The organism is Arthrobacter sp. NPDC080082 (assembly GCF_040686595.1).
In the GTDB taxonomy this organism is placed as follows: domain Bacteria; phylum Actinomycetota; class Actinomycetes; order Actinomycetales; family Micrococcaceae; genus Arthrobacter.
Genome location: NZ_JBFBKQ010000005.1, coordinates 229,221 through 285,234, shown reverse-complemented (window position 1 = coordinate 285,234; position 56,014 = coordinate 229,221). Strand labels below are relative to the sequence as shown.

At 70.1% G+C, this 56,014-nt stretch carries 55 protein-coding genes, 6 tRNA genes and 1 riboswitch (2 of these 62 only partly in view); of the genes, 38 read left to right on the top strand and 23 right to left on the bottom strand.

The features are described from left to right. Window positions 1–888: the 5' portion of a septation protein SepH gene (gene sepH, locus AB0O44_RS12430; protein ID WP_364137750.1), read on the bottom strand. 663 nt of this gene lie to the left of the window's left edge; 888 of the gene's 1,551 nt are visible here — the first part of the coding sequence; its start codon is at window positions 886–888; the stop codon falls past the left edge of the window. A 345-nt stretch (window positions 889–1,233) separates the two neighbouring features. Here sepH and AB0O44_RS12425 point away from each other — a divergent pair, with 345 nt between their 5' ends. Beyond that, a complete protein-coding gene (locus tag AB0O44_RS12425; protein WP_364137748.1) occupies window positions 1,234–1,533 on the top strand; it encodes a DUF4193 domain-containing protein in 300 nt (99 codons plus the stop codon). Between the two features lie 69 nt (window positions 1,534–1,602). On the opposite strand, the gene AB0O44_RS12420 is transcribed toward AB0O44_RS12425, so the two are convergent. Further along, window positions 1,603–2,088, bottom strand: a complete 486-nt coding sequence (locus AB0O44_RS12420; RefSeq protein WP_364137746.1) for a DUF3093 domain-containing protein — start codon at window positions 2,086–2,088, stop codon at window positions 1,603–1,605. 142 nt (window positions 2,089–2,230) lie between these two features. Here AB0O44_RS12420 and dut point away from each other — a divergent pair, with 142 nt between their 5' ends. The 4 genes from dut to AB0O44_RS12400 all read left to right on the top strand — a co-directional run bounded on the left by dut (window position 2,231) and on the right by AB0O44_RS12400 (window position 4,686). Then, window positions 2,231–2,725 carry a dUTP diphosphatase gene (gene dut / locus AB0O44_RS12415; RefSeq protein ID WP_364137744.1) on the top strand — a complete coding sequence of 165 codons (495 nt, stop codon included), beginning with the start codon at window positions 2,231–2,233 and terminating at the stop codon, window positions 2,723–2,725. Window positions 2,726–2,817: 92 nt separating this feature from the next. After that, window positions 2,818–3,522 carry a DUF3710 domain-containing protein gene (locus tag AB0O44_RS12410; RefSeq protein ID WP_364137742.1) on the top strand — a complete coding sequence of 235 codons (705 nt, stop codon included), beginning with the start codon at window positions 2,818–2,820 and terminating at the stop codon, window positions 3,520–3,522. After that, complete coding sequence (locus AB0O44_RS12405; protein WP_290258114.1) at window positions 3,515–3,904, top strand: hypothetical protein; 390 nt, start codon at window positions 3,515–3,517, stop codon at window positions 3,902–3,904. The genes AB0O44_RS12410 and AB0O44_RS12405 overlap by 8 nt, the downstream gene beginning before the upstream one ends. A gap of 2 nt (window positions 3,905–3,906) precedes the next feature. Next, complete coding sequence (locus AB0O44_RS12400; RefSeq protein WP_364137740.1) at window positions 3,907–4,686, top strand: DUF3159 domain-containing protein; 780 nt, start codon at window positions 3,907–3,909, stop codon at window positions 4,684–4,686. A gap of 99 nt (window positions 4,687–4,785) precedes the next feature. Here AB0O44_RS12400 and AB0O44_RS12395 read toward each other — a convergent pair whose 3' ends face one another. Beyond that, window positions 4,786–5,565, bottom strand: coding sequence for a TrkA family potassium uptake protein (locus AB0O44_RS12395; protein ID WP_364137738.1), 780 nt, complete (start codon window positions 5,563–5,565; stop codon window positions 4,786–4,788). Continuing rightward, on the bottom strand, window positions 5,566–6,237 hold the full coding sequence (locus AB0O44_RS12390; RefSeq protein WP_364137736.1) for a TrkA family potassium uptake protein: 672 nt from the start codon (window positions 6,235–6,237) through the stop codon (window positions 5,566–5,568). It lies immediately after the preceding gene. 117 nt (window positions 6,238–6,354) lie between these two features. Between AB0O44_RS12390 and AB0O44_RS12385 the strand changes: the two genes are divergently transcribed. The 16 genes from AB0O44_RS12385 to AB0O44_RS12310 all read left to right on the top strand — a co-directional run bounded on the left by AB0O44_RS12385 (window position 6,355) and on the right by AB0O44_RS12310 (window position 25,810). Then, the gene (locus tag AB0O44_RS12385) at window positions 6,355–8,331 is read left to right on the top strand and encodes an APC family permease (protein WP_364137734.1); all 1,977 of its coding nucleotides are present in this window, start codon (window positions 6,355–6,357) and stop codon (window positions 8,329–8,331) included. Beyond that, window positions 8,328–9,707, top strand: coding sequence for a TRAM domain-containing protein (locus AB0O44_RS12380; protein WP_364137732.1), 1,380 nt, complete (start codon window positions 8,328–8,330; stop codon window positions 9,705–9,707). Before AB0O44_RS12385 ends, AB0O44_RS12380 begins: the two co-directional genes overlap by 4 nt. Window positions 9,708–9,832: 125 nt before the next feature. After that, window positions 9,833–12,643, top strand: a complete 2,811-nt coding sequence (locus AB0O44_RS12375; protein ID WP_364137730.1) for an aconitate hydratase — start codon at window positions 9,833–9,835, stop codon at window positions 12,641–12,643. Between the two features lie 262 nt (window positions 12,644–12,905). Beyond that, window positions 12,906–14,879, top strand: a complete 1,974-nt coding sequence (dxs, locus tag AB0O44_RS12370) for a 1-deoxy-D-xylulose-5-phosphate synthase (protein ID WP_364137728.1) — start codon at window positions 12,906–12,908, stop codon at window positions 14,877–14,879. A gap of 24 nt (window positions 14,880–14,903) precedes the next feature. Further along, window positions 14,904–15,461 carry a hypothetical protein gene (locus tag AB0O44_RS12365; protein WP_364137726.1) on the top strand — a complete coding sequence of 186 codons (558 nt, stop codon included), beginning with the start codon at window positions 14,904–14,906 and terminating at the stop codon, window positions 15,459–15,461. A 69-nt stretch (window positions 15,462–15,530) separates the two neighbouring features. Further along, complete coding sequence (locus AB0O44_RS12360; RefSeq protein WP_290258105.1) at window positions 15,531–15,749, top strand: hypothetical protein; 219 nt, start codon at window positions 15,531–15,533, stop codon at window positions 15,747–15,749. A 20-nt stretch (window positions 15,750–15,769) separates the two neighbouring features. Further along, on the top strand, window positions 15,770–16,747 hold the full coding sequence (locus AB0O44_RS12355) for an aldo/keto reductase (protein ID WP_364137724.1): 978 nt from the start codon (window positions 15,770–15,772) through the stop codon (window positions 16,745–16,747). 44 nt (window positions 16,748–16,791) lie between these two features. After that, complete coding sequence (locus AB0O44_RS12350) at window positions 16,792–17,874, top strand: nucleoside hydrolase (protein ID WP_364137722.1); 1,083 nt, start codon at window positions 16,792–16,794, stop codon at window positions 17,872–17,874. A gap of 61 nt (window positions 17,875–17,935) precedes the next feature. Continuing rightward, window positions 17,936–18,769, top strand: coding sequence for an ECF transporter S component (locus tag AB0O44_RS12345; protein WP_364137720.1), 834 nt, complete (start codon window positions 17,936–17,938; stop codon window positions 18,767–18,769). 1 nt (window position 18,770) lies between these two features. Continuing rightward, on the top strand, window positions 18,771–19,535 hold the full coding sequence (locus AB0O44_RS12340) for an energy-coupling factor transporter transmembrane component T (RefSeq protein WP_364137718.1): 765 nt from the start codon (window positions 18,771–18,773) through the stop codon (window positions 19,533–19,535). After that, a complete protein-coding gene (locus AB0O44_RS12335) occupies window positions 19,532–21,106 on the top strand; it encodes an ABC transporter ATP-binding protein (RefSeq protein ID WP_364137716.1) in 1,575 nt (524 codons plus the stop codon). Before AB0O44_RS12340 ends, AB0O44_RS12335 begins: the two co-directional genes overlap by 4 nt. 62 nt (window positions 21,107–21,168) lie before the next feature. Further along, window positions 21,169–22,737: an HlyD family efflux transporter periplasmic adaptor subunit gene (locus AB0O44_RS12330; RefSeq protein WP_364137714.1), complete on the top strand. Its 1,569-nt coding sequence runs from the start codon at window positions 21,169–21,171 to the stop codon at window positions 22,735–22,737. 3 nt (window positions 22,738–22,740) lie between these two features. Next, complete coding sequence (locus tag AB0O44_RS12325) at window positions 22,741–23,460, top strand: ABC transporter ATP-binding protein (protein ID WP_290258096.1); 720 nt, start codon at window positions 22,741–22,743, stop codon at window positions 23,458–23,460. Next, window positions 23,457–24,701 carry an ABC transporter permease gene (locus AB0O44_RS12320; RefSeq protein ID WP_364137712.1) on the top strand — a complete coding sequence of 415 codons (1,245 nt, stop codon included), beginning with the start codon at window positions 23,457–23,459 and terminating at the stop codon, window positions 24,699–24,701. The genes AB0O44_RS12325 and AB0O44_RS12320 overlap by 4 nt, the downstream gene beginning before the upstream one ends. Before the next feature lie 7 nt (window positions 24,702–24,708). Then, window positions 24,709–25,317, top strand: a complete 609-nt coding sequence (locus AB0O44_RS12315; RefSeq protein ID WP_364137710.1) for a hypothetical protein — start codon at window positions 24,709–24,711, stop codon at window positions 25,315–25,317. A 145-nt stretch (window positions 25,318–25,462) separates the two neighbouring features. Then, window positions 25,463–25,810 carry a VOC family protein gene (locus tag AB0O44_RS12310; RefSeq protein WP_364137708.1) on the top strand — a complete coding sequence of 116 codons (348 nt, stop codon included), beginning with the start codon at window positions 25,463–25,465 and terminating at the stop codon, window positions 25,808–25,810. A gap of 103 nt (window positions 25,811–25,913) precedes the next feature. Here the strand turns inward: AB0O44_RS12310 and AB0O44_RS12305 are convergent, their stop codons facing one another. The 9 genes from AB0O44_RS12305 to AB0O44_RS12265 form a co-directional block, all read right to left on the bottom strand. Further along, window positions 25,914–28,079 (bottom strand): 3-hydroxyacyl-CoA dehydrogenase NAD-binding domain-containing protein, encoded by a 2,166-nt coding sequence (locus AB0O44_RS12305; protein ID WP_364137706.1) that lies wholly within the window; start codon window positions 28,077–28,079, stop codon window positions 25,914–25,916. Further along, the gene (locus AB0O44_RS12300) at window positions 28,076–29,317 is read right to left on the bottom strand and encodes an acetyl-CoA C-acyltransferase (protein WP_364137962.1); all 1,242 of its coding nucleotides are present in this window, start codon (window positions 29,315–29,317) and stop codon (window positions 28,076–28,078) included. Before AB0O44_RS12300 ends, AB0O44_RS12305 begins: the two co-directional genes overlap by 4 nt. 238 nt (window positions 29,318–29,555) lie before the next feature. Continuing rightward, window positions 29,556–30,938, bottom strand: coding sequence for an HRDC domain-containing protein (locus tag AB0O44_RS12295; protein ID WP_364137704.1), 1,383 nt, complete (start codon window positions 30,936–30,938; stop codon window positions 29,556–29,558). 116 nt (window positions 30,939–31,054) lie between these two features. Next, window positions 31,055–31,693, bottom strand: coding sequence for a DUF3000 domain-containing protein (locus tag AB0O44_RS12290; protein WP_364137702.1), 639 nt, complete (start codon window positions 31,691–31,693; stop codon window positions 31,055–31,057). Between the two features lie 69 nt (window positions 31,694–31,762). After that, entirely contained in the window at window positions 31,763–32,854 is a 1,092-nt protein-coding gene (locus AB0O44_RS12285; protein WP_364137960.1) for a low specificity L-threonine aldolase, read from the bottom strand. A gap of 37 nt (window positions 32,855–32,891) precedes the next feature. Further along, on the bottom strand, window positions 32,892–33,623 hold the full coding sequence (locus AB0O44_RS12280; protein ID WP_364137700.1) for an SDR family NAD(P)-dependent oxidoreductase: 732 nt from the start codon (window positions 33,621–33,623) through the stop codon (window positions 32,892–32,894). Then, on the bottom strand, window positions 33,620–34,993 hold the full coding sequence (locus AB0O44_RS12275) for a DUF6421 family protein (RefSeq protein WP_364137698.1): 1,374 nt from the start codon (window positions 34,991–34,993) through the stop codon (window positions 33,620–33,622). The genes AB0O44_RS12280 and AB0O44_RS12275 overlap by 4 nt, the downstream gene beginning before the upstream one ends. Before the next feature lie 146 nt (window positions 34,994–35,139). After that, window positions 35,140–35,637 (bottom strand): peptide-methionine (R)-S-oxide reductase MsrB, encoded by a 498-nt coding sequence (gene msrB, locus AB0O44_RS12270; RefSeq protein ID WP_364137696.1) that lies wholly within the window; start codon window positions 35,635–35,637, stop codon window positions 35,140–35,142. 14 nt (window positions 35,638–35,651) lie between these two features. Next, window positions 35,652–36,143, bottom strand: coding sequence for a hypothetical protein (locus AB0O44_RS12265; protein WP_290258084.1), 492 nt, complete (start codon window positions 36,141–36,143; stop codon window positions 35,652–35,654). Between the two features lie 87 nt (window positions 36,144–36,230). Here AB0O44_RS12265 and AB0O44_RS12260 point away from each other — a divergent pair, with 87 nt between their 5' ends. Beyond that, on the top strand, window positions 36,231–37,751 hold the full coding sequence (locus AB0O44_RS12260; protein WP_364137694.1) for an alpha/beta fold hydrolase: 1,521 nt from the start codon (window positions 36,231–36,233) through the stop codon (window positions 37,749–37,751). Between the two features lie 16 nt (window positions 37,752–37,767). On the opposite strand, the gene ybaK is transcribed toward AB0O44_RS12260, so the two are convergent. Genes ybaK through AB0O44_RS12245 form a run of 3 tightly spaced genes read right to left on the bottom strand, consistent with a single transcriptional unit; the run spans window position 37,768 to window position 39,659 of the window. Next, window positions 37,768–38,262: a Cys-tRNA(Pro) deacylase gene (gene ybaK, locus AB0O44_RS12255; protein WP_364137692.1), complete on the bottom strand. Its 495-nt coding sequence runs from the start codon at window positions 38,260–38,262 to the stop codon at window positions 37,768–37,770. 8 nt (window positions 38,263–38,270) lie between these two features. Continuing rightward, window positions 38,271–38,732 (bottom strand): SufE family protein, encoded by a 462-nt coding sequence (locus AB0O44_RS12250; RefSeq protein WP_290258081.1) that lies wholly within the window; start codon window positions 38,730–38,732, stop codon window positions 38,271–38,273. A gap of 9 nt (window positions 38,733–38,741) precedes the next feature. Then, the gene (locus AB0O44_RS12245) at window positions 38,742–39,659 is read right to left on the bottom strand and encodes a sulfurtransferase (RefSeq protein ID WP_364137690.1); all 918 of its coding nucleotides are present in this window, start codon (window positions 39,657–39,659) and stop codon (window positions 38,742–38,744) included. A gap of 213 nt (window positions 39,660–39,872) precedes the next feature. On the opposite strand from AB0O44_RS12245, the gene zapE reads away from it, so the two are divergent. Beyond that, window positions 39,873–40,910, top strand: coding sequence for a cell division protein ZapE (gene zapE, locus AB0O44_RS12240; RefSeq protein WP_364137688.1), 1,038 nt, complete (start codon window positions 39,873–39,875; stop codon window positions 40,908–40,910). 160 nt (window positions 40,911–41,070) lie between these two features. Here zapE and AB0O44_RS12235 read toward each other — a convergent pair whose 3' ends face one another. The 6 genes from AB0O44_RS12235 to AB0O44_RS12210 form a co-directional block, all read right to left on the bottom strand. After that, a complete protein-coding gene (locus tag AB0O44_RS12235; RefSeq protein WP_290258078.1) occupies window positions 41,071–41,343 on the bottom strand; it encodes an antitoxin in 273 nt (90 codons plus the stop codon). A 197-nt stretch (window positions 41,344–41,540) separates the two neighbouring features. Beyond that, a tRNA-Val gene (locus AB0O44_RS12230) sits at window positions 41,541–41,612 on the bottom strand. Between the two features lie 34 nt (window positions 41,613–41,646). Continuing rightward, window positions 41,647–41,719, bottom strand: a tRNA-Gly gene (locus tag AB0O44_RS12225). Window positions 41,720–41,773: 54 nt separating this feature from the next. Continuing rightward, window positions 41,774–41,848: transfer RNA gene (locus AB0O44_RS12220), tRNA-Val, on the bottom strand. A gap of 40 nt (window positions 41,849–41,888) precedes the next feature. Next, window positions 41,889–41,959, bottom strand: a tRNA-Cys gene (locus AB0O44_RS12215). 47 nt (window positions 41,960–42,006) lie between these two features. After that, window positions 42,007–42,079, bottom strand: a tRNA-Gly gene (locus AB0O44_RS12210). 442 nt (window positions 42,080–42,521) lie between these two features. Here AB0O44_RS12210 and AB0O44_RS12205 point away from each other — a divergent pair. The 3 genes from AB0O44_RS12205 to AB0O44_RS12195 all read left to right on the top strand — a co-directional run bounded on the left by AB0O44_RS12205 (window position 42,522) and on the right by AB0O44_RS12195 (window position 44,246). Then, window positions 42,522–42,596 (top strand) — tRNA-Val (locus AB0O44_RS12205). 259 nt (window positions 42,597–42,855) lie between these two features. Further along, the gene (locus AB0O44_RS12200; RefSeq protein WP_364137686.1) at window positions 42,856–43,701 is read left to right on the top strand and encodes a cytochrome; all 846 of its coding nucleotides are present in this window, start codon (window positions 42,856–42,858) and stop codon (window positions 43,699–43,701) included. A gap of 302 nt (window positions 43,702–44,003) precedes the next feature. After that, window positions 44,004–44,246 (top strand): hypothetical protein, encoded by a 243-nt coding sequence (locus AB0O44_RS12195; protein ID WP_364137684.1) that lies wholly within the window; start codon window positions 44,004–44,006, stop codon window positions 44,244–44,246. 164 nt (window positions 44,247–44,410) lie between these two features. Here AB0O44_RS12195 and AB0O44_RS12190 read toward each other — a convergent pair whose 3' ends face one another. Further along, window positions 44,411–46,012: a DUF222 domain-containing protein gene (locus AB0O44_RS12190; protein WP_364137682.1), complete on the bottom strand. Its 1,602-nt coding sequence runs from the start codon at window positions 46,010–46,012 to the stop codon at window positions 44,411–44,413. Window positions 46,013–46,143: 131 nt separating this feature from the next. On the opposite strand from AB0O44_RS12190, the gene def reads away from it, so the two are divergent. The 12 genes from def to hisF all read left to right on the top strand — a co-directional run. Then, on the top strand, window positions 46,144–46,719 hold the full coding sequence (gene def, locus AB0O44_RS12185; protein ID WP_364137680.1) for a peptide deformylase: 576 nt from the start codon (window positions 46,144–46,146) through the stop codon (window positions 46,717–46,719). Next, window positions 46,716–47,636, top strand: coding sequence for a methionyl-tRNA formyltransferase (fmt, locus tag AB0O44_RS12180; RefSeq protein ID WP_364137678.1), 921 nt, complete (start codon window positions 46,716–46,718; stop codon window positions 47,634–47,636). Before def ends, fmt begins: the two co-directional genes overlap by 4 nt. Continuing rightward, window positions 47,633–49,249, top strand: coding sequence for a transcription antitermination factor NusB (locus AB0O44_RS12175; RefSeq protein ID WP_364137676.1), 1,617 nt, complete (start codon window positions 47,633–47,635; stop codon window positions 49,247–49,249). Before fmt ends, AB0O44_RS12175 begins: the two co-directional genes overlap by 4 nt. Window positions 49,250–49,297: 48 nt before the next feature. Beyond that, window positions 49,298–49,954, top strand: a complete 657-nt coding sequence (rpe, locus tag AB0O44_RS12170; protein ID WP_364137674.1) for a ribulose-phosphate 3-epimerase — start codon at window positions 49,298–49,300, stop codon at window positions 49,952–49,954. Window positions 49,955–50,079: 125 nt separating this feature from the next. Continuing rightward, a riboswitch (FMN riboswitch) is annotated at window positions 50,080–50,230 on the top strand. 155 nt (window positions 50,231–50,385) lie between these two features. Further along, on the top strand, window positions 50,386–51,528 hold the full coding sequence (gene ribD / locus AB0O44_RS12165; protein WP_364137672.1) for a bifunctional diaminohydroxyphosphoribosylaminopyrimidine deaminase/5-amino-6-(5-phosphoribosylamino)uracil reductase RibD: 1,143 nt from the start codon (window positions 50,386–50,388) through the stop codon (window positions 51,526–51,528). Then, window positions 51,528–52,166 (top strand): riboflavin synthase, encoded by a 639-nt coding sequence (locus AB0O44_RS12160; RefSeq protein ID WP_290258069.1) that lies wholly within the window; start codon window positions 51,528–51,530, stop codon window positions 52,164–52,166. The genes ribD and AB0O44_RS12160 overlap by 1 nt, the downstream gene beginning before the upstream one ends. Then, entirely contained in the window at window positions 52,163–52,858 is a 696-nt protein-coding gene (gene ribB, locus AB0O44_RS12155; RefSeq protein ID WP_364137670.1) for a 3,4-dihydroxy-2-butanone-4-phosphate synthase, read from the top strand. The genes AB0O44_RS12160 and ribB overlap by 4 nt, the downstream gene beginning before the upstream one ends. A gap of 22 nt (window positions 52,859–52,880) precedes the next feature. Further along, window positions 52,881–53,603, top strand: coding sequence for a GTP cyclohydrolase II (gene ribA, locus AB0O44_RS12150; protein WP_364137668.1), 723 nt, complete (start codon window positions 52,881–52,883; stop codon window positions 53,601–53,603). A gap of 55 nt (window positions 53,604–53,658) precedes the next feature. Beyond that, complete coding sequence (gene ribH, locus AB0O44_RS12145; RefSeq protein ID WP_364137666.1) at window positions 53,659–54,141, top strand: 6,7-dimethyl-8-ribityllumazine synthase; 483 nt, start codon at window positions 53,659–53,661, stop codon at window positions 54,139–54,141. Between the two features lie 81 nt (window positions 54,142–54,222). Further along, the gene (locus tag AB0O44_RS12140) at window positions 54,223–54,486 is read left to right on the top strand and encodes a phosphoribosyl-ATP diphosphatase (protein WP_290258065.1); all 264 of its coding nucleotides are present in this window, start codon (window positions 54,223–54,225) and stop codon (window positions 54,484–54,486) included. A gap of 102 nt (window positions 54,487–54,588) precedes the next feature. Beyond that, complete coding sequence (hisG, locus tag AB0O44_RS12135) at window positions 54,589–55,431, top strand: ATP phosphoribosyltransferase (RefSeq protein WP_364137663.1); 843 nt, start codon at window positions 54,589–54,591, stop codon at window positions 55,429–55,431. 59 nt (window positions 55,432–55,490) lie between these two features. Further along, on the top strand, window positions 55,491–56,014 hold the 5' portion of the coding sequence (gene hisF / locus AB0O44_RS12130; protein WP_364137661.1) for an imidazole glycerol phosphate synthase subunit HisF. The gene runs 253 nt beyond the window's last position; only the first 524 of its 777 coding nucleotides appear in the window; its start codon is at window positions 55,491–55,493; its stop codon lies off the right edge, out of view.

Here is a 56,014-nt window from a genome sequence, read left to right as displayed (position 1 = left end):
GGCCGCCGGGACGCCCTGGCTCAGCATGAGCGCCAGCGCGTCATCAGCATCCTCGTCCACCCCGATCCGGTGCCCGCGGCGGGAGCGTAGCATGTCCAGCAGCCCGTCGTTATCCCGGTCCTGTCGGGTATCCCCGGGCAGTGACCTGTCGGCGGGGACGATGCTGAGCTGGGCCGTCGCCGTGCGCGCGGCGGCCTCGGCGTCGGTCTCGAAGTCGAAGGGCCGGTCGGAAACGGCCGAGAGCCGGCGGGACGGGACGGGCCCGTCCATCGGCTCGAGTTCGCTGAGCTGCTGCGCCCAGCGGTTGGCGTTCTGCAGGGACTTCAGCGCCGGGCTGAACGTCCACGTGGCGGGTGGCTCCTCGCCGATGGCGGTGTGGCCGCCGGCCGGCAGCGAAAACGCCGCCACCACGTTCCACAGGCCGTCGGAGCGCCGCCAGGAATCCCACTCCACGGTCTCCGGAGCGACGCCGTAGGCGCGCAGCCGGTGGCTGACCATTTCCTCCAGGGTGGCGGGCTGGTCGCCGAAATGTGAGCGGTAACCCTCGTGGCCCGCCGTGGGGGACGCAACCTCGATCCGGCGCGCCTGCTGGGCGACGTATTCGCGCTCGGCCAGCACTGGGCCTTCGTAGCGTTCAACCTTGGCCAGCGGCAGGCCCGAAAGCTCGGCGACCTCCGCGGCAGTCGCGCCGCTCCGGATTCGGGCCTGGATGTCCCGTGGGGACATGGCAATGGGCTCCGGCGCCGGGCCCGGGGCAGTCTTCGAGGGCCGGTTCACGGCAGCCCGAAGCGTTTCATCGATCGGCAGCTGGAACATCTCGCCGCCGGCGCCACTGAACAGGAGATGCTCTCCATCGTCGTGGACGCCTACAAGCCGTAGATCCTGCATACAAATCCTCCACCCTGGCATTGCTAACACTCGAAACTCTGCCACTGCCGGGCACTAAAAGCGGTGAAGAGGGAGGGCGCGCCGCGAATTTCCGGCATTTTCCGACCTTCGAGGGCGTCTCTGGCGGGCATTGGGTGAACGCCCGGGCCATCACGTCCCGACGGCGTCCGCCAGACTCTGGCGTGCTGAACCCGCGTAGGCAAGAATGACCCGACGCCGGGCACAAAAAACACCCGTCCGGCGTTGACGCCGGTGAACCGGACCCGGACCGGGCGGGGAAGAGAAAGACCCCGGCGGACGGCGACGGCGACAACCCCAACAAGTGCGGAGTGTGAGCGAAAAGTAATGGCGACAGACTACGACGCGCCGCGGAAGAGCGAAGAGGACCTCAACGAGGACTCGATCGAGGAACTGAAGACCCGGCGGACCGACAAGCCCTCCGCGGTGGTGGACGAGGACGAGACCGATCTTGCCGAGGGATACGAGCTCCCCGGCGCGGACCTCTCCGGCGAGGAGTTGCTGGTCCGGGTGATGCCCGCCCAGGCGGACGAATTCACCTGCGCGTCCTGTTTCCTGGTCCGGCACCGCTCCCAGATCGCCCGGGAAAAGGACGGCCTGAAGTACTGCGTGGAGTGCGAGGGCTGAGGCGGGCCCTCGAAGCGCCCCGGCGGCGGATTAGCGGTTAAGACGTCAGCGGTTCAGCGGTTCAGGGGCTTAGCGCTTGAGCGCGGCGACGAACTCGGCGGGACGGCGGGTCGAGGCCAGCCAGTACGGCGTCCGGTCCATCGGGTCGGTGATCTCGATCCGCACCACCGGATCGATCCAGCCGCGGATGCACATGAAGGCCAGCCCGTTGAGCCGGGGGCCGCGTTCCGCCGTCGCCTCCCCGCCCTCGAAGGCCTCCACGGCACCGACGAAGCGGCGCTCGATCGTCGCCCGGCCCACTCGCAGGGTCCCCGCGGTGACCTGGAGCGACGGGGTGGAGACAATCAGCAGCACGGCCAGGATCACGAAGAGCACCACCGCCGCGGTGATGCCCGCGGTCATGCTGATCGGGGCGAACACCAGGATGCCGGCCGCCGACAGTCCTGCCGCCACCAGCCAGATCCAGAAGCTCGGCCACAGCTTTTCGCTGAACAGGACGGTGGATTCGTCGGGGGTCTGGTTGGAGGCAGGCACAGCGGCGCTGGATTCGGGCATGAGGCCAGCTTTCCACTTTTCCCGGGCTATTTCACCTTGGCGGGACGTCACGGGAGGGCCCCGATGCCCGGGCACCGAAGGCATCCTCCCGCCCGGCGCCGCGGTAGGCCGAACCTTTCCGCGGGCGTTACAGTGGGGGACTGTGACTGAAGAAACAACCCCCGCGCACGCCGTCCCTGGTCCCACCCTGGCGGTCCAGTTGAAGATGCTCGACGACGGGCTGGAACCGCCGTCGTACGCGCACCCCGGCGACGCAGGCGCGGACCTGCGCGCCCGCGAGGACGTCATCCTGGAACCCGGCGAGCGGAAACTGGTGCACACCGGCGTCGCCATCGCCCTTCCTGTCGGCTACGTTGCGCTGATTCACCCGCGCTCGGGCCTCGCCACCAAGCACGGACTGACCGTGGTGAACGCCCCCGGCACCGTCGACGCCGGCTACCGCGGGGAAATTGCGGTAACCCTGTTGAACACGGACCGCTCCGAGTCCATCGAGCTCCGGCGCGGCGATAGAATTGCCCAAATGGTCATCCAGCGTGTGGAGCACGCGGAGTTCGTTCCGGTCCAGGAGCTCAGCGATTCGGTCCGCGGCACCGGCGGTTTCGGTTCCACCGGCGGGTTCGGCGCGACGCAGGCCTGACCGGCCCCAGCTACACCGCCCGGTCCGTCAGGCCGGCACACCCGGGCCGCCCCGGACGAGCAGCGCCGGAACACAACGAAGGAGACAACCCCATGGTTTTTGGGCGTGGCAGGAAAGCCAAGCAGGAACAGCCGAGCGAGGCCGTCGAGGCCCCGGAGACCGGCGCCGACGAGGCCGCGGACACGGCCGTCCGCGGGTCCGGCCCGTACGACGTCTCGGAGATTGAGAACCAGGACGGCTACGTGGACCTCGGCGCCCTGCTGATCGCACCGCGGGAGAACCTGCAGTTGCGGCTCGAGGTCGAGGAGGCCACCCAGCGCGTCGTCGCCGTGACCATGGACCTCGAGGGCTCCAGCCTGCAGCTGCAGGCTTTCGCGGCTCCCCGGTCCGAAGGACTGTGGGACGAGATCCGCGAGCAGATCGGCCAGTCCGTGGGAAGCCAGGGCGGCCAGGTGGAGGAGATCGAGGGCCACTTCGGCATCGAACTCGTCGCGAAGCTCCCCGCCGGCGACGGCAGCGAGGGCTACCGGGTGGCCCGCTTCATCGGCGTCGACGGCCCCCGCTGGTTCCTGCGCGGTGTGCTCGGCGGCGAAGCGGCCCTGGACCGGGAAGCCTCCCGTGACCTGGAGGACCTCTTCCGCAGGATCGTGGTGGTGCGCGGAGACAACCCGATGCCGCCGCGCGACCTGCTGCAGCTGCGCCTGCCAAAGGACACCAGCGCCACGGTCCCCGGCACGGCCGGACGCCCCACCCTGGACCAGCCCGAACGCGGACCGGAGACCACCCAGATTGGGTGACGCCCCCGGAGGCCTGTCCTCCGACGCCGTCCCGGTCCGCGGCCTGCCCGAGCGCGGCCGCGTCCTCTGCCGCGGCTTCATCGAATCCGTCACCTACGCCCCCGCGGGCGAGGTCGCGGCATTCACCGCGATCATCACGGACCACGACGCCCCCGCGGCGAGGCCCCGCCGAGTCCCGGCGGACGCCGCACCGCCCACCGCCCGCCGCCGCCGTCAGGTGGCCGCGGACCGCCTCCGCGTGGTGTGGCTGGGGCGCCGCCGCATCCCGGGTGTCCACGCCGGACTGGAGCTGAAGCTGGAGGGGATGGTCACCGTCCGCGACGGCCTGCCCACCATGTTCAACCCGCGCTACGAAATCCTGTCCCGCCTGGAGGAACACTGACCATGCCCGAGAGCTCCCCGTTCCAGGACCCCCGCCCCCGCGAATCCCAGTCCGGCTCCACCCGGCCCGGCGAGGCGCAGCCCGCGGGCACCCAACCGACCGTGGCCCAGCTCGCGGAGGACTACGCCGCGAAGGCGGGCCTGCACCGCACCAGCAACGGCAACATCGACGTGCTGAAAAGCGCCGGCGGCGTCCAGGGCCTGGCCGAGAGCATCCTGCCCGGCCTGGTCTTCCTGATCGCCTTCACGGTGTCCCGTGAGCTGACCCCGGCGCTGGTGGGCGCCCTCGCCGTCGCCGCCGCTTTCACCGTCGCCCGGCTGGTCCAGCGCAAGCCGCTGACCCAGGCGCTGGCCGGCATCGCCGGCGTCGGCCTCTCCGCCTGGCTTGCCAACACCACCGGCAAGGCCGAGGACTTCTACGTCCTGGGCTTCTTCACCAACCTGGGCTACATCGTAGCGATGAGCATCTCGATCGCCGTCCGCTGGCCGATCGCCGGGCTGCTGTTCGGCTTCATCCGCAACGAGGGACTGCACTGGCGCAAGGACCCGGCCCGCGTGAAGGCTTACCGGATCGGGACCTGGGTGATCATCACGGTCCTGGCCCTGCGCCTGCTGGTCCAGGTGCCGCTGTACTACATGGGGGAGCAGGGCCTCGCCGCCCTCGCCACCACCCGGCTGCTGATGGGCGCCCCGCTGTACATCCTGGGCCTCTGGGTGGCCTGGCTCCTGACCCGGCCCGCCGCGCCGGCAGCCGACGCCGAGCATCCCGTCGAACCCATCTAGCTCGCAGCTGAGGCCGTTATGAACGCTCATAACGGCCTCAGCTGTCAGTCAGGTGGGTCGGCCCGGCGGCGGCACGCGGGCCGTCGGGCGGTCGGGGCCTTAGCCGTCGAAGCCGTCGTCCTCGATGGCGTGGCTGTGCGAGGGCTGGCCGGAGCGGCCGTCGTAGTCATCGCCGGACCCGGCGGTATCCGCCGCAGTGTCCGAGTCGCCGTCGCCGGTTTCCGGGGCCGAGAGCAGGGCCCGCAGCTCGTCCTCGGCGGCGATGGTGGTGACGAAGAACAGCTCGTCGCCACCGTCGATCACGTCGTCCCGGCTGGGGGTGATGGGGGCCTGGTCGCGGAGGATCGCCACGAGGGTCGCGTCCTCGGGCCATTCGATGGCGCCCACCGTTAGGCCGATCACGTGCGAATCGTGCGGCACGGTGAATTCCACCAGCGACGAGACACCCGTCTGCAGCGTCAGCAAGCGGACCAGGTCGCCGATCTCCACGGCCTCCTCCACCAGCGCCGTCATGAGCTGCGGGGTGTTGACCGCGACGTCGACGCCCCAGGAATCGTCGAACATCCAGTCGTTCTTCGGGTTGTTCACCCGGCCCACCGTGCGGCCCACGCCGAATTCGGTCTTGGCCAGCAGCGAGACCACCAGATTGACCTTGTCGTCGCCGGTGGCGGAGACGACAACGTCGGCATCCTCCAGCCGGGCGTCCTTGAGCGTGCTCAGCTCGCAGGCGTCGCCCACCAGCCAATGCGCGCCGCGCAGGCCGCTGCGGCCGATCACCTCCGGCTTCAGGTCGATCAGCAGGATTTCGTGCTTGTGCGAGAGCAATTCGCGGGCAATCGAGGAACCGACGCTGCCGGCACCGACGATGACGACCTTCACTTAGGACTCCTTGGCGGGGGATTTGGCGAGGATGTGGGCCACCTCGGAGGTGCGGTCCACGCTGAGCATGGCGTGGACGGTGTCGCCGTCCTGCAACGACATGCCGGGCGCCGGGAGCATCCCCTCGCCGAATCGGGTGAGGTAAGCGATGCGGATGTCCGCGGCCTTCTCGATGGCGGTCAGCGGGTGGCCGACCCAGCCGGCGTCGAGGTCCACCTCGGCCAGCACCAGCCGGCCGGAGGGGTCGCGGAAGTCACCGGCGAGGTGCTGCTCGGGCAGGATCCGGCGCAGCACCTGGTCCGCGCTCCAGCGCACGGCCGCGACCGTGGGGATGCCCAGGCGCTGGTAGATCTCGGCCCGGCCCGGGTCGTAGATGCGGGCCACCACGTGCGGGACGTGGAAGGTCTCCCGGGCGACGCGGGTGGCCAGGATGTTGGAGTTGTCACCGCTGGAGACGGCGGCGAAGGCGTAGGCCTCCTCGACGCCGGCGCGCTTGAGCGTTTCGCGGTCAAAGCCGACGCCGGTGACCTTGCGGCCGGTGAAGCCGGTGCGGAGCCTCCGGAAGGCGCGGTCGTCCTGGTCGATGATGGCGACCGAGTGGCCGGCGTCCTCAAGGGTGTGCGCCAGGGTGGCACCCACCCGGCCGCAACCCATGATCACGAAGTGCGCCACATGTGCCTCCTAAAGCGTCTGTCTCACGTTGCTGCGTAAACTCTACCGGCCACCGGGGCCCGGCAGCCGCGCCCCGGCCGCCATGACATCGGGTGCGAATCAGACTAACTTTGTCTGGTGCTGACAATTTTCAATGCCGTGAAGCGGGTGCTGGTGGGGCGTCCCTTCCGCAACGACCGTCTGGCCCACACCCTGCTGCCGAAGCGGATCGCGCTTCCGATCTTCGCCTCGGACGCGCTGTCCTCGGTGGCGTACGCCCCGGACGAAATCCTGCTGACCCTGGCCCTGGCCGGCGTCAGCGCGGTGGCGTTCTCGCCGTGGGTGGGTCTGGCGGTGATGGTGGTGCTGCTGACGGTGGTCGCCTCCTACCGGCAGAACGTCCACGCCTACCCCTCCGGCGGCGGCGACTACGAGATCGCCAACGAGAACCTCGGCAAATACGCCGGCCTGACCGTCGCCTCGGCCCTGCTGGTGGACTACGTCCTGACCGTGGCGGTGTCCATGTCCTCGGCCGCGGCGTACCTGACCACGGCCGTGCCCTCGCTGCACGGCCAGCAGGCCGCGATCGCCACCATCGGCGTCGTGATCCTTGCCCTGGTGAACCTGCGCGGCATCCGAGAGGCCGGCAGCGTCTTCGCCGTCCCCACTTACATCTTCATGGCCTCCATCCTCGGCATGACCGCCGTCGGCGTCTTCCAGGCCGTCACCGGCCAGCTGGGCCAGGCGCCGTCGGCCGAGTTCGAGATCGTCCCGGCGGCCGGCTTCGACGAGGGCCTGGTGGGCCTGACCGGCGCGTTCCTGCTGCTGCGGGCCTTCTCCTCCGGCGCCGCCGCCCTCACCGGCGTCGAGGCGATCAGCAACGGCGTGCCCAACTTCAAGAAGCCCAAGAGCAAGAACGCCGCCACCACGCTGCTGCTCCTCGGTGTCATCGCAGCGTCCATGCTGGCCGGCATCATCTACCTGGCCAACGCCACCAAGGTGCACATCGTGCAGGACCCTGCCAAGGAGTTCCTGCTCAACGGCCAGCCCGTGGACGAGGGCTACATCCAGAACCCGGCCATCAGCCAGATCGCGCAGACGGTCTTCGGCGCCGGCTCCATCCCGTTCTACATCGTGGTGGCCGCCACCGGCGTCATCCTCGTCTTCGCCTCCAACACGGCGTTCAACGGCTTCCCGGTGCTCGGCTCCATCCTGGCCCAGGACGGCTACCTGCCCCGCCAGCTGCGCACCCGCGGCGACCGGCTGGCCTTCAGCAACGGCGTGCTGGCCCTCGCCGCCGGCGCGCTGGTGCTGATCATCTCCTTCAACGCCGACGTCACCAAGCTGATCCAGCTCTACATCGTGGGCGTCTTCATCTCCTTCACCCTCAGCCAGCTCGGCATGATCCGGCACTGGGGCCGGGAGCTGAAGCTCGCCAAGGACCCGGCCGCAAAGCTGCGGATGCTCAAGTCCCGCACCATCAACACCATCGGCTTCGGCATGACCGGCCTGGTGCTGGTGATCGTGCTGATCACCAAGTTCGAGCAGGGCGCCTGGATCGCCCTGCTGGCCATGTTCATCCTGTTCCTGATCATGTGGAGCATCCGGGCGCACTACGACAACGTCGCCAAGGAACTCGCCGTGGACGAGGACTCCTCGCCGCGCGCCCTGCCCACCCGTGTCCACGCCGTGCTGCTGGTCTCCCACGTCCGCAAGCCCGTGCTCCGCGCCCTGGCCTACGCCCGCGCGTCCCGGCCGTCCCGGCTGGACGCCATCACCGTGGACATCAGCCCCGAGGAGACCGAGCAGACCCTCGCGGACTGGGAAAAGCTGGACATCCCGGTGCCCATCACGGTCCTGGCCAGCCCGTTCCGGGAAACGGTCACGCCCATCATGGAATACATCAAGAACATGCGCCGGGACTCACCCCGGGACCTGATCGTGGTGTACATCCCCGAGTACGTGGTGGGCAAGTGGTGGGAGCAGCTGGTGCACAACCAGACCGCCCTGCGGATCAAGACCCGGCTGCACTTCGAACCCGGAGTGATGGTCGCCAGCGTGCCGTGGCAGCTGAAATCGTCCGAAGAAGCCAAGAGACTGCAGGATATTCAATGAGCACCGACCCCCGGACCCCCGCCGCCACCGAACTGGTCGTCGACGTCGGCCGGGTGGCCCACGGCGGCCACGCCGTGGCCCGGCACGAGGGCCGGGTCATCTTCGTCCGGCACGGCATCCCGGGGGAGAAGGTCCGCATCAGGCTCACCGACGACGCCGAGGGTGCCAAGTTCTGGCGCGGCGACGTCATCGAGGTGCTCGAGGCCTCCGAGGACCGGGTGGAACACTTCTGGCACGCCGCCGACGCGCGCCGCGCCTGGGCCCACGGCCACCCGCCGGTGGGTGGCGCCGAACTGGGCCACATCTCCCTGGCCCGGCAGCGCCGGATGAAGGCCGAGGTCCTGGCCGAGCAGCTGCACCGCCTCGCGGGCATCGACGCCCACGCCCTGGCCGGCCTCCCGGGCGCCGGCCACGTCGAGGCGGTGGGGGAGGACGGGTCCTCGGCGGCGCCGGGCCTCGGCTGGCGCACCCGCACCGGCTTCGCGATGACCCCGTCCGGCCAGCTGGGCATGCATGCCTACCGCTCCGATGCCGTCCTGGCGGTCCGCGAGATGCCGCTGGCCGTGGACGGCATCAATGACCTGCGCCTCTGGGACCAGGACCTGCAGGGCATCGAACGGATCGAGGTCGCGGCCCCGGCCAATGGCTCCCGGCCGCTGGTGCTGCTGGTTCCCGCCCCCGGCACCCGCCCGCAGCGGGTCGCCGCCATCGCGGCCCGCCTGCCGGAGAGGGTCTCCGTCGCCCGGCTGGACCCCGCCACCGGTGAGGTCACCCAGCTGCGCGGCCGTACCTGGGTGCAGGAAACCGCCGCCGGCCATGACTTCCGCGTCACCGGCGACGGTTTCTGGCAGATCCACCGCCACGCCCCGGAGACCCTGGTGGGCGCGGTCAAGGAGGCCCTGCACGACGGCGGCTACCTCGCCCCCGGCTCGGCGGTGGCCGACCTGTACGCCGGCGCCGGGCTCTTCACCGCCGCGCTGGCCGACGCCGTCGGGGTCACCGGCTCCGTGCTGTCCGTGGAAGGCTCGCCCGGCACCAGCCGGGACGCCCGCAAGAACCTGCACCACGCCCCGCAGGTGGAAATTGTCCAGGGCAAGGTCGAACGGGTGCTGCGGCAGAAGCCGCGCAGCTTCGACGCACTGATCCTGGACCCGCCCCGGGCCGGCGCCGGCAAGGCCGTGGTCAGCCAGCTCGTGGACTCCGCGCCGCGCGCCATCGCCTACGTCTCCTGCGACCCGGCGTCGTTCGCCCGCGACGTCGGCTACTTCCAGCAGCGGGGCTGGGCACTGAAGTCCCTGCGCGGGTTCGACCTCTACCCGCATACGCACCACCTGGAGACGGTGGCGTTGCTGACTCCCGGGGGCCCGGGCCACTAGGATGGGCGGAGTAGTCCGACGTCGCGCGGGCTCAGCACCCCACGAAGCGCTTGGTTAGGCTTGCCTAACTAGCTTAGGGGTCTGCGGCGCGACAAAGATGAAACAGTTGCGAGAGGAGTCCTGCGATGAGCATTGTGGACAGCTTCGGTGCAAAAGGCAAACTTAATGTAGCCGGTACCGAATACGAGATTTTCCGGTTGAACTCCGTCGAAGGCGCAGACAGCCTTCCGTTCAGCCTCAAGGTGTTGCTTGAGAACCTGTTGAGGACCGAGGACGGCGCCAACATCACGGCCGACCACGTCCGCGCCCTGGCCGGCTGGGATCCCAACGCCGAGCCCGACACTGAAATCCAGTTCACGCCGGCGCGCGTGATCATGCAGGACTTCACCGGCGTGCCCTGCGTTGTCGACCTCGCCACCATGCGCGAGGCCGTCAAGGACCTCGGCGGCGACCCCACCCGGGTGAACCCGCTGGCACCGGCCGAACTGGTCATCGACCACTCCGTGCAGATCGACGCCTTCGGCAACTCCGGCGCACTGGAGCGCAACATGGAGATCGAGTACCAGCGCAACGGCGAGCGGTACCAGTTCCTCCGGTGGGGCCAGACCGCGTTCGACGACTTCAAGGTCGTCCCGCCGGGAACCGGCATCGTGCACCAGGTCAACATCGAATACCTGGCCCGCACCGTCATGACCCGCGAGGTTGACGGAACCCTGCGCGCCTACCCGGACACCTGCGTCGGCACCGACTCCCACACCACCATGGTCAACGGCCTGGGCGTGCTCGGCTGGGGCGTCGGCGGCATCGAGGCCGAGGCGGCCATGCTCGGCCAGCCCGTCTCCATGCTGATCCCGCGCGTCGTCGGCTTCAAGCTGACCGGCTCCATCCCGGCCGGCGCCACCGCCACCGACGTGGTGCTCACCATCACCGAGATGCTGCGCCAGCACGGCGTGGTCGGCAAGTTCGTCGAGTTCTACGGCGAGGGTGTCGCGGCCGTGCCGCTGGCCAACCGCGCCACGATCGGCAACATGAGCCCCGAGTTCGGTTCCACCGCCGCGATGTTCCCGATCGACGACGTCACCCTTGACTACCTGCGCCTCACCGGCCGCTCGGACGAGAACGTCGCCCTGGTCGAGGCCTACGCCAAGGAACAGGGCCTCTGGCACGACCCGTCCCGCGAGATCAAGTTCTCCGAGTACCTCGAGCTGGACCTGTCGACGGTTGTCCCGTCGATCTCCGGCCCGAAGCGCCCTCAGGACCGCATCATCCTCTCCGAGTCCAAGGCCCAGTTCCGCGAGGATCTGCGCAACTACGTCAAGGTCGACCTGGCCGACGGCAGCCTGGACGAAGCGATCGATGAGAGCTTCCCGGCCTCCGACGCGCCGTCGTTCACCGCCAACGCCAGCCACCTCACCGAGGAGGCCCCGCACTCGCACGGACCGAAGGCCAACGGCCGCCCGTCCAAGACCGTGGCGGTCAAGACCGCCGACGGCCGCGAGTTCGAACTGGACCACGGCGCGGTGTCGATCGCCTCGATCACCTCCTGCACCAACACGTCCAACCCGTCCGTGATGCTGGCCGCCGCACTGCTGGCCCGCAACGCCGTCGAAAAGGGCCTTACCGCCAAGCCGTGGGTCAAGACCTCCGTCGCCCCGGGCTCAAAGGTCGTCACCGACTACTACAACAAGTCGGGCCTCACCCCGTACCTGGAGAAGCTCGGCTTCTACATCGTCGGCTACGGCTGCGCGACCTGCATCGGCAACTCCGGCCCGCTGGACGCCGAGATCTCCGAGGCCATTCAGGCCAACGACCTCTCGGTCACCGCCGTGCTCTCCGGTAACCGCAACTTCGAAGGCCGGATCAACCCGGACGTGAAGATGAACTACCTGGCCTCCCCGCCGCTGGTCATCGCCTACGCCCTGGCCGGCACCATGGACTTCGACTTCGAGAGCGACCCGCTGGGCCAGGACGAAGCCGGCAACGACGTCTTCCTCAAGGACATCTGGCCGAACCCGTCCGAGGTCCAGGAGACCATCGACTCCTCGATCGACAAGGGCATGTTCGCCCGCGGTTACGAGGGTGTCTTCGAAGGCGACGAGCGCTGGAAGGCCCTCGACACCCCCGCCGGCGACACCTTCGCCTGGGACCAGGACTCCACCTACGTCCGGAAGCCCCCGTACTTCGAGGGCATGAAGGCCCAGCCGGAGCCGGTTCAGGACATCAGCGGAGCCCGCGTGCTGCTCAAGCTCGGCGACTCGGTGACCACCGACCACATCTCCCCGGCCGGTTCCTTCAAGTCGGACACCCCGGCCGGTAAGTACCTGCTGGAGCACGGCGTGGAGCGCAAGGACTTCAACTCCTACGGTTCGCGCCGTGGCAACCACGAGGTCATGATCCGCGGCACCTTCGCCAACATCCGGATCAAGAACCAGCTGCTCGACGGCGTCGAGGGTGGCTTCACCCGCGACTTCACGCAGGCAGACGGCCCGCAGGCCGCCGTGTACGACGCCGCCCAGAACTACCAGGCCGCGGGCACCCCGCTGGTGGTCCTGGCCGGCAAGGAGTACGGCTCCGGTTCGTCCCGTGACTGGGCCGCCAAGGGCACCGCGCTGCTGGGCGTCAAGGCCGTCATCGCCGAAAGCTACGAGCGCATCCACCGCTCCAACCTGATCGGCATGGGCGTCCTGCCGCTGCAGTACCCGGCCGGCCAGAACGCCGCCAGCCTGGGCCTGACCGGCACCGAGTCCTTCTCCGTCGAGGGCGTCACCGCCCTCAACGAGGGCACCACGCCGAAGACCCTCAAGGTCACCGCCACGGCAGAAGACGACACCACCACGAGCTTCGATGCGGTCCTGCGCATCGATACCCCGGGTGAAGCCGACTACTACCGCAACGGCGGCATCCTGCAGTACGTGCTGCGCCAGATCTCGGCGTAGGGCCCCGTGGTAAACCCGGCAACGCTTTTCCGCCGGGTTTACCACGGGATCGCCGAGATCGTTTCGGCCAGCTAGCACCACCGGCCGAGCCTTCCCGGCGAGGCCACCCGAAGCCCCGGACCGTCACAGACGGGCCGGGGCTTCGGCGTTCCCTGGCCCGGCGGGGAGCGGTACGCGCGGCTGGCGGCCCGGGGTGCGAAACCGGCGGACACGCCGAGGCGTTAGAGTTGTAAGGCATGTCTACTACCCGCAAGGAGGGCCGTTGGGAATCTTGGAGAGCATCCGGAGTCCGCAGGACCTGAACACGTTGTCCCAGGCGCAGCTGGACCAGCTGGCCGCCGAGGTCAGGGAATTTCTGATCGGCAATGTGTCCCAGACGGGCGGTCACCTCGGGCCGAACCTCGGCGTCGTCGAACTCACCATCGCCGTGCACCGCATCTTCGACTCGCCGCGCGACAGCATCGTCTTCGACACCGGACACCAGTCCTACGTGCACAAACTCCTCACCGGACGGCAGGACTTCAGCACCCTCCGCCAGCAGGGCGGCCTCTCCGGCTACCCGGACCGCGGCGAGTCCGAGCACGACATCGTCGAAAGCTCCCACGCCTCCTCCTCGCTGTCCTGGGCGGACGGCATCTCCCGCGCCCGCCGGCTTACCGGCGACGGCGACCGGTACGTGATCGCCGTCGTCGGCGACGGCGCCCTCACCGGCGGCATGGCCTGGGAGGCCCTGAACAACATCGCCGCGGACAAGAAGCGCCGCGTGGTGATCGTCGTCAACGACAACGGCCGGTCCTATGCCCCGACCGTCGGCGGCCTCGCCGACTACCTCGCCTCGCTGCGCCCCACCATCGACTCACTCCGTGCCGCCCCCGCCTACGAGGGTGCCCTGGACTGGTGGAAGAAGCGGCTGCAGAGCGGTGGCCCGGTGGGCCAGTTCACCTACAAGAGCCTCCACGCCATGAAGAAGGGCATCAAGGACTGGTGGGCCCCGCAGGGCATGTTCGAGGACCTCGGCATGAAGTACATCGGCCCCGTGGACGGCCACAACCTCCAGGCGATGGAAAACGCCCTCTCCACGGCCAAGAACTACGCCGGGCCCGTGATCGTGCACGCCATGACCGAGAAAGGCCACGGCTACGCCCCGGCCCGCGCCCATGAGGCGGACCAGTTCCACGCCGTCGGCATCATCGACCCGGAAACCGGCGAACCCACCGAGGCCGGCGGCGCCAAGTCCTGGACCTCCGTCTTCGCCGACGAGATCGCCGACATCGCGGACGAGCGCGAGGACATCGTGGGTATCACCGGCGCCATGCTGATCCCCGTGGGCCTGCACAAGTTCGCCGCGCGGCACCCGGAGCGCGTGTTCGACGTCGGCATCGCCGAACAGCACGCCCTCACCTCCGCCGCGGGCATGGCCTTCGGCGGCCTGCACCCCGTGGTGGCCGTCTACGCCACCTTCCTCAACCGCGCCTTCGACCAGCTGCTGATGGACGTGGCCCTGCACAAGGCCGGCGTCACCGTGGTCCTGGACCGCGCCGGCGTCACCGGGCCCGACGGCGCCAGCCACCACGGGATGTGGGACATGGCGATGGTTCAGATCGTCCCCGGCCTGCACCTGGCCGCCCCGCGCGACGCCACCCGGCTGAAGGAAGAACTCCGGGAGGCCGTCGCCATCGAGGACGCCCCCACCGTGCTGCGCTACTCCAAGGGCAGCGTCGGCGCCGAGGTCGAGGCGCTCGAACGCCTGGCCGACGGCGTGGACGTGCTCGCCCGCCGGCCCGCCGGCTCCACTGACAACGACGTGCTGATCGTCAGCGTCGGCGCCATGTCCGAGCTGGCCCTCGACGTCGCCGGCCGGCTCGGGGCGCAGGGCATCAGCTCCACCGTCATCGACCCGCGCTGGGTGCTGCCCGTGCCCGCCTCGGTGATCGCCCTCGCCTCCCACCACCGCTTGGTCATCTGCATCGAGGACGGCGTCCGGGCCGGCGGCGTCGGCTCCCGGATCCGCCAGGAGATGCGCGCCGCCGGCGTCGACACCGCCCTGAACGAGGTTGGCCTGCCGGTCGAATTCCTGGACCACGGCACCCGCAGCCAGGTACTCGAACGCGTCGGCCTGACCGCCCAGCAGATCACGCACGACGTCGTGGCCCAGGTCCTCGGCACGAAGGTGCCGTTCGCGCGCCCGCTGCCCGGCCAGGAACACCCCAGCACCGGCAGCCTGCCGATCCTCTGACCGAACCACCAAAGGACACACAGCATGAGCGGCATCATCCGCGTCTACAAGCGCGACGAGGAAGGGGTCCTGCACTTCCGGGAGGCCTGGATCGACGAGGAATACTCCGAGTTCGTGATGAACCACGGCGTGGTAGGACACCAGAGCAAGACCGAGGAGACCGAGGTCGCCGACCCGGACGCCGGCGAATCCCTCATGGAGGCCTTCGCCGCCCAATGCGCCGAGGACGGCTACGCCGAGATCCCCGAGGAGGAGCAGTCCTGGGTGGTGGCCCAGTACGCCCTCAAGACCAAGGAGGGCACCAGCCGGGACCGCTACCTCGAGGAGAAGGCCAAGGACGCGCTGATCAGCCACCTGGCCTGGCGCGGCCTGGGCGTGGTGGACCGGTCCGAGTTCTCGGACGCCAAGCTGAACATCTTCTGCCTGACCCCGGACGTGGCCAAAACGGTCAACGCGATCAAGGTCTGCATCCGCGGCGAGGCCCTGGACTTCACCAAACTCAGCATCGGGGCGGCGCCTTATGGCTCCACGGACTATAAACTGAAACACTCCGCCAAGCCGTCCTCCAGCTTCTCGCTGTAGCCGGCGGCACCTGCACGGAGCCGGACCCGGCTCACCTGGAATTGGGGGCAGCGACTGGAAGGACACGCAATGACGCGCAAATCCCCACGACCCGGCAGCACCCCTCTCCCCGCGGGACTGGCCGCTCCGGCCCGCCGCTCCCTGGCGCACGCCGGGGTGGAGACGCTGGAACACCTGGTCCCGCTGGGCCGCCGCCAGCTCGCCGGCATGCCGGGCATCTGCCCGCGCACCCTGGCCCAGCTGCAGGACGCCATGGACGAGCACGGATTGGAACTCCCCGCCGGGTAGGCCGTTATAGGCTGAATTCCATGACTGATTACCGACGCGTAGGAAATTCCGGACTGACCGTCTCCGCCGTAGGCCTCGGCTGCAACAACCTGGGCCGGGCCGGCACCGCCACCGAGACGCAGGAGGGAACAGACGCCGTCGTCCACGCCGCGCTCGACGCCGGCATCACCTTCTTCGACGTCGCCGACGTCTACGGCCGCGAACCGGGCCTGAGCGAAACCATGCTGGGCAAGGCCCTCGCCGGCCGTCGCGACGACGCCGTCATCGGCACCAAGTTCGGCCTCGACATGAACGGCGCCAACGGCAACGACTTCGGCGCCCGCGGCTCCCGCCGGTACATCATCCGCGCCGTGGAGGCCTCCCTGCGCCGGCTCGGCACCGACTGGATCGACCTCTACCAGTTCCACACCCCGGACCCGCACACCCCCATCGAGGAGACCCTCGAAGCGCTCAACGAGCTCGTGACCAGCGGCAAGGTCCGCTACATCGGCCACTCCAACCGCGCCGGCTGGCAGATCGCCGAGGCCGAATACGTGGCCCGCGCCCGCGGCGGCGCCCGCTTCATTTCCAGCCAGAACCACTACAACCTGCTGGACCGCCGTGCCGAACAGGAAGTCACCCCCGCCGCGGAGGCCTACGGCCTGGGCGTCCTGCCCTACTTCCCGCTGGCCAACGGCCTGCTGACCGGCAAGTACGCCAAGGGCCAGGCCCCCGAGGGCTCGCGCCTGAGCCACACCCGCACCAACCTGGTCAACGACGCCGACTGGGACCAGCTGGGCCGGTTCTCCGCCTTCGCCGCGGAACGGGACCTCACCGAGATCCAGGTCGCATTCTCCTGGCTCGCCGCCCAGCCCTCGGTCAGCAGCGTCATCGCCGGCGCCACCCGCCCCGAACAGGTCCGGCAGAACGCCGCGGCCGTCGCCTGGGTCCCTGACGCCGCCGAACGGGCCGAGCTGGACGAGATCTTCCCGCGCACGCCGAAGGTTGCCCTGTTCTGAGCGAGCCCGTCCCCGGCGCCCCGGCCGCCGGTCCCCGCATCCTGATGGACGTCGACACCGGGATCGACGACGCCCTCGCCATCGTCTACCTGCTCTCCCGCCCCGAGGTGGAGGTGCACGCCATCACCTGCACCGCCGGGAACGTGGGTGCCCGGCAGGTGGCGCTGAACACCCTCTCGCTGCTGGAACTCTGCGGCCGCAGCGGGATCGAGGTGGCTACCGGCGCAGAGGTCCCGCTGCAGGTCCCTCTGGTCACCACCGAGGAAACCCACGGGCCGCAGGGGATCGGCTACGCCGAGCTCCCCGCCCCGGCCCGGCCCATCTCGGACCGGCACGCCGTCGACCTCTGGATCGAGGAGGCCCGCGCCCATCCCGGCGAGCTCACCGGCCTGATCACCGGTCCGCTGACCAACTTCGCCCTGGCCCTGCGCCGGGAACCGGAGCTGCCGCGGCTGCTGAAGACCCTCGTGATCATGGGCGGCAGCTTCTACTACCAGGGCAACACGACGCCGACAGCGGAGTGGAACACCCACGTGGACCCGCACGCGGCCAAGGAGGTCTACGCGGCCTATCGTGGCCTGCCCGAGGACAAGCTGCCGATTGTCTGCGCACTGGAAACCACGGAACGGATCGAGATGCGGCCCGAACACCTGCGGCGGCTGGGGGAGGCCGCCGGGCTGCCAGCGCCGGAGCTGGTGCTGCCGGAGCAGCCCGAGGGCCTGCGCAGCACCGCCGCGAATCCGCTGGTGGCCTGCCTTTCGGACGCACTCCGGTTCTACATGGAGTTCCACCGGCTCTACGACCAGGGCTACGTGGCGCACGTGCACGACGCGTTCGCCGCCTGCGCCGCCGCCGGGCGGACCCCATTCAGCACCCGGCTGGCGACGGTCGACGTCGAAACGGACTCGCCGCTGCTGATGGGAACCACGGTGGCGGACTTCCGCGGACTCTGGGGGCTGCCGCCGAACGCCCGGATTGTCTCCGGCAACGACCCCGATGCCTGCTTCGCCGAGCTGGTCGGCTCGGTCGGGGCGCTGGCCCGCACCCTGGGCCCGGAACCGATGCCGAACCCCGGGCCGGATCCCAGCCCGAACCCCGGGCCGGTCACCAGGGTCCGAAAAGGCTAAGATGGTAGCTGCGCCGAGGTGACATCAGGCGGACTTTGCCGACCCCAGCCGAAGGATCCCCATGTCACAGCAGCCCCTGACTCTCCCCGCGACCAGACCCCGCGACGGTGAACCCCGCGGCCGCCGTCGCCTGCTGCTGGAGATCGTCGGCGCCGTGGCCATCGCCGCCACCTACGTCTACTTGGTCCTGACCCAGCCCGTGGAACTGGCCGACGGCCCCACCAGCGCCTCCGCCCTCGTGGCCCTGGGCGGCTTCCTGCTCGGCGCCGTGCTGCTGCTCGTGGCCGTCCTGCCGACCCTGCCCACCTCCACCCTGGTGCTGATGCCGGTGGCGATCGTGCTCAACGTCGTCCTCGGCCAGCTGATCGGCACCACCGGGCTACCGTTCTACATCGACGCGGTGGGTACCGTCCTGGTCGCGGTCCTCGCCGGACCGGCCGCGGGCGCCGCCACCGGCGTCCTGGGCAGCATCATCTGGTCCTTCTTTAACCCCACCGTCCTGCCGTTCGCCGCCGGCGCCGCGCTGATCGGCTTCCTCGCCGGCATGGCCGCCCGCGCCGGGCTGTTCCGCCGCTTCTACCTTGCGCCCGTGGCCGGGTTCGTCACCGGCATCCTCGCCGGCGTCGTCTCCGCGCCCATCGCGGCCTTCGTCTACGGCGGCACCGCCGGCCTGGGCACCGGCGCCCTGGTCAGCGCCTTCCGGGTCATGGGGGACACCCTGCTGGCCGCCATCACCAAGCAGGCCCTGATCTCGGACCCGATGGACAAGGCGATCGTCTTCACCATCGCCGCCCTCCTGGCCTACGCCCTGCCGCGCCGCACCACCTTCCAGTTCCCCTTCGTCCGCCGCTTCCGGGTCCTGGCCGGCAAGGCCCCGGCCGCGCCCGACGCCTAGGGTGCGGCTGCACCCGCTCACCGCGCTCACGGCGGCGGCCTGCACCGCCGTCGTGACGACGGCGGCCGGCAGTTGGCCGCTGTCCCTGGCGGTCGCCGCCGGTGCGGCGCTGCTGGCCGCGGGGGCCGGCGTGGCCGGACGGGTGCTCGGCTCGGCGGCGGTGATCCTCGCCCCGCTCCTGCTCTCCCTGCTGGTGCTGCACGGGCTCTTCTTTCCCGAGGGACGCACAGTCCTGGCCGAGTGGGGACCGGCCCGGGTCACCACCGAAGGTCTTGCCTTCGCCCTCGAGCTGGCCACCCGCACCACCGCCTCGGTGCTGGTGCTGCTGCTGTTTTCCTTCACCGTCAGCGTGCCCGACCTGCTGGCCGCCCTCGCCGCCCGGCGGATCCCGCCACAGTTCAGCTTCGTGCTCGCCTCCGCCCTGACGCTGGCGCCCGGGATGGCCGCCCGGTTGGAACGCATCCGGCAGGCCCAGGAAGCCCGCGGCCTGGTGGTCTCCGGCGGCTTCCTCTCCCGGCTGGTTGCCGCCCGGCTGCAGGCTGTCCCGCTGGTCCTGGCCCTCGTGGACGACGCCGGCCTCCGTGCCCAGGCCCTGGACGCGCGCGGCTTCGGCAACCCGGGCCCGCGGACCAGCTACCGGGAACTCGAGGACCCGGTCGGGCAGCGGGTGTTCCGCGCCTGTGCCCTGCTGATCGCGGCCGCGGCCGTTGCGGTCCGGCTTGCCGGCGGCTGGTTGGCTATTGGCTTGCTGGGGGCTGGAGCATGAGCCTCCTTGCCGCCGAGATCCGTGGCTTCAGCTATCACGGCGACAACGCTCCGGCGCTGCGCGACGTCGACCTCACCCTGCGGCCGGGCACCCTCACCGCCGTCCTCGGCGGCTCCGGCAGCGGCAAGACCACCCTCGGCAAGATCCTAGCCGGCTGGCTCCGCGCCGGCTCCGCGGGCACCCTCCGCGGCGGCCTGGCGCTCGGCGGGGAACGCCTGGAATTCACCGGCGAGGACGGCGACCCCCGGATCGACCCCGCCGCCTGGTCCGTCCGGGTGGGCTACGTGCCGCAGGACGCCGCGACCATGCTCTCCACCGTCCGCCACACCGTGGCGGAGGAACTTGCCTTCGGCCTGGAGAACCGCGGTGTGCCCCGCCCCGAGATGCTCCGGCGGGTGGCCCTCACGGCCGAACGGACCGGACTCGGCGGCCTGCTGGAACGGAACCCGGAACGGCTCTCCGGCGGCGAACTGCGACGCCTGGCCGTCGCCTGCGCCGTGATCGGCGAGCCCGAGGTGCTGATCCTGGACGAACCGCTCGCCTCGCTGGACCCGGCCGGGGCCCAGGGCATCGCGCGCCTGGTGGGCGACCTCCGGGCGGCCGGGACCGCCGTCGTCGTGCTCGGACAGGCCGCCGACGGGCTCGCCCGCAGCGCCGCCCACTGGCTGGTCCTGGCGGATGGAACGGCCGTGGCGGCCGGGGAGCCCTACGACATCCCGGGGCAGGTGCTCCGGGACGCCGGGGTCCTGGCGGGCGACGCGGCCGGGGGAGTCCGGCACCCGGCGCCGGTCGACCCTGCCGCCGCCCCCGTCCTGGAGTTGCGGGACGTCGGCTTCGGCTACGCGCCCGGCGGCACCGGCCCGGCGCGTTCGAGGCGCCTGCTGTCCCGGCTCCGGGCCACCCCGCCCCGGCTCGGCAGTGAGCAGGCGGACGATGCCGGCACCCCTCCGCTGCTGCGCGGGCTCGACCTCGCGGTCGTGCCCGGCGAGATCGTCGCCGTGACCGGCCCCAACGGCGCCGGGAAGTCCACCCTGCTGCGGCTGGCCAACGGGCTCCTGCGGCCGCGACAGGGTGAGGTCAGGGTCCTCGGCGATCCCATCGCCGGGGTCCCGGCCGGCCGGGTGGCGGACTCGGTGGGCCTGCTCTTCCAGCAGCCCCGGGACCAGCTGTTCGAACGGACCGTGCTGCGCGAGGTTGGCTTCGGCCTGCGCCGGCTGGCCGGCCCGGACGGAGACCCCACGGCGCGCGCCATGGACGCCCTCACCGCCGTCGGCCTGGCCGGCGCCGCCGCCGCGCACCCCGCCGAGCTGCCCTCGTCCCGGCAGCGGCTCCTGGCCCTGGCCACCGTGATTGCCCGCCGCCCGGCCCTGCTGGCGCTCGACGAACCCACCGTCGGCCTCGACCGGCACGGCCTGGACCGGCTGCATGCCGCCGTCACGGACGCGGCCGCACGCGGCACGGGAGTCCTGCTGGTCACGCACGACGCCGCCTACGCACGGGCGGTCGCACACCGGGTCCTGGAACTCGACGGCGGGAGGCTCCGGGAGACGTGGCGGCGGCCCGCGCCCTGATCGCTGGCGATCTCCAACCCTTTTCCCGGTATTCCCCCAGCCACGGCCGATACCGTCCAGCCATGACCTCAAAAACCCTTGTCATCAACTCTGCCCTGGGCGCCCTGATTCTGGCGCTCGGAGCGGGCACCTACCTCTCCGTCACGGCCGCAGGGTCCACCACCCCGGCCGCCTCGGTGCGGACGGTTGCGGTGACCAAGGCCGGCATCTCCTCGGTGGCCACCGCCTCGGGCAACGTCACCTCCGCCACCACCACCGTGGTCAACGCCCAGAACTGCACCGGCGCCATCATCTCCGTCAGCGCCGCCGCCGGCCAACAGGTCGCCGCGGGCCAGCAGTTGCTGACCATCGATCCCACCAACGCCCAGAACGCGCTCAAGACCGCCGAGGCCCAGCTCGCCTCCGTCACCGCGCAGGCCAACCAGCAGGAGGTCAGTGCCGCCGGGCAGGTGTCCTCGGCGAACCAGAGCCTCGTCAACGCCCAGCAGTCCGCCAACCTGGACGCCGCCCAGCAGGCCGCGGCCGTGGCGGCGGCGCAGAAGGCCGTGGACGCGGACAACGCCGCCGTCACCGCGGCCCAGACGCAGCCGGTGCCCAACCCCAAACCGGCCAACTGGACGGACCCCGTCGTCGCGGCCCAGAACCAGCTCGCCAAGGATCAGCAGGCGCTCACCAACGCGCAGAACCAGTCCTCCTCCACCCAGCTCAAGGACAAGCAGCAGCTCGCCACCGCCTCCACCGCGCTGGGTAACGCCCAGAACTCCGCGGCCTCCGCCGGCGGTACCAACATCACAAGTGCCCAGGTGGCTGTGGAGACCGCGCAGGCCAACCTGGCCTCCTGCAACGTCAACGCCCCGGCTGCCGGCACGGTCACCGCCGTCAACGCGACGGTGGGCGCCCTCGCCGGGTCCTCCGGCGGCTCGGGCTCCGCGGCGGCGGGGTCCACCGGAAGCGGCGCAAGCAGCGGCGGGACGTCGGGCGGGTCCGCCGCCTCCGCCGGCAGCAGCACCACCGCGGCCAGCGGCGGCTCCTCCGCGGGCTTGGTCACCATCAGCGACACCACGCACCTCCAGGTGGTGGCCGGGTTCTCCGAGTCGGACATCGCCGCCATGAAGCCGGAGCAGACCGCCCAGTTCGTCTTCCCGGCCCTGAACGCCCAAGGCAACGCCCAGCCGGCCACCGCCGCACCGGTGACCGGCAAGGTGGTCTCCATCGCGCAGACCTCCAGCACCACCAACGGCGTCGTAACCTACCCGGTGACCGTGTCCATCGCCAACCCGCCCGCGGGCCTGCGCCTGGGCCAGAGCGCCAACATCACCGTCACCACCGCCGTCGCGGACAACGCGCTCCTGGTCCCGAGCCTCGCGGTGACCACCAGCGGCGACCGGCAGACCGTTAACGTCACCCGGAACGGCGTCACCACCCCCACCAAGGTCACCACCGGAATCACCGCCAACGGCAGGACCCAGATCCTGACCGGGCTCTCCGAGGGCGACCAGATCGAGCTGCCCGCCATCTCCAATACCCTGGACAGCGGCACCGGGACCACCCAGCAGGGCGGCGCCGGCTTTGGCGGGGCCGGGTTCGGCGGCGGCACCCGCGGCGGCGGCAGCCGGAACGGCGGCCAGTAGGCCATGGCGGCGGTCATCGAGCTGACCAACGTCAGCAAGGTCTATGGCAGGGGAGAGGCCGAGGTCCGGGCCCTGGACGGCGTCAGCATCGGAATCGAGCGCGGTGACTTCGTGGCCATCATCGGCGCCTCCGGGTCCGGCAAATCCACCATGATGAACATCATCGGCTGCCTGGACGCCCCCACCTCGGGCGGCTACTTCCTCGACGGCATCCGCACCGCTGACCTGGACGAGTACCAGCAGGCGCAGATCCGCAACCGCAAGATCGGTTTCGTCTTCCAGAACTTCAACCTCATCTCCCGCACCAAAGCCGCGGACAACGTGGCCATGCCGCTCGCCTACGCGGGCGTCGGCCGGCAGGAACGGCACACCCGGGCGCTGGCGATGCTCGACGCCGTCGGCCTCGCCAGCCGCGCCGACCACAAACCCTCCCAGCTTTCCGGCGGCCAGCAGCAGCGCGTGGCGATCGCCCGGGCGCTGGTCACCAACCCCGTGCTGCTCCTCGCCGACGAACCCACCGGCGCCCTCGATTCCCGGTCCTCCGACGAGATCCTGGACCTGTTCGAACGGCTGCACGCGGCCGGCCGCACCATCGTCATGATCACCCACGAGATGGACGTGGCGGAGCGCGCCGGCCGCGTGGTCCGGATGCAGGACGGGCGGATCATTTCCGACGTCCGGCAGCGTCCGCTCCGCGTCCCCGCCCTGGCGGCGGCGCAGTGAGCCTCCTGGAGTCCGCGCGCTTCGCCCTGGCCGGCGTCGCGGCCAACAAGCTGCGCTCGGTGCTCACCACGCTGGGCATCCTCATCGGCATCGCCGCGGTGATCGTCCTGCTCGCCGTCGGCGCCGGCACCAGCAACGCCATCAAGGCGCAGATCGGCAAACTCGGCACCAACGTGCTGACCGTCAGCCGCTCCACGTCGGTGGGCGGACGGGCCGGGGCCGGCACCGCGGTCAGCGGCACCCGGACCAGGAGCACCAACCTCACCCTGGACGACGAGAAGGCGCTGACGGACCCGGTGCTGGCGCCCGACGTCGCCCGCACCGCGCCGATCGTGCAGGCACAGGGGGTGACCGGGACGTACAACAACGCCACGCACTCTGTGGCGAGCTTCCTCGGCACCACGGCGCCCTACTTCACCATCAGCAACAGCACGGTGGCCGCCGGCAGCCTCTTCACCGACGCGGACCAGCAGGGGGCCGCTCCGGTCGCGGTGATCGGCGCCACGGTGGCCTCGGACCTCTTCGGCGCCTCCACCGCCTCCGCCGTCGGCCAGACCATCCAGCTCAACGGGCAGAACTTCACCGTGTCCGGGGTGCTCACCGCCAAGGGCTCCTCCGGCCTGAACGATCCCGATGACATCGTGGTGGTCCCGCTCTCGACGGCGCAGAGCAAGTTCACCGGCTACGCGCCGACGCTTGCCTCGATCACGGTCCAGGCGGCGTCCGCGGATGTGATGAACCAGGCGCAGAACGAACTGCAGATGATCCTGGACGCCCGGCACGGCGTGGATGCGACCAACCGCGATTACCAGATCCGGAACCAGGCACAGATCCTTACCACCGCCACCAACACCACCCAGACCCTGACCATCCTGCTGGGCGCCGTGGCGGCGATCAGCCTGCTGGTGGGCGGCATCGGCGTCATGAACATCATGCTGGTCACCGTCACCGAACGGACGCGGGAGATCGGCATCCGCAAGGCGATCGGCGCCTCCCGCGGCAGCATCGTCGCCCAGTTCCTGATCGAGTCGCTGATCATCTCCGTGATCGGCGGTGTGGCCGGGATCGTGATCGGGTTCGCCGGCAGCGCCTTCCCGGTGCTCGGTGTGCAGCCCGAGGTCCAGCCATGGACGGTGTGGCTCTCGCTGGCCGTCTCCGCCGTGATCGGCCTGGTCTTTGGTGTCTATCCCGCCAACAAGGCCGCGAAGCTGCGGCCCATCGACGCCCTCCGCTACGAATAGGACAGCCATGAAGAACGTATTTGCCGGCGCCGAGGGCGCACGCCGCCGCCGCGGGACCGTTGGGGAGAACGACGGCGGGGCCGACCTTGGGGGCACGGCCGCCGAAGCGGCCGGCACCCAGGCGCTGCCGGTGACTGCGGAGACCGGGTCCTGGGGAGGTCCGCACCCGGCCACGGACGCGCTGCCCGCCGAAGCTCCTGCCACTGCCGCGCCGGCTACTTCCGCGCCGGCTACCGGGACCGAGGCGCTTCCGGCGGTTTCCCCGGACCTCACGGACGCCGCGGATGAGCCGTTCGTCCCGCGCAGCCGCTACGTCATGGGCCGGTCCACCAAGATCCTCGTCTGCGTCGCCCTCGTGGCCGGCGGCATGTTCGCGGGCTCGGCCGTGCAGAAACAGATCGACGCCGGCAACCGCTCCCAGCGGGCCACCTTCGGAACCTTCCAGAACGGCGGCAACGCCGGATCCCAGAACGGCGGAGGCGCCGGTAGCACGACGCCGGGCCAGGGCCGCCGCGGCGGACAGACGGGCACCGGCGGGACCACCGGCACCGCCGGCGGCAGTGGAACCGGCGCGGGCGGGCAGTCGTCGGCGCCGGCCCAGGGCGGGAGCAAGTAGGGCGGTCCCGGTGGTGCCGAACGTTCCGGCGCACCGTACGGGCTTCCGCGGTGCGGTCCGCCCCTCCCGGTAGAGTGCGGGGCAGTTTCCTATCCCTCTCCCGTCCCGAGGAGAGGCGCATCAATCAACCGGAGGTCCGCCGCCCATGAATCCTGTCCGCGCCGAGATCGGCGCCGTCTTCGTCCCCGTCAGCGACATCGCGGCCGCGAGGGACTGGTACTGCGGCCTCTTGGGCGTACCGGCGGACGGTGAGATTCTCTTCGGCCACCTCTACCTGCTGCCGATGACCGGCGCCGGGCTGGTCCTGGACAGCAAAATCTTCTCCCCGGACGCGGTGTTCCGGGCGCCGGCCTTCCACCTGAACACCGGCGACATCGACGCCGCCCACCGCCACCTGACCGGCCTCGGCGGGGAAGTCATGGACATCACGGACGGCCGGTGGTTCACCTTCCGCGACCCGGACGGCAACCTGCTCATGGTGTGCGAGTGCTAGGCCGCCAGCTGCTGCAACGGTAGGGTCCGAAGGCAAAGCGCCGCCGCTCCCTGCCCGGAAAGGCAGGGAACGGCGGCGTTTGGTTGCCGGGTGATCCGGCAGCCTACGCGGCCGGCTCCGAGGCCACGCCCGCGGGCAGGAACTTCTTCCCGTTGACCCGCTCCGAGGCGCCCACCCGGTCCAGATAGGGGGTGATGCCGCCCAGGAACATCGGCCAGCCGGCACCCAGGATCATGCAGAGGTCGATGTCCTCCGGCCCGGCCACGACGCCCTCGGAGAGCATCAGCCCGATCTCCTCGGCCAAGGCGTCCTGCACCCGGCGCAGCACGTCCTCGCCGGTCGAGGGCGAGTCGCCGAAGCTCATCAGCGCCAGCGTTTCCTCGGGGATGCGGGGGGAGCCGGCCTTCACGGAGGCGGGGTCCCAGACGGAGGTCACGCCGTTGTCGATCAGGGCCTGCAGGTTCTTCGAGACCGGGAAGCGGTCGCCGAAGGCCGCGTGCAGGGATTCCTGGACGTGCTGCGCGACCGGCAGTCCCACCATGGCGCCGAGGACGAACGGCGTCATCGGCAGGCCCATCGGGCGCAGGGCGTTGTCCGCGACATCGGCCGGGGTGCCCTCGTCGAACGCGGCCGTGACCTCGCCCATGAGCCGCAGCAGGATCCGGTTGACCACGAACGCCGCGGCGTCCTTGACGAGGACGGCGGACTTCTTGAGTCCCTTGGCGAGGACGAACGCGGTGGCCAGGACGGCGTCGTCGGTCTTCGGCGCCCGGACGATCTCCAGCAGCGGCATCACGGCCACCGGGTTGAAGAAGTGGAAGCCCACCAGGCGTTCCGGGTGCTCCAGGTCCTCCGCCATGGCGGTGACCGAGAGCGAGGAGGTGTTGGTGGCCAGGATGCACTCGGGCGAGACGATCGCCTCGACCTCCTTGAACACCTGCTTCTTGACGTTGAGTTCTTCGAAGACAGCCTCGATCACGAAGTCGGCGTCGGCGAAGGCTTCCTTGGACACCGAACCGCTGACCAGTGCCTTGGTGCGGTTCGCGGCGTCGGGGCTGATCCGTTTCTTCGCCAGCAGCTTGTCCACCTCGCCGTGGACGTAGGTGACGCCCTTGTCCACGCGGGCCTGGTCGATGTCCGTCATCACTACGGGGACCTTGAGCTGGCGGGCGAACAGCAGCGCCAGCTGGCCGGCCATCAGGCCCGCGCCGACGACGCCGACCTTGGTCACCGGCCGGGCAAGCTTGCGGTCCGGGGCGCCTGCGGGCCGCTTGGCCCGGCGCTGCACCAGGTCCAGGAAGGCGTACACGGTGGAGCGGAACTCGTCTGTCTGCATCAGGTCGGCGAGGGTCTCGCACTCCAGCTCGGCCGACTCGGCCTGGGTCATGGTGCGGTTGGCCTCGAGGACGTCCAGGACCTTGGCCGGGGCGGGGGAGGCGTTGGAGGTCTTGGCCTCCACGAACGCCCGCCCCGCGGCGACCGCGCCGGCCCAGCGCTCGGCGACCGCGGGATCCGCGGGGTCGACGGCGGAGGCGCGTGCCGGGGTTTCGACGCCGGCGATCACCTTCGCGGCCCAGGCCACGGACTGCTCCACGAAGTCGGCCGGTTCGAAGATCGCGTCCGCGACGCCGAGGTCGAAGGCCTGCGGGCCGGTCAGGGTGCGGTTGTTGCTCAGCGGGTTCTCGATCATCACCTTGACGGCGTTCTCCGGCCCGATCAGCCGCGGCAGGATGTACACGCCGCCCCAGCCCGGAACCAGGCCGATGAACGCCTCCGGCAGCGCCAGGGCGCCCGCGCCGGTGGACACCGTGCGGTAGGTGGACTGCAGCGCGATCTCCAGCCCGCCGCCCAGGGCCAGGCCGTTGATGAACGCGAAGCTCGGCACGCCCAGGTTCGCCAGGGTGGAGTAGACCTCGTGGCCCAGCTGGGCCATCCAGAGGCCCTGCTCGCGGCCGCTGACCGATTTGACCGTGGACAGGTCCGCGCCGGCGACCAGGAAGTACGGCTTGCCGGTGACGCCGACGCCGACGATCTCGCCGCGGGCGGCCCGCTCGCGCAGGCCTTCGAGGACGGTGCCCAGCTCCACCAGGGTGTTCGGGCCCAGGGTGGTGGGCTTGGAGTGGTCCAGGCCGTTGTCCAGGGTGACCAGCGCGAACGTGCCCGGGCTGGTGCCGTTCACGGCTGGAAGCTCGATGTCCTGGACGTAGGAGTGGGTCACCGTCTCGTTCGGAAACAGGGTGGCTAGTTTCTGGAAATCGGCGGCGCTCATACTGCTGCTCCCGTCTCGGTGGCGGTGTCGCCCGTGGTGGTGGTCTCGGTGCCGTAGTCGGCGTGGTGCGGGTTCTCCCAGATGACGGTGGCGCCCATGCCGAGGCCGATGCACATGGTGGTCATGCCGTAGCGGACGAACGGGTCCTCTTCGAACTGTCGGGCCAGCTGGTTCATCAGGCGCACGCCCGAGGAGGCCAGCGGGTGGCCGACGGCGATCGCGCCGCCGTATCGGTTGACCCGGGGGTCGTCGTCGGCGATCCCGAAGTGGTCCAGGAAGCTGAGCACCTGCACGGCGAAGGCCTCGTTGATCTCGAACAGGCCGATGTCCTCGATGCCGAGGCCGGCGTTCTTCAGCGCCTTTTCGGTGGCCGGGACCGGGCCGATGCCCATGACCTCGGGTTCGACGCCGGCAAAGGCGTAGCTGACCAGGCGCATCTTGACCGGCAGGCCCAGTTCCTCGGCGGCGTCGGCGGAGGCCAGCAGTGCGGCGGTGGCGCCGTCATTGAGGCCGGCGGCATTGCCGGCGGTGACCCGGCCGTGCGCGCGGAACGGCGTGCGCAGCCCGGCGAGGTCCTCGACCGTTGTGCCGGGGCGGGGAGGCTCGTCCACGGAGTTCACGGTCCAGCCCTGGCCCGGCTTCATGGTGGCCACGGGGACCAGGTCCGGCTGGATCTGCTCCTTGGCGTAGGCCGCCGCGAGCTTGTCCTGGGAGGCGACGGCGTAGGCGTCGGTGCGCTCCTTGGTGATGGCGGGGAACCGGTCGTGCAGGTTCTCGGCCGTGTTGCCCATGTTCAGGGCGGCGGGGTCCACGATCCGCTCGGACATGAACCGCGGGTTCGGGTCCGCGCCGGCGCCCATCGGGTGGTTGCCCATGTGCTCGACGCCGCCGGCGATGACGACGTCATAGGCGCCGAAGCCGATGCCGCTGGCCGTGGTGGTCACGGCGGTCATGGCGCCCGCGCACATGCGGTCGATGGCGAAGCCGGGAACGGTGCGGGGCAGGCCGGCAAGCAGGGCCGCGGTGCGGCCGATCGTCAGGCCCTGGTCACCGGTCTGCGTGGTCGCGGCGATGGCAACCTCGTCGATCCGCCCGGCCGGGAGGGAGGGGTTGCGGCGCATCAGCTCGCGGATGCACTTGACCACCAGGTCATCGGCGCGGGTCCCGGCGTAGATGCCTTTCTCGCCGGCGCGGCCGAACGGGGTGCGCACGCCGTCGACGAAGACGACGTCGCGCACGGCGCGGTGGGCGGAGCGGGGGGTGCCGCTGCTGCGGGCTCCGCTGGGGCTGTCTTGGCTCACGTGTAACTCCTCATTGAGACAGGGGTGCCGGGCCCGTCCCCGCGGCCGGTGACGGCTGGTGCGCAGGACGGCCCTGGCGGCATCGCTAGCAATGTTACTCGTGAGTAACATCACAAGCAAGGAGCCTGTTCAACGATGTCGGAGCGTTCAATGACGTCGGAGTGTCTCCATACCGTCAGACGGCGGGCGGCGTGACCGGCTTGGGTTCCTTGGGCGGCAGCGGCTGCGGGTTGAGGAACGAGTCCGCGATCAGCCCGGCGGTGAGCTCGATCTGCCACTGGCGGGCGCCGAGGTTCTGCAACTCCTCGGCGATGCCCTCCTCGCTGACCTCGGCCGGCGGGCGCCAGGCCACGCGGCGCAGGAAGTCGGGGGTGAGCAGGTTCTCCACCGGCAGGTTCAGTTCCTCGGCCAGCGCCTGGAGCCGGGGACGTGCGGTGGCCAGGCGTGCCGCGGCCTCGGGGTCACGATCGGCCCAGACGCGCGGCGGCGGGGGAGCGTTGGTGGGCAGGTGCAGCGGAGGCAGGTCCTCAAGGTTGCGGGCGGTGCTGATGCAGCGGAGCCAGCGCGGGGCCTCGCGCTGGGCGGCACGGCCGTGGAAGCCCTTGGTGCCCAGCAGCTGCGGGACCGTGGTGGGCATCGCCTTGGCCGCGGCCACCAGGGAGGAATCGGGGATCAGCCGGCCGGGGGCGACGTCGCGCTTCTGGGCCAGGGAGTCACGTTCGAGCCAGAGTTCGCGGACCGCTGCGAGTTGCCGGCGGTCGCGGATCTGGTGCAGGCCGGAGGTCTTGCGCCACGGGTCCACCCGCGGCGGCGCCTGTCCGGCCTCAAGGATCGCGGTGAACTCCTGCTCGGCGTACTCCAGCTTGCCGTCCGCGGTCAGCAGTTCGATCAGTTCCTCACGGAGCTCGGTGAGGACCTCGACGTCGAGGGCGGCGTAGCGCAGCCAGGGCTCGGGCAGCGGCCGGGTGGACCAGTCTGCGGCGGAGTGTTCCTTCGCCAGGCCGAAGCCCAGGAGCTGTTCGATCACGGCGGCCAGGCCCACCCGGGGAAGTCCGGCCAGCCGGGCGGCGAGTTCGGTGTCGAAGAGTTTGTCCGGCCACATGCCCAGCTCGGAGAGGCAGGGGAGGTCCTGGCTTGCCGCGTGCAGGATCCATTCCACGCCGCGGAGCGCGTCGTTGATGATGGTCAGGTCGCGGAAGGGTTCCGGGTCGATCAGCCAGGTTCCGGCCCCCTCGCGGCGGATCTGGACCAGGAAGGCCCGCTGGCCGTAGCGGAAGCCGGAGGCCCGTTCGGCGTCGACGCCGGCGGGGCCGTGGCCGGCGGCGAGGGCCGCTGCGCACCGTTCCAGGCCGGCCTGCGTTTCGATCACGAGGGGGACGCCGTCGCGCGGGGCGTCCAGGTCGATGACCGCGGGAACCAGGCTGTCGAAGCCCTCGACGGTGATGTGCTCGGCTCCTCCGGGCTCCGGCGTGCCGCCCGCTGTGGCGGCGGCGGTGGGGGCGGCGGCTGGTGCGTCAGCCGTGTCTGCGGGGCTGGAGTCCGGTATCTGAGCGGTCATGGTAACTCCAGTTTACCGATAACCCCGCTGAGCAGGCCGAAAGCCGCTTGACGGGACACCGCGGCAGGGTCCGGCAAGGGGCGTAAACGGTGCTCCCAGGGGCGCCGGAGGGGTGCTCAGGCGAGCCGGGGGCGCCGGCGCGGGAGCACGGCCACGCCCTCGGGAAGCGGCGGCAGTCCGGCGAAGGTGCAGACCATGTCGGCCCAGGCCTCCAGGTGGGCGCCGATGTCCCGTCCCTCCGGGGTCCAGGAGGCCCGCAGCTCGATGTCGATGGTGCCGGGACGGTCCGCCAGCGTGCCGAAGCTTTCCGAGAGGACGCGGGTGGCGGTCCCGCCGGCGGAGCGGTACGGGGCCCGGTGGTTTTCCAGCGCCTCGACCAACCACGTCCAGGCCACGGAGCCGAGCATTTCGTCGTTGCCCATGTCGGGTTCGAGCTGGGCGCGGATGTAGGTGACGATCCGGAATTCGCCGTCCCAGACCTCGGAACCGTCCGGGTCGTGCAGGAGGATGAAGCGCCCGGTGGCGAGTTCGACGTCGTCGCTCCCGGCGGCCGGTGGCAGCGCCGCAGCCGCGGGGCCGTGGACCGGTGCCCCGTCGCCGGGTCCCACTACCTCGGCGCCGAGGGCGACGGCGAAGGGGGCCAGCCGGGCGGGGGCGGGGATCTCGTCGAGACGCAATTCGCTGCGGCAGCGGGCTTCGCGGAGGGTGCCCAGGGCGAAGAGGAAATCCGCCGGCGCCTGGTCGAGTGCAGTCACAGGGACAGGGTAAGCACGGGGTCCGCCCCGGCCGGGCAGGCTCGCCGCCGGGCCGGAGCGGAGGGACGCCTAGTGGTCCGCGAGTTCGTGCCGGATGGCGGCGACAAAGGCATCGACGTCGTCCTCGGTCGTGTCGAAGGAGCACATCCAGCGCACCTCGCGCCGCGCTTCGTCCCAGTCGTAGAACCGGAACGAGGCGCGGAGCCGGTCCGCCACGCCGGGAGGCAGGATGGCGAAGACGCCGTTGGACTCGGTCTTCTGGCTCAGCTCGACACCGGGGACGGACTCGACGCCGGCGCGCAGCCGGGCCGCCATGGCGTTGGCGTGCGAGGCGGATCGCAGCCACAGGTCGCCCTCCAGCAGGGCAATGAACTGCGCGGACATGAACCGCATCTTGGAGGCGAGCTGCATGTTCATCTTGCGCAGGTAGATCAGGCCGTGGGCGGCCTCGGGGTTGAGGGCCACCACCACCTCGCCGAACAGCAGGCCGTTCTTGGTGCCGCCGAAGGAGAGGATGTCGACGCCGGCGTCGCGGGTGAAGGCGCGCAGCGGCACGCCCAGGTGGGCGGCGGCGTTGGCCAGCCGGGCGCCGTCCATGTGCAGTTTCATGCCCTTGGCGTGCACGTGCTCGGCGATGGCCCGGACTTCCTCCGGGGTGTAGCAGGTGCCCAGTTCGGTGGTCTGGGTGATGGAGACGGCCAGCGGCTGGGCGCGGTGCTCATCGCCCCAGCCCCAGGCCTCCTGGTCGATCAACGCAGGGGTCAGTTTGCCGTCCGGCGTCGGGACCTGCAGCAGCTTGATGCCGCCGATCCGCTCCGGGGCGCCGTTCTCGTCCATGTTGATGTGGGCGGTGGAAGCGCAGATGACCGCACCCCAGCGGGGCAGCAGCGACTGCAGGGAGAGCACGTTCGCGCCGGTGCCGTTGAAGACCGGGAAGCACTCGATGCCGGTGCCGAAGTGTTCCTCCATCAGCTGCTGGAGGCGGGCGGTGTAGTCGTCCTCGCCGTAGGAGACCTGGTGGCCCTCGTTGGCGGCGGCCAGGGCGGCCAGCACCTCGGGGTGCACGCCGGAGTAGTTGTCGGAGGCGAAGCCGCGGACCGCGGGGTTGTGCAGCCGGGCGATCGTGGGTGCTTGTTCGGGGGTGTGGACCGCGCTGGTCATCGTTTCGTTCACGCTTTCAGTGTAGGCAGGTGCCGGTTCAGCGGCTAAGCGGCAGGCGCCGGCCGTTGAGTTCCCCGGCAGGGGTGTCGAAGAGCCGGACGACGGCGGCGCCCAGGTCGGCGACGTCCGTGTAGCCCGGGAATTTCCGCTCCGGCGCCGCGGCGCGCATGTCGTCGTCAACCAGCGACTTGACCACGAAGACCGCCGCGGCGCTGTGCTGTTCCACCGGGTGTTCCTTGTGGCCGGACTGGTCCCGCCGGAAGCCGTCGGCCACGGCCAGGGTCCAGGCCTCGGCGGCGGCCTTGGCCGCGGCGTAGCTGGCCGCGCCCGCGGTCGGGGCGGCCGCGGTGGTGGACGAGACCATCGCCAGCCGGCCGGTGCCGGAGGCGGCGAGGTCGTCGTAGAAGGCGCGGCTGACGTTGCGGAGCGTGGTCACGGCGTTCCGTTCCAGGAAGTCCCAGTCCTCATCCGGCTGGTCCGCGATGCCCTTGGCGCCGCGCCAGCCGCCCACCAGGTGGATGACGCCGTCGAGCCGGACGCCCCGCCCGGCGAGGTCCTCGCGCAGGGCGGCGACGGCGGCCGGGTCGGCCAGGTCGCAGGTCAGCGGAACTACGCCCTCCCCGGCGGCGGCCGCGGCGGCCGTGATCCGGGCGGCGTCGGAGCCGACGGTGAAGACCGCGTGCCCGGCGCCGCGGAGGGCGCGGGCGACGGCGATGCCGGAGGCGCCGCTGCCGCCCGCGACCAGGACGTTCAGCACGTCAGCGCTCATGCGGCGGTTTCGGAGGTGCCGGTGATGCCCGCGGTGGACTCGATGACGGTGCGCATCTTCTTCTCCAGCGCCTCGTAGAACATCGAGAGCGGGAACTCATCGTCCAGGACCTGGTCGGTCAGGCCGCGCGGCGGGCCGTCCAGGGGGAGCGCCTCCGGGCCTTTCGCCCAGACCGAGGCCGGGTTGGGCGTGACGGTCGAGGAGATGAGCTCATATGCGGCCAGCCAGTGGGCGGTCTTGGGACGGTCGATGGAGCGCCAGTAGAGTTCCTCGATCCGGGCGCCGAGTTCGACGACGACGTCGGCGGCCTCGTCCCAGTCGATGCTGAGCTTGCTGTCGGTCCAGTGCAGGACACGGTGCTGGTGCATCCAGGCGAAGAGCAGCTGGCCGCCGAGGCCGTCGTAGTTGCGGACCCGGCTGCCGGTGATGGCGAAGCGGAAGATGCGGTCGAAGATCACGGCGTACTGCACCAGCTTGGCGTGCCGGCGGGCCTCCGGATCGGCGTCCTCGTCCTTTTCGATCTTCACGGATTCGCGGAAGGCGGTCAGGTCGCAGCGGAGTTCCTCCAGGGAGTAGAGGAAGAAGGGCATGCGCTGCTTGATCATGAACGGGTCGAAGGGCAGGTCGCCGCGCATGTGGGTGCGGTCGTGGATCAGGTCCCACATCACGAAGGTTTCCTGGGTCAGCTCCTGGTCCTCGAGCAGGGCCGCGGCGTCGGCCGGCAGCTCCAAAGAGGTGATCTCCGCGGCGGCGCGCAGCACCCGGCGGAAGCGGGCGGCCTCACGGTCGGCGAAGATGGCGCCCCAGGTGAAGGTGGGGGTCTCGCGGACGGCGACGGTTTCCGGGAAGAGCACCGCGGAGTTGGTGTCGTAGCCGGGGGTGAAGTCGAGGAAGCGGATCGGCACGAAGAGCTTGTTGGAGTACTCGCCCGCCTCGAGGCCGTCGATGAATTCCGGCCAGATGACCTCGGTCAGGACGGCTTCGACCAGCCGGTTGGTGCTGCCGTTCTGGGTGTACATCGGGAAGACCACCAGGTGCTGGAGTCCGTTGACCCGGTGCTGCTGCGGCTGGAAGGCCTGCAGCGAGTCCAGGAAGTCCGGGACGCCGAACCCGCCGTCGGCCCAGCGGCGGAAATCCGTGACGAGCAGGTCCAGGTAGGCGGCGTCGTGCGGGAAGGCCGGGGCCAGTGCGGCGACGGCGTCCGTGATGGTGGCGACGTGGTCCGCGGCGGCGGCGTGGTCCGCGGCCTCGGGGACCGAACCGTCCTTGATCTGCAGGGCCTGGAGGGCGGTGGCGGCGGACTTCAGGCGCTGCCAGTCCGGGGACTCGGCGGTGATCGGGGCGGAAACGGTGAGGGCGGTAGCGGTCACGTCGGCGGCCTTTCTGGTTGCTCGGGAATCTACGGCGAGCGTAGCAAGCAAGCAGCATTCCTAACGCAAAATTAGCGCGAGCATAAGAAAGACTGGGGCAATCGTGGCTGCCCCAGTCTTCCAGCTCAAGCTGTCCGCGCCCTTGGCTAGTCCTCGGCCGGGACCAGGGTCAGCGACACGGAGTTGATGCAGTATCGCTGGTCCGTGGGGGTGCCGTAGCCCTCGCCCTCAAAGACATGGCCGAGGTGCGAATCGCAGGCGGCGCACCGGACCTCGATGCGCTCCATGCCCAGGGTACGGTCACGGATGTAGCGGACGTTGCCCTCCGCGAGCGGTGCCCAGAAGGAGGGCCAGCCGCAGTGCGAGTCGAACTTCTCGGCGCTGGTGAAGAGCTCGGTGCCGCAGGCGCGGCACTTGTAGACGCCCTGGGTGTGGGTGTCCCAGTACTCGCCGGTGTAGGGCCGTTCGGTGCCGGACTGACGGAGCACCTGGTATTCGGCCGGGCTCAGTTCCTGGCGCCACTCATCCTCGGACTTGACCACCGGCCGCACGCCGGTGCCGGCAGTCTGCTCCGTGTCGGGTTCGGCGTCGGTGACGGGGGAGGGGACGGGTGAATTCTTGGGTTTGTTGCCAAAGATACTCATGGCATCCATAACGCTTAGGAGTCCCCGATAAATCCCGAGCCGGCGTACAGGTGCAGCACCGGCAGGCCCAGCTTGTCCTGCGCCTCGTTGGCCCAATCGGTGTGGAAGGTGTCCGCCACCGCGTGCGGGCGGGTGATGACCACGGCCTGGCCGGCGTTGAGCTCCCGTGCCTTGGCAACCAACGCGTCCACCGGCTTGCCTTCGACTACCTCTCCGGTCACGCCGCCGCCGATGCCGCCCAGGGCGGTCAGCGAGGCCGCGAGGGTCTCCGCGGCGGCCGTGCGCTCGTGCTCCGGATCCGGCTGCTTGCCGGAGAGCTCGCGGAATGCCTTCGCGAACTCCAGCATGGAGAGGTTCTCCAGGAAGTCCACCAGCAGGTGCCGTTCGGTGTTGGCCGGGACCAGGACCACCAGCGGCATGTCGCCGTCGGCGACCAGGGTCTCGATGTTGACGCGGTCGTCCGCGTTCAGGGGCTCTTCTGTCAGGATGACAATCGGGTCGCTCATGCCCCCAGCCTAGTCCCCGCGGTAAGCATCGGGGCGGGTCCCGCGCCCGATGCCGGACTGGCGTGCCGGGTGGGTGAGAATGATGGCATGGTCTCCCTTCCGCGTCCCTCCCGGCGTCCGGTGCCGGTACCGATGTCAGCCGCCCTCGCCTGGCAGAGTCCGCCTCCGGCGTCGCGCGCCATGCAGCGTTTCTCCGGCGGAGCATTCCGCCGCGGCACCAGCCGCCGCGTCCTGCCCGTCCCGGTGGCGGCTGCCCCCGCGCCGGCCGCGTCCCTGACCCGCAACGCGAAGTGGGCGGCAGCCGGGATTGCCGGCGGCGGAGCCGCTGCCGGACTGCTGGCCGCCGGCTCGTCGGCGCTGGCGGTGTACTTCGCCCGCCGCGTGGTCACCCCCGTCCGGGTGCGGGAGGAGGACCAGGAGGTCCTGGCCGTGATCCGCGACGGCAGCGGGCAGCCGCAGGTGATCCTCAAGGCCACCCCGGACGCCGTGGTGGACGGCGTCTATGGGCTGTTCTTCGACGGCGGCCGCGGTCACGCCCGGATCGGCCGGATCGTCTCCTACTCCCCGGCGGAACAGACCGTACTGCGCGAGGTGGAGGCCGTCTACGGCGGCGACCTCAGCCAGGTCCGGCGCGCCTATTGGAGCGGCGCCGTGCATCCGGATCCCGCGGCGCTGGGCCTGCCCGCGGAAGACGTCGAGATCGAGGTCGACGGCGGCACGGCGCCGGCGTGGCTGGTCCGCCCCGCCCCAGCCGTCGACGCCCCGTCCGGCGCTCCCACCGCAGCCCCTGCTGCCGGAGAAGATCCCGACGCATCCTTCTCGCCCGCCGCAGGTGAAGCCCACGCCGCTCCCGGTTCCGGGGCGCCGTCAAGGGAATCGGCGCCGTCGTCGGACGTGTGGGCGATCATGGTCCACGGCCGCGGCGCCTCACGGCAGGAGGGCCTGCGGGCCGTCCGCGTTGCCCGCGACCTGGGCCTGACCAGCCTGCTGATCACCTACCGCAACGACGGCCAGGCCCCCTCCGCCCCGGACGGCCGCTACGGTCTGGGCTGGACCGAGTGGCGCGACGTCGAGGCGGCCATCGGCTACGCCCTGGAGCACGGCGCCCGCGAGGTGGTGCTCTTTGGCTGGTCCATGGGCGGCGCCATCAGCCTGCAGACCGCGGATCTCTCCCGCTACCACCACCTGATCCGGGCCATGGTGCTGGACGCTCCGGTGATCAACTGGGTGGATGTGCTGGCCCACCACGCCCAGCTGAACCGGATTCCCTCGGGCATCGGTCGCTACGGGCAGCTGATGATGAGCCATCCGCTGGGCCGGCGCCTCACCGGGCTGGCCGCGCCGGTGGACCTCAAGGCGATGGACTGGGTGTCCCGCGCCGTGGAGCTGCGGACGCCCACGCTCATCATCCACTCGGTGGACGACGAGTATGTTCCGTACGGCCCCTCTGCGGTGCTGGCCGAGAAGAACCCGGAGATGGTCACGTTCGAATCGTTCACCACCGCGCGGCACACCAAGGAATGGAACGTGGACCCGGAACGCTGGGAAGCCCTGGTGACGGCCTGGCTGGGACAGCGGTTGGCCCCGCGGGCCACCCCGGTGGACTAGGCGGAACGCCCGGCCGTCAGCGGCCGGTGCCGATCCGGGCCGTGCGGGCGCCGGTTAGCCGAATCAGGTCCTGCGGGCTGAGCTCCAGGTCCAGTCCGCGCCGGCCGCCGGAGACCAGGATGGTCTCGAGGGCCAGGGCGCTCTCGTCCAGCACGGTAGGGGAGGCCTGCCGCTGGCCCAGCGGGGAGATGCCGCCGAGCACATATCCGGTGCGGCGCTCTGCGGTCGCCGGGTCAGCCATGGCAGCCTTCTTCCCGCCGAGGGCCGCCGCGAGGGCCTTGAGGTCCAGGTTGCCGCTCACCGGCACCACGCCGACGGCGAGCCGGCCGTCGACGTCGACCATCAGGGTCTTGAACACCCGGGCCGGGTCGATGCCCAGCACCTCCGCCGCCTCCATGCCATAGCTGGCCGCCGCCGGATCGTGGGTGTAGGGGTGCGCGGTGAAGGAAACCCCGGCCGCCGCGAGCGCCGCGGTGGCCGGGGTTCCCTGGGAGGCAGTCTTGCGTGCCATGGTGCCGTTTAGCCCTGCTGCGGCAGTTCGGCGACCTTGCGCTTGATCCGCCCGAGCATCGCGGTCATGCCGCGCATCCGCAGCGGGGTGATGGCGCGGGTCAGGCCCAGCAGCTCGGGCATGTCGTCCGGCACCGCCAGGATCTCCGCGGGGCTGAGCCCGTCGAGTCCCTCGTGCAGGACACCGGCGAACCCGCGGGTGGTCGGAGCCTCCGGCGGGGCCTTGAAGAACAGCCGGACGCTCTGGGCCCCGGACTGATCCGCGGCGGGCTCGGTTTCGATCGTAAGAAACAGCGGCGACTGGCACTCGACCACCTGCTCCAGCAGCTCCGGGTGGTCCAGGAGCCGGGCCGGCGGGTCGGGCAGTTCGCGGGAGAACTCCAGCAGCAGCTGCAGGCGCTCGGATTCCTCGAGTGCCTGGAAGTCGTCAACGATCTCCGCCAGGGCGGTGGGCAGGGCAGTGGAAGTCACGATTCCAGCTTACTTTCCCGCGGGGACGGTGCCGCGCTCGGCGCCCCTGGCGATCGGGACGCGGACGGCGTTGCCCCACTCGGTCCAGGAGCCGTCGTAGTTGCGGACGTTCTCGAAGCCCAGCAGGTACTTCAGGGCAAACCAGGTGTGGCTGGAACGCTCGCCGATCCGGCAGTAGGCCACGACGTCGTCGCCAGGGGTCAGCCCGGCCTCGCCCAGGTATAGCGCCTCAAGCTCGGAGCGGTCGCGGTAGGTGCCGTCCTCAGCGGCCGCGCGGGCCCACGGGATGGAGGCGGCGGTGGGGATGTGGCCGCCGCGGAGGGCGCCCTCCTCGGGGTAGGCCGGCATGTGGGTGCGCTGGCCGGTGTATTCCTCGGGGGAGCGGACGTCGATCAGGGGCTTGCCCAGGTGGGCCAGTACGTCGTCCTTGAAGGCGCGGATCGGTGCGTCGTTGCGCTCGACCACGGGGTACTCGGCCGGTGCGACGGCGGTCTTGTCCGTGGTGAGCGGCCGGCCCTCGGCGATCCACTTGTCGCGGCCGCCGTCGAGCAGCCGGACGTCCTCGTGGCCGAACAGGGTGAAGACCCAGAGCGCGTAGGCGGCCCACCAGTTGGACTTGTCGCCGTAGATGACCACGGTGCTGTCGCGGGAGATGCCCTTGGCGGAGGCCAGAGCGGCGAAGGCTTCCCCGTCGACGTAGTCGCGGGTGACCTCATCGTTCAGGTCCGTATGCCAGTCGATCTTCACGGCGCCCGGGATGTGGCCGGTCTCGTAGAGCAGCACGTCCTCGTCGGATTCGACCACCACCAGCTGGCCGTTCCCGACTGCCCCGTCCTCCAGCGCGGCGGCGAGCCACTCGGTGGAGACCAACCGCTCGGGGTGGGCGTAGCCGGCAAATTTCTCGTTCTGCTCAACGGGGTAGGGCATCAAGAGCGCCTTTCACTGGAAGTCGGGGGTGCCCGGCGGACGCGTGTCGCGGCCCCGGGCCTATGACAACACTAACCACGGGCGCGCGGGATTGTTCCTTCGGGGTTCTCAGGGGGAAATATGGTCTTCGTCACGGCCGCGGCCGCCGCCGGTAGCCACTGCGGCTTTGCCGGTAGTCTTTCTGGGGACACGAGACCAGCAGAACGGACCACCTTGGTACAGATCGAACAGCTCGCCGCCAGAACCCCGGCGGTTTCCGTGGATGAACTCCTCAAGGGTTTTTATCCGTCGCCGCGCTTTGGTGAGGTCTCTTTCGCCAGCTACCGCCCCGATCCGGCCCAGCCCAGCCAGGCTCACGCCGTCCGGGCGCTGGAAACCTTCGCGGCCGGCGTCGGCGCCGGAAGCGGCGATGGCCTGTTCAAGCGGCTCTTCGGCAAGAAGGAAACGTCCCGCGCGGGCATCTACCTCGACGGCGGTTTCGGCGTCGGCAAGACCCACCTGCTGGCCTCTCTCTGGCACGCGGCGCCCGGGCCCAAGGCGTTCGGCACCTTCGTGGAGTACACCAACTTGGTCGGCGCGCTGTCCTTCCGGAAGACCGTGGAGGCACTGAGCAGCTACAAGCTGGTCTGCATCGACGAGTTCGAGCTCGACGATCCGGGGGACACCGTGCTGATTTCCCGGCTGATGCGCGAGCTCGCCGACGCCGGCGTCAAGCTCGCCGCGACCTCCAACACACTGCCCGGTTCCCTGGGCGACGGCCGCTTTGCCGCCGTCGACTTTCAGCGCGAGATCCAGGTGCTGGCGGACCAGTTCGACGTCGTCCGGATCGACGGCGAGGACTTCCGCCACCGCGGTCTGCCGAAGGCTCCGTCGCCGCTGCGCAACGACGAACTCACCCACCACATGCAGCGGGAATTCGACGGCAAGACCGTGGCCAAGGACGAATTCAGTACCTTGATCAACCACCTGGCCGGCGTGCACCCCAGCCGCTACCGGCAGCTGATCGACGGGATCGACGGCGTGGTGTGGCGGAACGTGGAGACCATCACCGAGCAGGCCGTGGCGCTGCGCTTCGTGGTGCTCGCCGACCGGCTGTACGACAAGGACGTCCCGATCCTGGCCAGCGGTGTGCCCTTCGACCGGCTCTTCACCGAAGAGATGATGACCGGCGGCTACATGAAGAAGTACTTCCGGGCGGTCTCGCGCCTGACCGCCCTGGCCCGCGAGGGCCAGAACCACGAACCGTCGTAGGACTCACGGCGGCGGTGGTCCCGCCGTCCGCCCCGGCGCCGCCGGCTGCCCGCGGCAGCCGCGCCGCGTCGGCGTCTCGGCGTCTCGGTGTCACTGATTAAACGACGAAGGTGCCGGCGCCGCCTCACGGCGGGACCGGCACCTCGCTGACGTACCTGGGCTAAAGGCCCTGCTGCCGGGGTTCCCCGGCTACTGGCGGGACCCCCGCGACGTGGGGTTCGCTGGCGGGACCCGTTTCGGGCCGTCCGTTGGCGTTGTCCACGTAATCGGAGGCGCTCCGCTGAACGGTGTCGACGCGGTCGGCGTACTTTCCGCCGGTCTTGGAATCGACGAAGTCACCGGCCTTCTCGATGCCGTCCTTGATAGCCGTTTCGTTGCCATCAATCAGCTTCTGAGCCTTGCCCTTTAGATCGTCAAGTAAACCCACGGGCACCTCCTTTCAGTCGCGGAGCCAGATCGCTCCTAGCGCTTTCGATCCTAGCCCCGGCCCGGAGGCATGCCAAGGGAACTGACGGTTTGTACGCCCAGAGGAGAAAGCCATGATGGAAGGGGCATCACGACGGCGGCCGGTCGTGGTGCCGGGAGGCGAGGAAACGAAAAAAGCAGCTCCCGGGGGAGCTGCTCTGAGAGTGGGCGATACTGGGATCGAACCAGTGACCTCTTCCGTGTCAGGGAAGCGCGCTACCGCTGCGCCAATCGCCCGCAACCGGAAGAATCCGGAGTGGATGGTAAAGAGAGCGGACGACGAGATTCGAACTCGCGACATCCACCTTGGCAAGGTGGTGCTCTACCAGCTGAGCTACGTCCGCATTTAGTCCGTCCGGCAATGCCGGCGGTACTGGATCAAGCAAGTTTCCTTGCTTTGGTGGGCGATACTGGGATCGAACCAGTGACCTCTTCCGTGTCAGGGAAGCGCGCTACCGCTGCGCCAATCGCCCTTATGCATCCGGCCGGAACCGGAAACCAGGGTTTTCACCGAGGTGGGTACGGGATTCGAACCCGTGTATACGGCTTTGCAGGCCGCTGCCTCGCCTCTCGGCCAACCCACCGTGTAGACAGAATCCGTGAAGATCCTTATCCGTGACAGTGTCCTGCGAGCGGACGACGAGATTCGAACTCGCGACATCCACCTTGGCAAGGTGGTGCTCTACCAGCTGAGCTACGTCCGCAGTGTTGATTGTTGATTTCCCGCCGCACTCGGCAGTTCCTCGCGTTCCAACGAGTAAGAACTCTATAGGAGGTTCAGGCAATCTACAAATCGAGGGCGCTCCGCCGGCTGCCAACCCCCGCGGATCCCTGTAACCACGCGGATTTTGCTAATTACAGGGCTGTAATTCGGGGCCGTTTCCGGCATCGTCGCGAGGGGCGGAGGCGACAGCTTGGCTGGGGACACGACCGGCCCGGCGCCGCTCCGGCGTCACGAATCGCTGGTCCGGCCATCCGAATCCTGGCTTTGTACGGCCGAAGGCTCTGCGGAGGATCCGACGTCGTCATCACGATTCGCGGACACCCCCGATATGGGCCCGGCCCGGGACCCGTCAGGCCGCCCCGCCCCAGTTGAAGGCCGATTTTAGATTTCCGCCGGGGTGGGCTAGCATTCAAGGGCACCCGGGGCGATTGGCGCAGTGGTAGCGCGCTTCGTTCACACCGAAGAGGTCACTGGTTCGAACCCAGTATCGCCCACCAACAGATGGTCCGTTCCGCTCTTAGAGCGGGGCGGACCATTGTTTTTTTGCGGTGAGGCGTCGTTATCGGCTGGGCCGGTCGGGCCGAGGACTGGACGGTCTCGGACAACTCGACGGACACCGACCGCGGGCAGCGCCTCCCGGCGATGTATTTGGCCACCGGCTACCGGCTACGCACACGCGGCGCCCGCAACCGCCGTCGTCGTTGATCGCCTCCACAGTTTCATATCGCGTCAGACCCCTGTGAAAGAGTTTTTGCCATGACAGCCCCACTCCTCGCCCACCCCACCGAGTATGGACGGATGTACGCCCGTTCCACCTCGGCCCAGTTCACGGTTCCCTCGATCACCACAGTGATCGGCCAGCAGCCGCACGGACTGGATGGCTGGTTCGGCTACATGGGCGCCAACAGCCTGGCCGCAGATCCATCGCTGCCGGAGATCCTGGGCAGCCCGGCAAAGGTCCGCCAGGCCGTCAGCCGGGCGGCGAAGGCAGCGGAAACCTATCGGGACGACGCGGCCAAGCGCGGCGACCGGGTACACAACTACTGCGAACAGGTTGCGTTGCGTGCCTTGGGCCGGCCGCACCAGATGAAGGAAACCCGCGAGGCACTGGCGGCTAACGGCGAGGAAGCCTTCGCGGCCCGCTTCGACGAGTGGTGGGAGCTGTTCCAGGTCGAACCGATCGCACCGGAGATCACCGTCTGGAACCAGACCGTGGGCTACGCGGGAACCCTCGACCTGGTAGCGAAGATCAACGGCCGCACCTGCCTGATCGACTACAAGACCAAGGGCACCACGCGGGACGGCATGGTAAAGCCGCTGGACGCCAAGGTGGTGATGCAGCTGGTGGCCGGTATGAAGGCCGAGGAGAGCCTGGTTGACCCGGTGGCCGGGGAGTGGGAGCCATGGCAGCACGGTGATTCGCCCATCCTGCTGGCCGTGGCCATCGGCGAGACCGAGGTCCGTCCGGAACGCGCCAACCCCAACGTGCTGAAGCATCACTGGTGGAAGTTCTGCGCGCTGCGACGGGTCTGGGAGATGTCGGCCGACACCGTGGCGGCGGGTCCCGCGCTGCTGCCGATCGCCCCGCCGATGGCACGCTAAACCTTCGCCTTAGCGCGTCTTTCGGGCCGAAACGCCCTTCCGCGAAGCGGTGCCGGCAGGCACGCTAGGGCATGACAGTTCGGCGTAGCTCTCGTTATCACTGCATGGTCGGTGCCCTCACGATGGCACTGCTAAGCGGTTGCGCGGCTCCCGGCGGGCCGGGAGAGGGGACGGCATCCGCAGCACCTACCGTGGATTCGGGATCCCCGACCGCTCAGGCTCCTGGACCAGCGACCACGCCGGCATCCCGGTCGGGCGCCCCAGCCACTACGGCCGTGCCGGCGTCTGAGACTCCTGAGGCCGTGCCGTTCAACCTCTTCACGCATTGCGGTATCCGCGAGGCATTGGTGGACGGGACGTACTTCCTCGCCGACAAGATCCTCTACGACGGCAATGGCAACCCACCCGCCGGCTGGGACAACCCCTACCAGGCCGGCACGATGACGGTCAGTGGCTCCACAGCGGTCTTCCGGGACGCCGCGGGACACACAGTGACTTTCCATTCGCGGCCGGGAGCCACCGGTTTCCTGAACATGTGTTCGTGAGAGCAATCCGGGCAGGCCCAGTCACGACGGCGGCGCCAGCCACTAAACGGCGGGAGGTAGCAGCCGGCCCCGCGGCGCCGGCCGGATGACCGCGGGACGTTGCGGCGGGTCCCGCGGCAATGGGACGAGGGAACCGGCCCCCGGTAGCGGGACGCAAGAACCGGCTAGGCAGCAACAGGACGGAAGAATCCGTTGCGGCACGGTCTTCGGCCGGGGTCCACGTGCGGTGGCGGGATGAACCATGGCACCCCCAGGCGGACTTGGATCTCCCACTGTTCCTTGTGGACGACGTGATGGTGGTGCGAGCACAGCAGCGCTCCGTTGTCAGTGCTCGTCGCGCCGCCCCTGGACCAATAGTCGATATGGTGCGCCTCGCACCACGGCGCCGGAATGGAGCAGCCGGGAAAGGCACATCCTTGGTCCCGAGCGACCAGTGCTTTCCGGATATGCGGCGGGAACACCCGTGACGCCCGGCCGATGTCCAAAATGCGGCCCTCACCGCCGAGAACCAAGGGAATGATGTCCGCGTCGCACGCAATCTTCCGCACCGTCGAGGCGGTGACCGGGCCCGAGAAGAGCATGGTCCCCGTGCCCTCGCTTGATTCGATCCGTTCCAATAGGTCCCGGTAGTCGATAGTCACCATCACCTGCGGCCTGAGCCCTCCGGCGGCCGGTAGCCCATCTGAGCCGGAGGCAACCTTGCAGCCACCGACAAGTCCATCGAGCCGCTTCTGGGCAAGGGAGCGCAGGTCGAGTCCCACCCCGCCGTCCACATCCGGGGGTGAACCAGAGACGCCGCCCTCGGTGCCCAGCCCTCCGCAGTTGGCGCCATCGCGGCCCTCTGCAGGGGTTACGGACCCGCCGTCGTCGTTCCCGATCCGCGGGTTCGTTGCCGTGTTCATGACGGTGATCAGGTGCTCGAACTGTTCGTCCGTGGCGAAAATCTCGAGGTGCTGCAGTCCGTGCCGCCGCCTCCGGATGAAAGCGCCCTGCAGCTGCCGGAGTAGCTCCTCCGACGGTTCGCTCCCGTCCGGGTCCACAGCGTTCAACCACCGCTGCGCGATCCGGACCAGGAAATCGGGGTCCTGTTCGACGGCCGTGCGGGTGAGGGCGTGTTCCATGCGCCGGAGCGTTTCCGTGTCGCAGACGGGTTTGGCCTTTGCCAGGGCCGCCACGGTGACGCCGGCCGACCGCGCAGAGACGTCGCCCGCTGCCACCGCGGCTCCGAGTTCCTCGTGGACCAGCGGCAGGAGTTTCCCGGTGAGGTCCTGCCGCGGCAACACCCCCTCGGCCAGCCGCAGCCTGCTCCGTGCCTCGGCGAGAGGGATATGCAGCCTGGCTCGGAGGAATTCCGCGCTATTCCGATAGCCATCGTCCGAGGCAGCGAACGGGGTGACGGCGGACTCATCGGTATCCGCCAATCGCGCGGGTACCGCTGTCGCTGCCGCCTCCGCGATTGCCGGTCGGGTCGGCTTGGCAGACTCCTGCCAGCCGGTGGTCCACCCGGGAGCGGCCTGAGCCTCCGGTGCGGCAAGCTTCCTGGTCCGGTCCACCGCCGCTGCGGCCACGAGTTGCCAATATTCGGTGAGCCGGGACAGCTCTTCAGCAGCGTCCGCCAGGTCAGCGGCCGCGTGGACATCGAGCAGGTAGGCGTCCCGCACCGCCTCCGGACCGGCCTCCCGCATCAAGGACAGGGCCGCATAAACTCCGGCGACCGACGTCGGTCCGGAATCGAGATCCGCGATGAAACCCCCGATGGCTTCCATGAACCAAGTCTCCTGCGGGGGTCTGACATTTTTAGCGGGGCGATGCACAAGGCAGGGAAAATCCCCGCCACGGAATCTGGCACTAAACTGGATGGAATCCCTGACCGCCCAGCTCGAAGGACAGATCACCCATGGCCATTTTGAACATCCGCATCATCGGGGACCCTGTGCTGCGCACAGTTGCCGATCCCGTGACGGAGTTCGGGCCCGAGCTGGAGAAGCTGGTGGCGGACATGCTCGAAACCATGGAAGACGTCGAAGGCGCCGGCCTGGCCGCCCCGCAGGTGGGCATCAGCCGGCGCGTCTTCACATACCGGATCCGCGGCGTCGAGGGTCACATCATCAACCCCGTCCTGGACAACAGCGAGGACTTCCAGCCCGACGAGGTGGAGGGCTGCCTCTCCATCCCCGGCCTGGGCTTCCCCGTCCGCCGCTTCCGCCACACGCGGGTGACCGGCGTCGACGTGCACGGCAACCCGGTGGAGCTCGAGGGCGAGGGCATGATGGCCCGCGTCTTCCAGCACGAGACGGACCACCTGGACGGGATCCTCTTCACGGACCGTCTCGAGGGTGAGGACCGGAAGGCCGCCCTGCGCGCCATCCGCAACGCCAACTATGACTCCATCACCGAACAGACGACGTCGAAGCGCGCCAAGACCGTCGGCTCCAGCTTCGGCGCCGGCGCATCCTTCGGTTCCGCCCAGTGAGGGTCCTCTTCGCTGGCACCCCCGCCGTCGCCGTCCCCTCACTTGACGCCTTGGTCGGCGCAGGGTTCGACGTCGTCGCCGTCCTGACGCGCCCCGACGCGCCGCTGGGCCGCAAGCGCGTCCTGACCCCGTCGCCGGTGGCGGCGCGGGCGGCCGAGCTCGGGATTGAGGTCATCCATGCAGCCAAGGTCGACGCCGATGTGACGGCCCGGATTGCCGCCGCCGCCCCGGACGTCGCCGCCATTGTTGCCTACGGCGGCCTGATTCCTCGGGCCGCGCTCGACGTCCCAGCCCACGGCTGGATCAACCTGCACTTCTCGCTGCTGCCGGCCTGGCGTGGCGCCGCCCCGGTCCAGCGCGCCCTGATCGACGGCGACGACGTGACCGGCGCCGTAACCTTCCGGCTCGAGGAAGGCCTGGACACCGGCCCCGTCTACGGCACCCTCACCGAGTCGGTCGGACCCGAGGACACCGCGGGGGAACTCCTGGAACGCCTCTCCCACAGCGGCGCCGTGTTGCTGGCCCAGACGCTCTCCGCGGTCGACGCCGGCAAGGCCGCCGCGGTCCCGCAGCAGGGGGATGTCACCCTTGCCCCGAAGCTCACCCTCGAGGACGGCCGCCTGGAGTGGCAGCTTCCGGCGCTGGCAATCAGCCGCCGCTCCCGCGGCGTGACGCCCGAACCGGGGGCCTGGACCACGCTGGACGGCCAGCGGATCAAACTTGAACCCGTCCGCCTGCGGCCCCAGGCAGCGGCGCTCCCGCCGGGACACGTGGCGTTGGATGGCAAGGCCGTCCTGGTGGGAACCGGCTCACACCCCGTGGAACTGACCCGGGTACAGCCCGCAGGCAAGAAAATGATGGCCGCCGCCGACTGGGCGCGCGGGCAGGCAACACTGGAAAGCGTGGTCTTCGAATGAGCGAGTCCGGATCGAACGGAAACGGCCGCGGCCGCAGCGGAGGCGGCGCGGGCAACCAGCGCGGCCAAGGCAACTCCGGCAGCCAGCGCGGAAAGGGCGGCGCCGGGGCCGACAGCTCCCGCGCCGGCGTGCGCCGCGACGCGCAGGGCCGCGAACGCAACCGGGGACCCAAGCGCAACTTCACCGAGAACGCCCCGGCCCAGCGCACCCGTCGCGCCGACCCGGCCCGGCTGGTGGCCTTCGAGGTGCTCCGCGCCGTCGCCGCCGAGGACGCCTATGCCAACCTGGTGCTCCCGGCGCGGATCCGCCACCACGGCCTGGACAAGCGCGACGCCGGCTTCGCCACGGAACTCAGCTACGGCGCCCTCCGCGGCCAGGGCACCTATGACGCCATCCTGGCCCGCTGCGTGGACCGGCCGCTGGACCAGCTGGATCCGGCGATCCTCGATGCCCTGCGGATCGGCGCGCACCAGCTGCTGGCCATGCGCGTTCCCGCCCATGCCGCGCTGGACGAGACTGTCGGCCTGGCCCGAGCCGTCATCGGCGCCGGCCCCTCCGGCCTGATCAACGCCGTGCTGCGCAAGGTCTCCGCCCACACGCTCGACGAATGGCTCGAGCTCCTGCTCGCTGGCGAAACGGATGAGACCAAGGGCGCCGCCATCCGCTACGCCCACCCTGAGTGGATCGTCCGGGCCTTCCGCCAGTCGCTGGTGGCCCACGGCCGCCCGGTCTCCGAGATCACCAGCCTGCTCGAGGCGGACAACGCCGCCCCGGTGGTCAACCTGGTGGCCCTGCCCGGCCTCGGAAGCCTCGACGAGGCACTCGAAAACGGCGCCACCCCCGGCGAGCTGGTGGAGGGCTCGGCGCTCTCCAGCGGCGGCGACCTGGGCCGGCTCGCCTCCGTCCGGGACGGCAGCACCCGCGTCCAGGACGTCGGCTCCCAGCTCGTGGCCCGTGCCCTCGCCGCGGTGGACCTCGCAGCCGAAGGCCACGGAGAAGCCAAGAACGACGACGGCGAACGCTGGCTTGACCTCTGTGCCGGCCCCGGCGGCAAGGCGGCCCTCCTCGGAGCCCTCGCCCGGCAGCACGGCGCCACGCTGCTGGCCAACGAACCCGCCCCGCACCGCGCCAAGCTGGTCAGTCAGGCCCTCAGCGCCGTTCCGCGCGAGACCTGGCAGGTCCGCACCGGCGACGGCCGCGAGGTGGGCACCGAGATGACCGGCCAGTTCGACCGCGTCCTCGTCGACGTGCCCTGCACCGGGCTCGGGGCCCTGCGCCGCCGCCCGGAATCACGCTGGCGCCGCACGCCCAAAGACCTCGCCGACCTCGGTCCGCTGCAGCGGGAGCTGCTCAAATCCGCACTCGACGCGGTCAAGCCCGGCGGCGTCGTCGCCTACGTGACCTGCTCGCCGCACCCGGCCGAGACCACCGCCGTCGTCAGCGACGCCCTGCGCAAGCGCGAGGACCTGGAGCTGCTCGACGCCGGCGCCGCCCTGGACGCCGTGAGCCTCACCGGTCACCTGGACGCCGGCCACGAGTCGACCGCCCAGCTCTGGCCACACCTGCACCGGACGGATGCGATGTTCCTGGCGCTCATCCACAAAAAGGCCTGATCCAGCGGTCATACTGGCACCACACCGGCACCACAGCAAAGGACTTCCATGTCGCACACCTGCATCAACCCCAGCATCCTCTCGGCCGACTTCGCGAACCTGCAGACCGAGCTGGCGAAGATCCGGACCGCGGATGCGGTGCATGTGGACGTGATGGACAACCACTTCGTGCCCAATCTCTCCCTGGGCCTTCCGGTGGTGCAGCGGCTGCAGGAGATCAGCCCGATCCCGCTCGACGCCCACCTGATGATCGAGCATGCGGACCGCTGGGCACCGGCCTATGCCGACGCCGGCGTCGCCTCCGTGACCTTCCACGCCGAGGCGTCCATCGCTCCGGTGAAGCTGGCGCGCGAATTGCGGGCCAGGGGAGCAAAGGCCGGGCTGGCGCTGCGCCCGGGCAGCGGCGTCGAGCCGTTCTTCGACATGCTCGGCGAACTGGACATGATCCTGATCATGACGGTGGAGCCCGGCTTCGGCGGCCAGGAGTTCCTGGAACTGACCCTCCCCAAGATCCGCCGGGCCCGCGCGGCCATCGACGCGTCCGGCCTGGACGTGCTGCTGCAGGTCGACGGCGGCATCACCGAGGACACCATCTGGCGGGCTGCCGAGGCGGGGGCGGATGTCTTCGTCGCCGGTTCCGCGGTCTATGGGGCCGACGATCCGGCTGAGGCGATCGAGCGGCTCCGCGAGGCCGGAAAGCGCTAACACCGGACCGAGCGTCTGGACGACGCTGCGGCTTCTGGACGACCCCGCGCCTGTTTCGTCCGGTGACGGCCGCGGGCCCGGAATACCCGGCCGCCAGGCGCGGTTGTGTCAGAATAGCTACACACATACGTGCTCCGGGGTCGGTGTAAGTCCGAACCGGCGGTGATAGTCCGCGACCCGCGAGCCGGCGCCTTCCCACAGGAGGGCAACGGCGGACGGTTGAACCGGTGGAATTCCGGTACCGACAGTTAAAGTCTGGATGAGAGAAGCACGTACAGCTGTTACTGCGGCGCCCTTTCGCGCCGCGGCACTGTGCTGTCGTATACCCCCGGAGCCATCGCGGTTCAGAGGAAAGGTATAGACAGACACATGAACCCCCTGCGATGGCTCTTCAACCGCACCGCGGTCCTCCGGGACCGGGCGGGCGGCCGATGAGCGTTCACCACACCACACCTGACTTCAGCGCAGCCGAATCGGCGGCCATGGACGCCGCCCTCGCCGCGGCCGCCCTCGGTCCCCGCGGCGCAAATCCGCTGGTGGGAGCCGTCATCATCGCCCCCGACGGGTCCCCGCTGATCACCGGCTACCACCGCGGCGCCGGCACCCCGCACGCCGAGGCCGACGCGATCGAGCAGGCGAAGCTGGCCGGGTTCGACCTCACGGGAACCACCATGGTGGTTACCCTCGAGCCCTGCAACCACGTGGGCCGCACCGGCCCCTGCGCCCGGGCCATCATCGACGCCGGCATCGCCAACGTCGTCTACGCCGTGGACGACCCGCATGATCCCGCCGCCGGGGGAGCGGCCACGCTGCGCGCCGCCGGCGTCACCGTCCGTTCCGGCCTTGCCGAAAAGACGTCACTGGAGCTCAACCGGCGGTGGTTCGACGCCGTCGCCGCCCAACGGCCGTTCGTCACCCTGCACATCGCCCAGACCCTCGACAGCAGGATCGCCGCCGCGGACGGCACCAGCCAGTGGATCTCAAGCCCCGAGTCGCTTGAAGATAACCACGCCCTGCGCGGCCGGATCGATGCGATCCTGGTGGGCACGCAGACCGTCCTGGTGGACAACCCGCGGCTGACGGCCCGCACCCCCGACGGCCGGAACGCGGACAAGCAGCCGCTACGCGCCGTGATGGGTCTGCGGGGCATCCCGGAGGACGCCGCCGTGCACGGCGACGACGGCAAGGTGCTGCACCTGCCCACCCGCGAGCCGGCCGAGGCGCTGGACCAACTGTTCGACGCCGGCGTCCGGCACCTGATGGTCGAGGGCGGCTCCAGGATTCTCAGCGCGTTCCTGTCCGCCAGCCTGGTGGACGAGCTGATCCTCTATCTCGCGCCCACCCTGCTGGGCTCCGGCACGGCCGCCCTCGAGGACCTCGGCATCGGCACCCTTGCCGACGCCCAGCACTGGGACTGGGACGAGGCCACCGGCGGCTCCGTGCAGCGGCTCGGCCGCGACCTGCGGCTGCACCTGCGGCCCCGCTCCGCCCACCCGGGCGCCGAGACAGCCACCCCTTCTTCATCTGAGACCACCCCGCGCCACGCCGCGGTCACCGCCCCAGGAGGCAACTGATGTTCACCGGAATTATCGCCGAACAAGGAAAAGTACTCTCGGTCGCCCGCGACGGGGACACCAGCGCCACCCTCCGGCTGCACGCACCCACCAGCACCGAGGGCCTGGCCCACGGCGGCTCCATCGCCGTCAACGGCGTCTGCCTGACCGCCACGGACATCGACGGGACCGACTTCAGCGTCGATGTCATGGGCGAGACCCTGGTCCGGAGCACCATTGGCAGCCTTGCCGCGGGGGACCGGGTCAACCTGGAACGTTGCCTCCCGGCGGGCGGCCGGCTGGACGGGCACGTCGTGCAGGGCCACGTCGACGGCGTCGGACAGCTCCTGGAGCGCGAGGCGCTGGGCAACTGGGACCGGCTGCGCTTCGGTGTGCCCGCGCCGCTGGCCCGCTACATCGCCGAGAAGGGCTCCATCGCCGTCGACGGCGTCTCCCTCACCGTCACCGCGGTCAGCCCCGCCCCGGCGTCCGAGCCATGGTTCGAGGTGGGCCTGATCCCCACCACGCTGGCCGAAACCGGGCTCGGTGCCAAGGAGATCGGCGCGCCTGTGAACTTGGAGGTGGACGTGCTGGCCAAGTACACCGAACGGCTCCTGGCCTTCGCCCCCGCCCGCACCGCCGGAGAGGACGCATCATGAGCACGCTGCAGAACCGCCAAGAGGACGCCGTCCGCGCCGCCGGCGCGGGCGCCCCGGTGCTGGACCCCATCGAGGACGCCGTCCGCGCCATGGCGGAGGGCCGGCCGGTGCTGGTGGTCGACAACGAGGACCGCGAAAACGAGGGCGACATCATCTTCGCCGCCGCGCACGCCACCCCGGCGCTGATGGGCTGGACCATCCGGCACAGCTCCGGCGTGATCTGCGTGCCGCTGGAGGACGACCGCGCCGACGCCCTGGCACTGCCCCCGATGGTCACCATCAACGAGGATGCCAAGGGCACCGCCTACACCGTCTCCTGCGACGCCGCGATCGGCGTCAGCACCGGAATTTCCGCCACGGATCGGGCCCTCACGGCCCGGATTCTGGCCGATCCCACCAGCGAACCCAGGTCCTTGACCCGGCCCGGGCATGTTTTCCCGCTCCGCGCCGTTAAGGGGGGTGTGCGGGAGAGGCCCGGCCATACCGAAGCAGCCGTCGAGCTGTGCCGGTTGGCCGGCGTCGAACCCGTCGGTGTGATCGCAGAAGTAGTGCACGACGACGGAGAGATGATGCGGCTGGACGGACTTCGGAGCTTCGCGCTGGAGCACGGCTGCCCGCTGATCTCGATCGCCGACCTGGTGGCGTACCTTGAGGCCGGGAACACCGGTAGCCACGCGGCGGCCTCCGCCTAGGACCTTGGACAGAGGAGAAACAATGACGACTTCCCCAGCGCAGCCGGCCACCCCGGCGCAGCAGCCGCATCCGGTCAGCGGCGGCCCGATCGTGCAGCTTCCCACCGCCTTCGGCGAATTCGTGGCCCAGGCCTGGACGGACCTGGAAACCGGTGCCGAGCACCTGGCGGTCAGCTCGCCGCTGCCCGCCACCGATGGCAAGGCGCCGCTGGTCCGGCTGCACTCGGAGTGCCTCACCGGCGACGTGTTCGGCTCCTACCGTTGCGACTGCGGCGAGCAGCTGGCCTACGCCCTGGAACTGATCCACGAGCACGGCGGAACCCTGCTCTACCTGCGCGGCCAGGAAGGCCGCGGCATCGGCCTCGCGAACAAGATCCGGGCCTACGCGCTGCAGGAAGCCGGCTTCGACACGGTCGAGGCCAACGAGCAGCTGGGCCTGCCGGTGGACGCCCGCTCCTACCAGGCCGCGGCCCAGATCCTGGCGGAGATGGGCCTGAACGAGGTCCGGCTCCTCAGCAACAACCCGGACAAGCAGGACCGGCTGGCCCAGGCCGGCGTGCACGTGGTCGAAATGGTCCCCACCGAGGTGCCCTCCCGCGAGCAGAACCTCCGCTACCTGCAGACCAAGAAGGACCGGATGGACCACCGCCTGGTCCTCGACATGCAGCCGGCCGCGCTGGACCCGGGAGCCGGTGCCGGAGCCGGTGCCGGCGCCGGCGTCGAATCCGGCGTCCAGGCCGGCTAGGCCGCACCTCCTCCCACCCACTTTCTCCCCACAGAACCAACAGCAAGGACACCCTATGAGCGGCCACGGCGCCCCCACGATCGACCTGACCACCCAGTCCGCGGAAACCGGCAGCCTCAAGGTGGCCATCGTTGCCGCCAGCTGGCACACCGCCATCATGGACGGCCTGCTCGACGGTGCCCTCCGCGCGGCCAAGGAGGCCGGCATTGACGATCCCACCGTCCTGCGCGTGCCGGGCACCTTCGAACTGCCCGTCGCCGCCGCCCGGCTGGCGCCGCACTTCGACGCCGTCGTCGCCCTCGGCGTCGTCATCCGCGGCGGCACCCCGCACTTCGAATACGTCTGCGAGGCGGCCACCATGGGCCTGACCGAGGTCAGCGTCCGCACCGGCACGCCGGTGGGCTTCGGCGTCCTGACCTGCGACACGGAGCAGCAGGGTATCGACCGGGCGGGCCTGCCCGGCTCGAACGAGGACAAGGGACACGAGGCGTTCACCGCCGCCGTCGCCTCCGCCGTCACGCTCAAGCAGTACCGCTAGGCTGTGGAATCCCTCACATCAGGGGAGTCATCAGGAGACCCGGCAGGCGGGGCTATGCCCCGAGCAAGTAGGCTGGAGGGTGTGAAGAATTTCGAGTCGCTGTTCGCAGAACTGAGTGAGAAGGCCGCCAGCCGTCCGGCAGGCTCCCGCACCGTCGCCGAACTTGAGTCCGGCGTCCATGGCATCGGCAAGAAGGTCGTGGAGGAAGCCGCCGAAGTGTGGATGGCTGCCGAGTACGAATCCGACGAGGCCGCAGCCGAGGAAATCTCCCAGCTGCTGTACCACCTGCAGGTCCTGATGCTCGCCAAGGGACTGACCCTGGAAGACGTCTACAAGCATCTCTAGCCACGCGGTTCCGCGTCCCCGGCCCACGCCGGCGGACGCGGAGTAGCCCGTGGCCCGCAGTGCCTGTTACCCCATGACGATCCACCCAGAAAGAAACCTCCCATGCTGAGAGTTGCCGTCCCGAACAAGGGATCCCTGTCCGAAGCCGCCTCGGCCATGCTCGCCGAGGCCGGTTACCGCCAGCGCCGCGACAGCCGCGAACTGGTCATGGTCGACCCGGACAACGACATCGAATTCTTCTTCCTCCGCCCGCGCGACATCGCCGTCTACGTCGGGCAGGGAACGCTCGACGTCGGCATCACCGGCCGCGACCTGCTGCTGGACGCCGAGGTCGACGCCGAGGAGCTGCTGCCGCTCGGCTTCGCCGCCTCCACGTTCCGCTTTGCCGGCCCGGTGGGTGACTTCAGCTCCATCGACCAGCTCGAGGGCAAGCGCCTGGCCACCAGCTACGACGGGCTGCTCCGCGGCTACCTGGCCGGGCGCGGCATCAACGCCAAGGTGGTCCGCCTGGACGGTGCGGTTGAATCCTCGGTCCGCCTGGGTGTGGCCGACGCAATCGCCGACGTGGTCGAGACCGGGACCACGCTCAAGGCCGCCGGCATGGAGATCTTCGGCGAACCGATCCTGAAGTCCGAGTCGGTGCTGATCGGCCGCAAGGGCGAGCAGAACCCCGCCGTCGAGATCCTCATCCGCCGTCTCCAGGGCGTGCTGGTGGCCCGCCAGTATGTGCTGATGGACTACGACATCCGCAACGAGCTCGTGGAGCAGGCCGCCGCGCTGACCCCGGGCCTGGAGTCGCCCACGGTGTCTCCGCTGCGCGACTCCGACTGGGTTGCCGTGCGCTCGATGGTGCCGAAGAAGGACACCAACCGGATCATGGACGAGCTCTACGACCTGGGCGCGCGCGCCATTCTGGTCAGCAGCATCCACGCCTGCCGGATCTAAGTCAGCCGGTCTTAGGTCAGCCAGGGCCCCCGAACAGCACGTCAACAGCAGGAGCAGTCATGTCAGTAGCCGTCCGCGTCATCCCGTGCCTGGACGTCGACGCCGGCCGCGTGGTCAAGGGCATCAACTTCGAGGGCCTGCGCGACGCCGGTGACCCGGTGGAACTGGCCCACCGTTACGACAACGGCGGCGCGGACGAGCTGACCTTCCTCGACGTCACGGCCTCCTCGGGCAACCGTGAGACCACGTTCGACGTCGTCCGGCGCACCGCAGAGGAAGTCTTTATCCCGCTCACCGTGGGCGGCGGAGTCCGCGGGGTGGCCGAGGTGGACAAGCTGTTGCGCTATGGTGCAGACAAGGCGGCGATCAACACCGCCGCCGTGGCCCGGCCGGACGTGATCGACGAGATCACCCGGCACTTCGGTTCGCAGGTGCTGGTGCTCTCCGTGGATGCCCGCCGCACCCGGCCCGGGTCCAAGCCCACGCCCTCCGGCTTCGAGGTCACCACCCACGGCGGCCGTCAGGGCACCGGCATCGACGCGCTCGAGTGGGCGCGGGAGGCCGCGGACAGGGGAGTGGGGGA

Coding starts and splice junctions, on each gene's coding strand:
- AB0O44_RS12425 (WP_364137748.1), top strand. CDS start 1,234: ATGGCGACAGACTACGACGCGCCGCGGAAGAGCGAAGAGGACCTCAAC.
- AB0O44_RS12420 (WP_364137746.1), bottom strand. CDS start 2,088: ATGCCCGAATCCAGCGCCGCTGTGCCTGCCTCCAACCAGACCCCCGAC.
- AB0O44_RS12410 (WP_364137742.1), top strand. CDS start 2,818: ATGGTTTTTGGGCGTGGCAGGAAAGCCAAGCAGGAACAGCCGAGCGAG.
- AB0O44_RS12400 (WP_364137740.1), top strand. CDS start 3,907: ATGCCCGAGAGCTCCCCGTTCCAGGACCCCCGCCCCCGCGAATCCCAG.
- AB0O44_RS12380 (WP_364137732.1), top strand. CDS start 8,328: ATGAGCACCGACCCCCGGACCCCCGCCGCCACCGAACTGGTCGTCGAC.
- AB0O44_RS12375 (WP_364137730.1), top strand. CDS start 9,833: ATGAGCATTGTGGACAGCTTCGGTGCAAAAGGCAAACTTAATGTAGCC.
- AB0O44_RS12365 (WP_364137726.1), top strand. CDS start 14,904: ATGAGCGGCATCATCCGCGTCTACAAGCGCGACGAGGAAGGGGTCCTG.
- AB0O44_RS12360 (WP_290258105.1), top strand. CDS start 15,531: ATGACGCGCAAATCCCCACGACCCGGCAGCACCCCTCTCCCCGCGGGA.
- AB0O44_RS12355 (WP_364137724.1), top strand. CDS start 15,770: ATGACTGATTACCGACGCGTAGGAAATTCCGGACTGACCGTCTCCGCC.
- AB0O44_RS12350 (WP_364137722.1), top strand. CDS start 16,792: ATGGACGTCGACACCGGGATCGACGACGCCCTCGCCATCGTCTACCTG.
- AB0O44_RS12345 (WP_364137720.1), top strand. CDS start 17,936: ATGTCACAGCAGCCCCTGACTCTCCCCGCGACCAGACCCCGCGACGGT.
- AB0O44_RS12335 (WP_364137716.1), top strand. CDS start 19,532: ATGAGCCTCCTTGCCGCCGAGATCCGTGGCTTCAGCTATCACGGCGAC.
- AB0O44_RS12330 (WP_364137714.1), top strand. CDS start 21,169: ATGACCTCAAAAACCCTTGTCATCAACTCTGCCCTGGGCGCCCTGATT.
- AB0O44_RS12325 (WP_290258096.1), top strand. CDS start 22,741: ATGGCGGCGGTCATCGAGCTGACCAACGTCAGCAAGGTCTATGGCAGG.
- AB0O44_RS12315 (WP_364137710.1), top strand. CDS start 24,709: ATGAAGAACGTATTTGCCGGCGCCGAGGGCGCACGCCGCCGCCGCGGG.
- AB0O44_RS12310 (WP_364137708.1), top strand. CDS start 25,463: ATGAATCCTGTCCGCGCCGAGATCGGCGCCGTCTTCGTCCCCGTCAGC.
- AB0O44_RS12305 (WP_364137706.1), bottom strand. CDS start 28,079: ATGAGCGCCGCCGATTTCCAGAAACTAGCCACCCTGTTTCCGAACGAG.
- AB0O44_RS12295 (WP_364137704.1), bottom strand. CDS start 30,938: ATGACCGCTCAGATACCGGACTCCAGCCCCGCAGACACGGCTGACGCA.
- AB0O44_RS12285 (WP_364137960.1), bottom strand. CDS start 32,854: ATGACCAGCGCGGTCCACACCCCCGAACAAGCACCCACGATCGCCCGG.
- AB0O44_RS12280 (WP_364137700.1), bottom strand. CDS start 33,623: ATGAGCGCTGACGTGCTGAACGTCCTGGTCGCGGGCGGCAGCGGCGCC.
- msrB (WP_364137696.1), bottom strand. CDS start 35,637: ATGAGTATCTTTGGCAACAAACCCAAGAATTCACCCGTCCCCTCCCCC.
- AB0O44_RS12265 (WP_290258084.1), bottom strand. CDS start 36,143: ATGAGCGACCCGATTGTCATCCTGACAGAAGAGCCCCTGAACGCGGAC.
- AB0O44_RS12260 (WP_364137694.1), top strand. CDS start 36,231: ATGGTCTCCCTTCCGCGTCCCTCCCGGCGTCCGGTGCCGGTACCGATG.
- ybaK (WP_364137692.1), bottom strand. CDS start 38,262: ATGGCACGCAAGACTGCCTCCCAGGGAACCCCGGCCACCGCGGCGCTC.
- AB0O44_RS12245 (WP_364137690.1), bottom strand. CDS start 39,659: ATGCCCTACCCCGTTGAGCAGAACGAGAAATTTGCCGGCTACGCCCAC.
- AB0O44_RS12200 (WP_364137686.1), top strand. CDS start 42,856: ATGACAGCCCCACTCCTCGCCCACCCCACCGAGTATGGACGGATGTAC.
- AB0O44_RS12190 (WP_364137682.1), bottom strand. CDS start 46,012: ATGGAAGCCATCGGGGGTTTCATCGCGGATCTCGATTCCGGACCGACG.
- def (WP_364137680.1), top strand. CDS start 46,144: ATGGCCATTTTGAACATCCGCATCATCGGGGACCCTGTGCTGCGCACA.
- AB0O44_RS12175 (WP_364137676.1), top strand. CDS start 47,633: ATGAGCGAGTCCGGATCGAACGGAAACGGCCGCGGCCGCAGCGGAGGC.
- rpe (WP_364137674.1), top strand. CDS start 49,298: ATGTCGCACACCTGCATCAACCCCAGCATCCTCTCGGCCGACTTCGCG.
- ribD (WP_364137672.1), top strand. CDS start 50,386: ATGAGCGTTCACCACACCACACCTGACTTCAGCGCAGCCGAATCGGCG.
- AB0O44_RS12160 (WP_290258069.1), top strand. CDS start 51,528: ATGTTCACCGGAATTATCGCCGAACAAGGAAAAGTACTCTCGGTCGCC.
- ribB (WP_364137670.1), top strand. CDS start 52,163: ATGAGCACGCTGCAGAACCGCCAAGAGGACGCCGTCCGCGCCGCCGGC.
- ribA (WP_364137668.1), top strand. CDS start 52,881: ATGACGACTTCCCCAGCGCAGCCGGCCACCCCGGCGCAGCAGCCGCAT.
- ribH (WP_364137666.1), top strand. CDS start 53,659: ATGAGCGGCCACGGCGCCCCCACGATCGACCTGACCACCCAGTCCGCG.
- hisG (WP_364137663.1), top strand. CDS start 54,589: ATGCTGAGAGTTGCCGTCCCGAACAAGGGATCCCTGTCCGAAGCCGCC.